The sequence below is a fragment of the Rhizobium sp. CG5 genome, assembly GCF_023701945.1.
Lineage (GTDB): Bacteria > Pseudomonadota > Alphaproteobacteria > Rhizobiales > Rhizobiaceae > Allorhizobium.
The window spans coordinates 56,101-113,771 of sequence record NZ_JABAEF010000009.1 but is presented as its reverse complement, the minus strand read 5'-3'; the positions used below and the strand labels follow the sequence as shown (position 1 = coordinate 113,771).

52 protein-coding genes and 2 pseudogenes (2 of these 54 only partly in view) are annotated in these 57,671 nt (G+C 60.5%); 26 read left to right on the top strand and 28 right to left on the bottom strand.

The features are described from left to right. A protein-coding gene (locus HGO38_RS16275) for an ABC transporter ATP-binding protein (RefSeq protein ID WP_250956950.1) crosses the window boundary here: on the top strand, window positions 1-264 show its end. 1,557 nt of this gene lie to the left of the window's left edge; the window shows 264 of its 1,821 coding nt (coding positions 1,558-1,821); its start codon lies off the left edge, out of view; the stop codon is at window positions 262-264. Between the two features lie 82 nt (window positions 265-346). On the opposite strand, the gene HGO38_RS16270 is transcribed toward HGO38_RS16275, so the two are convergent. From HGO38_RS16270 to HGO38_RS16200, 15 genes are all read right to left on the bottom strand, one after another. After that, window positions 347-1,138, bottom strand: a complete 792-nt coding sequence (locus HGO38_RS16270; protein ID WP_250956949.1) for a ParA family protein — start codon at window positions 1,136-1,138, stop codon at window positions 347-349. A gap of 153 nt (window positions 1,139-1,291) precedes the next feature. Further along, a complete protein-coding gene (locus tag HGO38_RS16265) occupies window positions 1,292-1,657 on the bottom strand; it encodes a response regulator (protein WP_250956948.1) in 366 nt (121 codons plus the stop codon). A 10-nt stretch (window positions 1,658-1,667) separates the two neighbouring features. After that, complete coding sequence (locus tag HGO38_RS16260) at window positions 1,668-1,910, bottom strand: hypothetical protein (protein ID WP_250956947.1); 243 nt, start codon at window positions 1,908-1,910, stop codon at window positions 1,668-1,670. Continuing rightward, a complete protein-coding gene (locus HGO38_RS16255; protein WP_250956946.1) occupies window positions 1,910-4,621 on the bottom strand; it encodes a chemotaxis protein CheA in 2,712 nt (903 codons plus the stop codon). The genes HGO38_RS16260 and HGO38_RS16255 overlap by 1 nt, the downstream gene beginning before the upstream one ends. Window positions 4,622-4,626: 5 nt before the next feature. Beyond that, on the bottom strand, window positions 4,627-4,998 hold the full coding sequence (locus HGO38_RS16250) for a response regulator (RefSeq protein ID WP_250956945.1): 372 nt from the start codon (window positions 4,996-4,998) through the stop codon (window positions 4,627-4,629). After that, window positions 4,995-5,843, bottom strand: coding sequence for a CheR family methyltransferase (locus tag HGO38_RS16245; RefSeq protein ID WP_250956944.1), 849 nt, complete (start codon window positions 5,841-5,843; stop codon window positions 4,995-4,997). Before HGO38_RS16245 ends, HGO38_RS16250 begins: the two co-directional genes overlap by 4 nt. After that, window positions 5,844-6,470, bottom strand: a complete 627-nt coding sequence (locus tag HGO38_RS16240) for a HEAT repeat domain-containing protein (protein ID WP_250956943.1) — start codon at window positions 6,468-6,470, stop codon at window positions 5,844-5,846. 10 nt (window positions 6,471-6,480) lie between these two features. Beyond that, window positions 6,481-7,506: a chemotaxis-specific protein-glutamate methyltransferase CheB gene (cheB, locus tag HGO38_RS16235; protein WP_250956942.1), complete on the bottom strand. Its 1,026-nt coding sequence runs from the start codon at window positions 7,504-7,506 to the stop codon at window positions 6,481-6,483. A 46-nt stretch (window positions 7,507-7,552) separates the two neighbouring features. Continuing rightward, a complete protein-coding gene (locus HGO38_RS16230; protein ID WP_250956941.1) occupies window positions 7,553-9,103 on the bottom strand; it encodes a chemotaxis protein CheW in 1,551 nt (516 codons plus the stop codon). A 14-nt stretch (window positions 9,104-9,117) separates the two neighbouring features. Beyond that, window positions 9,118-10,965: a methyl-accepting chemotaxis protein gene (locus HGO38_RS16225; RefSeq protein WP_250956940.1), complete on the bottom strand. Its 1,848-nt coding sequence runs from the start codon at window positions 10,963-10,965 to the stop codon at window positions 9,118-9,120. A gap of 741 nt (window positions 10,966-11,706) precedes the next feature. Then, complete coding sequence (locus tag HGO38_RS16220) at window positions 11,707-12,459, bottom strand: hypothetical protein (RefSeq protein ID WP_250956939.1); 753 nt, start codon at window positions 12,457-12,459, stop codon at window positions 11,707-11,709. A gap of 390 nt (window positions 12,460-12,849) precedes the next feature. Next, window positions 12,850-13,815, bottom strand: coding sequence for a helix-turn-helix domain-containing protein (locus tag HGO38_RS16215; protein WP_250956938.1), 966 nt, complete (start codon window positions 13,813-13,815; stop codon window positions 12,850-12,852). 330 nt (window positions 13,816-14,145) lie between these two features. After that, window positions 14,146-15,456 (bottom strand): methyl-accepting chemotaxis protein, encoded by a 1,311-nt coding sequence (locus HGO38_RS16210; RefSeq protein ID WP_250956937.1) that lies wholly within the window; start codon window positions 15,454-15,456, stop codon window positions 14,146-14,148. Between the two features lie 62 nt (window positions 15,457-15,518). Next, complete coding sequence (locus HGO38_RS16205) at window positions 15,519-15,869, bottom strand: response regulator (RefSeq protein WP_250957072.1); 351 nt, start codon at window positions 15,867-15,869, stop codon at window positions 15,519-15,521. A 734-nt stretch (window positions 15,870-16,603) separates the two neighbouring features. Then, window positions 16,604-17,188 (bottom strand): zinc-dependent alcohol dehydrogenase family protein, encoded by a 585-nt coding sequence (locus HGO38_RS16200; RefSeq protein WP_250956936.1) that lies wholly within the window; start codon window positions 17,186-17,188, stop codon window positions 16,604-16,606. A 49-nt stretch (window positions 17,189-17,237) separates the two neighbouring features. Here HGO38_RS16200 and HGO38_RS16195 point away from each other — a divergent pair, with 49 nt between their 5' ends. Then, on the top strand, window positions 17,238-17,450 hold the full coding sequence (locus HGO38_RS16195) for a LysR substrate-binding domain-containing protein (RefSeq protein WP_250956935.1): 213 nt from the start codon (window positions 17,238-17,240) through the stop codon (window positions 17,448-17,450). Window positions 17,451-17,664: 214 nt separating this feature from the next. Here HGO38_RS16195 and HGO38_RS16190 read toward each other — a convergent pair whose 3' ends face one another. Beyond that, a complete protein-coding gene (locus HGO38_RS16190) occupies window positions 17,665-18,027 on the bottom strand; it encodes a winged helix-turn-helix transcriptional regulator (protein ID WP_250956934.1) in 363 nt (120 codons plus the stop codon). 123 nt (window positions 18,028-18,150) lie between these two features. Between HGO38_RS16190 and HGO38_RS16185 the strand changes: the two genes are divergently transcribed. Both HGO38_RS16185 and HGO38_RS16180 read left to right on the top strand, forming a co-directional pair. After that, a complete protein-coding gene (locus tag HGO38_RS16185; RefSeq protein ID WP_250956933.1) occupies window positions 18,151-18,777 on the top strand; it encodes a nitroreductase family protein in 627 nt (208 codons plus the stop codon). Next, a complete protein-coding gene (locus tag HGO38_RS16180; RefSeq protein ID WP_250956932.1) occupies window positions 18,774-19,175 on the top strand; it encodes an ester cyclase in 402 nt (133 codons plus the stop codon). Before HGO38_RS16185 ends, HGO38_RS16180 begins: the two co-directional genes overlap by 4 nt. A 275-nt stretch (window positions 19,176-19,450) precedes the next feature. Here HGO38_RS16180 and HGO38_RS16175 read toward each other — a convergent pair whose 3' ends face one another. Both HGO38_RS16175 and HGO38_RS16170 read right to left on the bottom strand, forming a co-directional pair. Beyond that, window positions 19,451-20,773 carry an O-acetylhomoserine aminocarboxypropyltransferase/cysteine synthase family protein gene (locus HGO38_RS16175; RefSeq protein WP_250956931.1) on the bottom strand — a complete coding sequence of 441 codons (1,323 nt, stop codon included), beginning with the start codon at window positions 20,771-20,773 and terminating at the stop codon, window positions 19,451-19,453. 34 nt (window positions 20,774-20,807) lie between these two features. After that, window positions 20,808-21,515: a peroxiredoxin-like family protein gene (locus tag HGO38_RS16170; protein ID WP_250956930.1), complete on the bottom strand. Its 708-nt coding sequence runs from the start codon at window positions 21,513-21,515 to the stop codon at window positions 20,808-20,810. Window positions 21,516-21,878: 363 nt separating this feature from the next. On the opposite strand from HGO38_RS16170, the pseudogene HGO38_RS16165 reads away from it, so the two are divergent. The 4 genes and pseudogenes from HGO38_RS16165 (at window position 21,879) to HGO38_RS16150 (ending at window position 26,183) form a co-directional block, all read left to right on the top strand. After that, window positions 21,879-22,477 (top strand): annotated as a pseudogene (locus HGO38_RS16165) (carbonic anhydrase). A gap of 143 nt (window positions 22,478-22,620) precedes the next feature. Next, entirely contained in the window at window positions 22,621-23,964 is a 1,344-nt protein-coding gene (locus HGO38_RS16160) for an LLM class flavin-dependent oxidoreductase (protein WP_250956929.1), read from the top strand. Between the two features lie 344 nt (window positions 23,965-24,308). Then, entirely contained in the window at window positions 24,309-24,968 is a 660-nt protein-coding gene (locus tag HGO38_RS16155) for a peroxiredoxin (RefSeq protein WP_250956928.1), read from the top strand. A 411-nt stretch (window positions 24,969-25,379) separates the two neighbouring features. Beyond that, window positions 25,380-26,183, top strand: a complete 804-nt coding sequence (locus HGO38_RS16150) for a substrate-binding domain-containing protein (protein WP_352230492.1) — start codon at window positions 25,380-25,382, stop codon at window positions 26,181-26,183. Between the two features lie 122 nt (window positions 26,184-26,305). Here the strand turns inward: HGO38_RS16150 and HGO38_RS16145 are convergent. From HGO38_RS16145 to HGO38_RS16110, 8 genes and pseudogenes are all read right to left on the bottom strand, one after another. Continuing rightward, window positions 26,306-26,407: pseudogene (locus HGO38_RS16145) on the bottom strand (HoxN/HupN/NixA family nickel/cobalt transporter); the annotation flags it as partial. A gap of 31 nt (window positions 26,408-26,438) precedes the next feature. After that, window positions 26,439-27,728, bottom strand: coding sequence for an NtaA/DmoA family FMN-dependent monooxygenase (locus HGO38_RS16140; RefSeq protein WP_250956927.1), 1,290 nt, complete (start codon window positions 27,726-27,728; stop codon window positions 26,439-26,441). A 22-nt stretch (window positions 27,729-27,750) separates the two neighbouring features. After that, entirely contained in the window at window positions 27,751-28,674 is a 924-nt protein-coding gene (locus HGO38_RS16135) for an LLM class oxidoreductase (protein WP_250956926.1), read from the bottom strand. Between the two features lie 11 nt (window positions 28,675-28,685). Beyond that, window positions 28,686-29,936 (bottom strand): acyl-CoA dehydrogenase family protein, encoded by a 1,251-nt coding sequence (locus tag HGO38_RS16130; RefSeq protein WP_250956925.1) that lies wholly within the window; start codon window positions 29,934-29,936, stop codon window positions 28,686-28,688. An 87-nt stretch (window positions 29,937-30,023) separates the two neighbouring features. After that, window positions 30,024-31,016: an ABC transporter permease gene (locus tag HGO38_RS16125; RefSeq protein ID WP_250956924.1), complete on the bottom strand. Its 993-nt coding sequence runs from the start codon at window positions 31,014-31,016 to the stop codon at window positions 30,024-30,026. Window positions 31,017-31,020: 4 nt separating this feature from the next. Further along, entirely contained in the window at window positions 31,021-31,872 is an 852-nt protein-coding gene (locus HGO38_RS16120) for an ABC transporter permease (protein WP_250956923.1), read from the bottom strand. Window positions 31,873-31,963: 91 nt separating this feature from the next. Further along, entirely contained in the window at window positions 31,964-33,583 is a 1,620-nt protein-coding gene (locus tag HGO38_RS16115; protein ID WP_250956922.1) for a dipeptide ABC transporter ATP-binding protein, read from the bottom strand. Beyond that, window positions 33,583-35,355: an ABC transporter substrate-binding protein gene (locus HGO38_RS16110; RefSeq protein ID WP_250956921.1), complete on the bottom strand. Its 1,773-nt coding sequence runs from the start codon at window positions 35,353-35,355 to the stop codon at window positions 33,583-33,585. Before HGO38_RS16110 ends, HGO38_RS16115 begins: the two co-directional genes overlap by 1 nt. Window positions 35,356-35,699: 344 nt before the next feature. Between HGO38_RS16110 and HGO38_RS16105 the strand changes: the two genes are divergently transcribed. From HGO38_RS16105 to HGO38_RS16080, 6 genes are all read left to right on the top strand, one after another. Further along, window positions 35,700-37,295 carry an ABC transporter substrate-binding protein gene (locus tag HGO38_RS16105; protein WP_250956920.1) on the top strand — a complete coding sequence of 532 codons (1,596 nt, stop codon included), beginning with the start codon at window positions 35,700-35,702 and terminating at the stop codon, window positions 37,293-37,295. Window positions 37,296-37,300: 5 nt separating this feature from the next. Next, window positions 37,301-38,311: an ABC transporter permease gene (locus HGO38_RS16100; RefSeq protein ID WP_250956919.1), complete on the top strand. Its 1,011-nt coding sequence runs from the start codon at window positions 37,301-37,303 to the stop codon at window positions 38,309-38,311. Next, window positions 38,308-39,147: an ABC transporter permease gene (locus HGO38_RS16095; RefSeq protein WP_250956918.1), complete on the top strand. Its 840-nt coding sequence runs from the start codon at window positions 38,308-38,310 to the stop codon at window positions 39,145-39,147. Before HGO38_RS16100 ends, HGO38_RS16095 begins: the two co-directional genes overlap by 4 nt. Next, on the top strand, window positions 39,144-40,805 hold the full coding sequence (locus tag HGO38_RS16090) for a dipeptide ABC transporter ATP-binding protein (RefSeq protein WP_250956917.1): 1,662 nt from the start codon (window positions 39,144-39,146) through the stop codon (window positions 40,803-40,805). The genes HGO38_RS16095 and HGO38_RS16090 overlap by 4 nt, the downstream gene beginning before the upstream one ends. Before the next feature lie 40 nt (window positions 40,806-40,845). After that, window positions 40,846-41,991: an LLM class flavin-dependent oxidoreductase gene (locus tag HGO38_RS16085; protein ID WP_250956916.1), complete on the top strand. Its 1,146-nt coding sequence runs from the start codon at window positions 40,846-40,848 to the stop codon at window positions 41,989-41,991. A 70-nt stretch (window positions 41,992-42,061) separates the two neighbouring features. Further along, a complete protein-coding gene (locus HGO38_RS16080) occupies window positions 42,062-43,291 on the top strand; it encodes a GNAT family N-acetyltransferase (RefSeq protein WP_250956915.1) in 1,230 nt (409 codons plus the stop codon). A gap of 178 nt (window positions 43,292-43,469) precedes the next feature. Here HGO38_RS16080 and HGO38_RS16075 read toward each other — a convergent pair whose 3' ends face one another. Both HGO38_RS16075 and HGO38_RS16070 read right to left on the bottom strand, forming a co-directional pair. Then, complete coding sequence (locus HGO38_RS16075) at window positions 43,470-43,991, bottom strand: cupin domain-containing protein (RefSeq protein WP_502941580.1); 522 nt, start codon at window positions 43,989-43,991, stop codon at window positions 43,470-43,472. Window positions 43,992-44,013: 22 nt separating this feature from the next. After that, entirely contained in the window at window positions 44,014-44,691 is a 678-nt protein-coding gene (locus HGO38_RS16070; RefSeq protein ID WP_250956914.1) for a peroxiredoxin-like family protein, read from the bottom strand. A 254-nt stretch (window positions 44,692-44,945) separates the two neighbouring features. On the opposite strand from HGO38_RS16070, the gene HGO38_RS16065 reads away from it, so the two are divergent. From HGO38_RS16065 to HGO38_RS16010, 12 genes are all read left to right on the top strand, one after another. After that, a complete protein-coding gene (locus HGO38_RS16065; RefSeq protein WP_502941579.1) occupies window positions 44,946-46,115 on the top strand; it encodes an acyl-CoA dehydrogenase family protein in 1,170 nt (389 codons plus the stop codon). 22 nt (window positions 46,116-46,137) lie between these two features. Then, window positions 46,138-47,262, top strand: coding sequence for an LLM class flavin-dependent oxidoreductase (locus HGO38_RS16060; RefSeq protein ID WP_250956912.1), 1,125 nt, complete (start codon window positions 46,138-46,140; stop codon window positions 47,260-47,262). 45 nt (window positions 47,263-47,307) lie between these two features. Further along, window positions 47,308-48,357 (top strand): ABC transporter substrate-binding protein, encoded by a 1,050-nt coding sequence (locus tag HGO38_RS16055; RefSeq protein WP_250956911.1) that lies wholly within the window; start codon window positions 47,308-47,310, stop codon window positions 48,355-48,357. Window positions 48,358-48,371: 14 nt separating this feature from the next. After that, window positions 48,372-49,382, top strand: a complete 1,011-nt coding sequence (locus HGO38_RS16050; RefSeq protein WP_250956910.1) for an ABC transporter permease — start codon at window positions 48,372-48,374, stop codon at window positions 49,380-49,382. Continuing rightward, window positions 49,376-50,170: an ABC transporter ATP-binding protein gene (locus HGO38_RS16045; protein ID WP_250956909.1), complete on the top strand. Its 795-nt coding sequence runs from the start codon at window positions 49,376-49,378 to the stop codon at window positions 50,168-50,170. Before HGO38_RS16050 ends, HGO38_RS16045 begins: the two co-directional genes overlap by 7 nt. A 13-nt stretch (window positions 50,171-50,183) precedes the next feature. Continuing rightward, window positions 50,184-50,702, top strand: coding sequence for a YcnI family copper-binding membrane protein (locus tag HGO38_RS16040; protein WP_250956908.1), 519 nt, complete (start codon window positions 50,184-50,186; stop codon window positions 50,700-50,702). 29 nt (window positions 50,703-50,731) lie between these two features. Next, the gene (locus tag HGO38_RS16035; RefSeq protein WP_250956907.1) at window positions 50,732-52,318 is read left to right on the top strand and encodes a copper resistance CopC/CopD family protein; all 1,587 of its coding nucleotides are present in this window, start codon (window positions 50,732-50,734) and stop codon (window positions 52,316-52,318) included. Between the two features lie 134 nt (window positions 52,319-52,452). Next, entirely contained in the window at window positions 52,453-53,790 is a 1,338-nt protein-coding gene (locus HGO38_RS16030; protein ID WP_250956906.1) for an LLM class flavin-dependent oxidoreductase, read from the top strand. Between the two features lie 46 nt (window positions 53,791-53,836). Next, on the top strand, window positions 53,837-54,814 hold the full coding sequence (locus HGO38_RS16025) for an ABC transporter substrate-binding protein (RefSeq protein WP_250956905.1): 978 nt from the start codon (window positions 53,837-53,839) through the stop codon (window positions 54,812-54,814). Window positions 54,815-54,835: 21 nt separating this feature from the next. Beyond that, complete coding sequence (locus HGO38_RS16020) at window positions 54,836-55,723, top strand: ABC transporter permease subunit (protein ID WP_250956904.1); 888 nt, start codon at window positions 54,836-54,838, stop codon at window positions 55,721-55,723. After that, window positions 55,696-56,463, top strand: a complete 768-nt coding sequence (locus HGO38_RS16015) for an ABC transporter ATP-binding protein (protein ID WP_250956903.1) — start codon at window positions 55,696-55,698, stop codon at window positions 56,461-56,463. The genes HGO38_RS16020 and HGO38_RS16015 overlap by 28 nt, the downstream gene beginning before the upstream one ends. Before the next feature lies 1 nt (window position 56,464). Next, a protein-coding gene (locus tag HGO38_RS16010) for an FAD-binding protein (protein WP_250956902.1) crosses the window boundary here: on the top strand, window positions 56,465-57,671 show its 5' portion. It continues 383 nt past the right edge of the window; only the first 1,207 of its 1,590 coding nucleotides appear in the window; its start codon is at window positions 56,465-56,467; its stop codon lies off the right edge, out of view.

Below are 57,671 nucleotides of genomic sequence, written 5' to 3'. Positions count from 1 at the left end.
TCAAGTCTCGATTCGGAATCGGAGATGCTCATCCAGCAGGCAATGGAGAGGCTGATGGAGGGACGCACGACGCTCGTCGTCGCGCACAGACTGTCGACGGTGCGCGCGCTCGATCGGCTGCTGGTCTTTGAACACGGACAGATCGCCGAGGAAGGCACCCATGCCAGCCTTATCCGGCGCAAAAGCGGGATCTACCGCGGACTGTTCGAGCGCCAAGCGCTGGAACTGACGAAGGGCATCACGAGCGAGGGGCTGATCGGCTGACACGAATCGACCGGCAGCCCCCTCCCGCAGCATCGGCTCGCCACGACCGGCGAGCCGATCATGTAGGGGCAATATCCGAGCTTCATTCCAGCGGGGGTGTATTGGCCTCCAGAATGCTCCAGCTTCTGCCGATTTCCTCTGTCAGCAAATCATAGTCACGCGCGCCGCGACTGGTTGGGGCATAATCCAGTACAGATTGCTGAAACGCAAAGGCTTCAGCAACCTTGATATCGGTTCGAATCGGAACAGTCAGACGGCCGGCACCGTATTGATTGCGCAACTGCTCGATGATGTTCTTGTGGATCAGTACATTGAGATTGGCCTGCACGGGCGTCAGGGCAAAAAACTTAAGCGCCGGATTGTTGGAAAGGCGAACACTGAAAAAAACCTTGGCAAACTGCTGCACACCTTCGGCCGACAGCGGATGGGGCAGGAACGGGATAATCACGCCATGCGCTGCAGCCAGGGCCGTGACCATCAAGGCATCGAGCGATGGCGGGGTATCAACAATGACAAGCTGATAGTCTCGCTTTTCGCCGCTCAGGGCAATCGCTTCTGCCAGAAGGCCAGGTGGAACCCCCTGCCCTGGATGAAGCATTTGCATGTGTGCGGGCGCAATATCGAGATACGGATTATGCGTGGGGCGAATTGCACGGCTCAGTGCTTCAGGACCAATCGTATAAATGTCATGGGCTGTTGGCTGATCTCTGGCTGCGACCACCCCCAACCCGATCCCCGCATGGCCCTGCGTATCCAGATCCACCAGGAGCGTTCTCACACCACGTCTTGCAAAGCCGACAGCCAGATTGACAGCCGTCGTCGTCTTGCCGGTTCCGCCTTTCCTGTTTGCAACGGCCATCACAAATGGGGTCATCGGGCGCCAGCCTGTCGGATGACTGGATCTGGCGAGCAACCTGAAATGGGAAAATTTCTGACAGAACGGCAGTCGGACAACTGATACGTCCCGAAGGTCATGACCTGATGCAGGTCGAAAGTGAAGATACAGGTCATTGCGAAACTCATGGCCTTAGCTTCCTGGCAGGATCCGTCGGACAACTTTAAGAAGATCCTCGGGGTTGACCGGTTTTGTCAGCCAACCGGTTGCGCCCAGCTTTTTGGCCTCGTCGCGTTTGCTTGCCTGGCTTTCGGTTGAAACAACCAGTATCGGTGTGAAGCGGAGCAACGGCCGCAGGTTGGCAATGAGCCCCAGTCCATCCATGTTCGGCATATTGACGTCGGTGATGATCAGATCAGGCTTCAAGCCTTTCGTCACCATGTCCACGGCCTTGGCACCGTCCTCCGCCAACTCCACCTTGAAGCCTTCGCCCTCCAGAGCAGTCTTCAATACCCAGCGGACCAGCTCGGAATCATCGACAACCAATATCGTTTTCATGCGTATGTTCCTAAATCTGAGACAGTTTGGCTTGGCGTATGCACTCGGCAACAAAATGGTCGGCCGGCAACCCGCCAACGGTGTTTCCTGTGGCCATGATCGTCTGCAGCACGGCGGTGTGGAGATGCGTAACATGGGCAACATCAAGCACGCCGGCTGCCGTCTTGCGCAGCCAATCAAAAATGGGTTCAGCGTCCTCCACGGTGCAATTCTCGTATAGTTCGGCCTTCGTCGTGTCGAATTTGGCTGGCATCAGATCAGGTCCTTAAGATTGAGAACCAAGAGAACTCCACCGTTTCCCAGAAGCGCACTTCCGGCAAAGCCTGGAAGCGCCGCGAGCGGTCCTTCGAGCGGTTTCAAGATGACATCGATCGTCTGAGCGAAACCATCGACAAGGATGCCGACTGTTTCACCGTGAACGCGCGCCACCAATACGGCATATTCTCCATCGGCGTTGGGCCGAGGCGGATTCCGGCACGACAACAATTCGTCAGTGCTATAGAGCGGCACGATACGTCCGCGCAGCACGGCGGTGCGCCTCTGTTTGAATGCATGGATATCGCGTTCATTGATTCTGACGGTTTCAACGACCACGTCCATCGGCACACCGAAATTCTGCCCGTCGACCTCAACCATCATGACGTTGGAAACGCTCATCGACAAAGGCAGGGATAGGACAATTTTCGTTCCCTTTCCCTTTTCACTGGTCAACCAGACCTGGCCGCCGACCTTTTCGAGGCTGCTCCTCACAACATCCATTCCAACGCCGCGACCCGACAGACTGGAGACTGTTTCGGCGGTCGAAAATCCCGCGGCGAAAACCAGTTGCACGGCATCGACATCGGAAATCGTATCCAGACGCTGTTCGTCGATGAGACCTTTTTCAAAGGCTTTACGCTTGACCACATCAGGGTCAATGCCTTTGCCGTCATCCTCGATCTCGATCACAACGCGATCGCCTTCCTGGCTGGCGCGCACGGTCAGCCGGCCTTCTTCCGCCTTCCCGTGATCCAGGCGAACGTCGGGCATTTCTATGCCGTGGTCCAGGCTGTTGCGAAGAATGTGAATCATCGGGTCACCGAGGGACTCGATGATATTCTTGTCGGCTTCGGTGTCTTCCCCTTCGACGACCAGGCGCACCTTCTTGCCCAGTTGTTTTGCCACATCGCGCACCAGGCGCGGAAATCGCTGGAATATGGCATCGACCGGCAGCATGCGCACCTGCATGATGCCGTCCTGCATCTCCTCCGCGATACGGTTGATGATGGCATATTGAGACTTGATCTCGCGGCCGAGCTCCCGTGAGCCGAACAGATCCTCGGCGCGCGTCGCGAGATAAGGCAGCGCATTTTTTGCCACGACCATTTCACCGATCAGATCCATCAGCCGGTCAACCTTTTGCTGAGGCACCTTGAGGATCCGTACGCCCTTGTCAGTCGACCCGTCGGCGACGCGGCGAACACTCTCCATCCCGACTTCGCCGACACGACGATCCTGCTGCAGGACCTGACGCTGCGCGGAAAGCTCCACAACCATCGGCGCAATAGCATCTTCGACCACGGCGTCGGGGATTTCGACGTGCTGAGCCACGTTCTGCACGACAATCGGCGTGCGGGCATCAAGAAATTCCAGCAACGGATCGACGCTCTGCTCCCTGGTTGCAGCAGCAGCAGCAATCTCAAGTGCTTCGCAGGCAGCGATGTCGCCCTTCACGGTCAGGAGACTGCTCAGCGTATTATAGACCGATGCCAGACGGCCGGCGCGATGGGACGACGTGGAAGGTATGGCCAGCACCATGCGCTGTGTCTCGAAAATTCTGTCCCAAAGACCAAGTTCCTCGCCCGTCAGGTTCCAGGCCGGTACTGTCGCCGCGGCGGCGGCTTCCGGAAGGACTGGCTGAACCGGGGAATGGGCCGAAGCCCCCTGCAACATGTGAAACTGATACCAATCCGGCACCGTTCGCCGGGCTGTGGCCTCAAGATGGAACCGCAAGACTGCGGCGTCAAAGCCAAGCTCCTGAAGGCGCAAACTCCACCGCAGCGCAGACGAAATCCATAGCGAAGGGTTGAGCATGTCCAGCATCGCATCGATGGAGGCCCGCAAGCCGACCAGATCGTTGTGCGCCAGGCAGTCGGTGGCCTTTTCGAGGAAATCGCCGTAGACGCCGGGCACATCGCTCGCCTCTCCCTCGGCAATGGCCAAGGCGAAAAGGGGAAGCTCATACACCACAACCTGCTCGGGCACGTAGCGAAGATGCTCGTCCAGTTCTCCGCGGCTTGCCGTGCTCAGCGCATCGATCTCGATATTGGCTGCATAGATATCCAGTTCATCCAGCGCAGCCCAGGGCTGTGCCGCACGAATGGAAAAACCGGCCAGGCCCGGAAGATGCTTGAGCAGCAGAAGGGGATCTTCGCCCTTGAAGAAGCATTGCTGCTCGGGCAGGTAATACACGGCCCAGATGGCGCGTCCAGCGGTGGCTTGGGCAATCGTATTGAGGCGCTGCTCTTCGGCCACGCGCGCCAGCCAGAGCCAGTTGCCGGGCGCCGGCATGGCGGCTGGAACGCTGACCTCGTCGTCGAAATCCTCACGTTCGGGCAGAAGGCTGCGCAGGCGTTCGATCAGGTCCGTGGCCTCAGGCAGATAAGTGTCCGGAATGCTGGCGCTGTCCTCGATCTCATCCAGCAATTGCCCCACGAAATCGGTCGCGGAAAGTAGATCATCCGTCAGTTCGGGCGTGACGGTCAGTTCGTGGTCACGCACGCGGTCGAGCAGGTCCTCCGCTGCGTGCACGACGCGCGTCAGGATCGGCAGATCGAACAGCCCGGAATTGCCCTTGAGCGTATGCACGAAACGGAACAACTCACCGACGGCCGCCTCATCCCCGGGAGACTCTTCCAGAACCAATAGCTTCTGGCCGATCTGCTCGAGGAAGTCCCGGCCTTCCGTCAGAAACTGCTGCAGCAAAGGGTTCATATCGCACCTCCCGTCAACAGTCTGGCCGAATCCAGGAGTTCACCTGGTTTGGTCGGCTTGACCAAATAGAAATTTGCACCGGCCAGAAAAGCAGCCTGACGATCCTTCTCCTCGGCCTCCGTCGAGACCATGATGGCGGGAGCCTGATAAAGGTCAGCTTTCGACCTGATCTCACGCAGGAATGCGTATCCATTCATCTTCGGCATGTTGACGTCCACGACGAGCAAATCATACTGTTTTGACAGGGCTTTCTCGATCGCCTCTATGCCGTTGATGGCTTCGTCGACGCCATATCCTGCCTCCTGGAGCAATTTCCGGTGATACATGCGAACGGTGGCAGCATCATCGACGATGAGGACCTGTTTCATGCCTGACCTCTCAAGGGCTTTTGGTAAACGATGGCATCTTTGAACTTGCGCACAGCAAACAGGCTCGACATCCGGCTCATGGATTCGGAATGCCCAAGGCAGATGAAGGCCCCCGGGCTCATCGTGTCATAAAAGATCTTGGCTGCGGCACGGCGCGAGACGTCGTCGAAATAGATGAGGAGATTGCGACAGAAGATGACGTCGATCCTGCTGAAGCGCCGCGTATCGGCCGATTCCACGAGATTGACCCGCGAAAAATCGACGGAATCGCGCAAATCCTGGGAGATCTGCCAATTGCCGTCTGCCGTTTTCTTGAAATATTTCTTGAGCAGTTCGCGACTGACGTTCTGGACCGAACGCGGAGCAAAGATGCCGCGCTGCGCCGTTTCCAAAATGGTCGTGTCGATGTCCGAGGCCATGATCTCGACATCGAATTGATTGATCTTGGCCCAGTGCTCCAGAAGATAAATGACGATGGAATAAGGCTCTTCGCCAGACGAAGAGGGGATCGACCAGATACGGATGGTATCGCCCGGAACTTTATACTGAACGACTTCCTCCAGCATAGAATTGACCAGGCAGTCAAACTGATAGGCCTCACGAAAAAAATAGGTTTCGTTGACCGTCATAAGATTGGTCAAAATCTGGGTTTCGGCACCGGATGCCTGAAATCGAAGCATGCTGAAATAGGAATTGAAATTCTGGCTGCTCGTCGCTTCCATCCTGTCGATCAGGCGTTTATCGACAAAATAGCGCTTTGATTCGTCGAACAGAATTCCGGTTTTCCGATAGAAAAACTCGCTGAATTTGGTAAAGTCAGCCTCGCTTATCGCTGGTTGCGCCATCTAATCTGCACTCTGTATTTGCTTCAGAGCATTGGTCACCGCAAATGCAATAAAGGGTTCATCGGGAAATCTTCTGTTGACGCTGGCCAATGCCGATATGGCGGCAACGGTGCCAACCTCGCCCAAAAGGTCGAGGGCAGTGGCAACGACGTTCACATGGCCATCGACGCTGATGACAGCAATGAGCCAATCCTCAACTTTGGGGTGACGCAACGCCTCAAGCACATTGATGACGAGGATACGAACGTCCGGATCAGGGTCGTCGAGGAGAGCCTCCATATGCGGGGCAACTTCCGTCGGCAGTTCTTTGAGGATATCGATAGCTGTATTGCGCAACGTTGCATTGTCGGATCGCAACATCGGCAGCAGGCCGTCAACGACCATGGATCCCCCCATTCTGGTCAATGAGAGTGCGATCATTTCGCTGATGGCTTCGTCCGTCTCCACCTCCAGCTGTTGGCACAGGGCGAGGGCAGCCTCGGGGTGACGGGAAAGGGCGCCAATCGCGGATCGTCGTATATCGCGCTCGTCACTCTCCAGCATGAGCATGAGGTCGCCCACGCTATGGGTGTCGCTCGCCGGAGTTTCCGGCGGTTGGCGTCTTCGGGCAGGCTTGATCAGCGGCATTTCGATTTCCCTATCTCAGCCAGCGGTCGATATGGCTTGCTATCTTGCCTGAAGGAAGAACAGTCGTGGCACCGCCACGGCTGATCAGTTCTTTGGGCATGCCGAACACCACGGCCGTCTCTTCGCTTTCCGCGATAGTCCGCCCCCCGCGCCGTTTCAGCTCCGCCATCGTCTCGGCACCGTCATAACCCATGCCGGTGAGTTGGACGCCGATCAGGCGGTCTGGGGGCACGCAGGTAAGCGCCGATGCCACAAGCACATCGACAGACGGATGCCACAGAAATTTCGACGATTCCGGCTTGGTGATGATGATAAGCCGGCCGGCCCTCTCCCCCACCGCCATGTCGGATCCGCCGCGGGCGATGTAGACTGTGCCTGGTTGGATGTCCTCGATGGCGGCCGCCTCTTTCACATGAAGCTGGCAAAGCGTGTTCAGCCGTGTCGCGAACGGCGCTGTGAACGATGCCGGCATGTGCTGCACAACCAGGACGGGCCAGGGAAGGCTTGCCGGCAGCAGCGGCAATATTTCCTCAAGCGTTCTTGGGCCGCCTGTCGACACCCCGATCAGCACCAGTCCGAAGGCGGTGGAGGTCAGTTTCCTTGGCCCCGGAGCCCGCAGAGCGACAGGTTTGGGCTGCATCTGCGCAACCGTGACCTGTGCGCGCGTGCGCAAACTCTTGACCTGCGCCGTGGCTGCCGCCTGGACCTTGGCAACCAGGCTGTCAGCGATGGAATCGATCGACAGGGATATGGTGCCACTTGGTTTGGCGACATAATCCACAGCGCCCATGGCCATGGCTTCCAAGGTCGCCAGGGCGCCCTTGTTCGTCAGCGACGAGACCATGATGGTGGGGGTCGGGCGCGCCGTCATGATTTGTGACAGCGCGGTCAGTCCATCCATCTCCGGCATGTTGATGTCAAGCGTCACGACGTCCGGTCTCACTTCGATGACCATCTCGACTGCTTCCTTGCCGTTGCGGGCAAGGAAGGTTTCGAAGCCGGCATCCTTGAGAAGGCCGCCAATGTGTTTGCGCATCAAAGCGGAATCGTCGACGACAAGGACTTTTTTCCCCATAGAGCCGTCACCCTATCGCCGAGATATTGGCCACTTCGGTATCGGACAGCAGTGCCGCTGGGTCGAGAAGCATGATCATGCGCTTCTGTCTTTCCAGATTGGCGATCCGGCCGAGAATGCGCTGTTGTTCGCCCGACAAACTGGGCGTTTCCTCGATGGCATTCTTCGGAATCTTCAGGACTTCGGTCACGGCATCGACGATGAAGCCGGTGCGTGTGTTATTGAACGCATAGACCATGATGCGTTGACGATCGTTGCGTTCCAAATCGGCCAAGCCAAGGCGACGGCGCTGATCGATGACTGGAAGTACAGCACCGCGCAGATTGATCACGCCCTCGACGAAATGCGGAGCCTTGGGGACATGGGTCAATTTTTCCGGTACCCGAACGATTTCGTGAACCGCGGCGATCGGCACACCAAACTCTTCATCGCCCAAGAGAAAAACCACCACTTGTTCATCGTCTTCGACGCTGTCGAGGTCTTCGCTGTCCTGTCCTTCAAAACCGTCCACTTTTTTCTCCAGCTCGGCTGCCTGAGCAAGCACCGATTTCATTGCGGAACTGTCGAACATGCGCGTCGTGTCGAGCACGGATACCAGGCGCTTGCCGCCATCGAGCCGGCAGACCGAGGAAACCTCCTCAAGTCCGCCGCTCTTTGACAGCAGTGATGGCATCAGTTCGACCTGATCGCGAGGGATGCGAAGAACCTCGTCGACCGAATCCGCGACCACACCGACGGACTGGCCGCCTGCAAGGCCCAGAACCACGATACGCTGGGTTTCATCGACAGCGACCCGTGGCAGACCCAGCATGACGCGCAATGATACCAGGGGCAGCAACCGCTCGCGCAGGGTCATCAGGCCCAGCACATGACCGGGCGTATTTGGCACCAGGACCGTACGGGGCGGAACTTGTACGATCTCCTGAACGGAGGCAATTTCCGCCGCATATTCCTGACCATCGACAGTGAAGGAAACGAGTTGCAGTTCGTCGCTCGCCTGTAGCTCATCGTCGTCGCCGCGATGCATCGTGTCTTCGGAACCGCCGCTTACGATGGCTTTCGCGCCCAGCGCCACCGAGGAAAACTCGTTTGCAATCAGGCGACCGAAATCGAGTATCATCGTCATCTCGCCGGTGGAGTTCTTGACGACGCCCGTCAGAAGATCCGTATCGATCGACGATGAGATGCCCGATACGGATTCAATGTTGCCCTCATCGACCGCAATGACGCTTGCAACCCGATCGACCACAAAGCCGATCGGAGTCCCCAAATTGATGACCAGGGCACGCGTCGCGTCGGTACTGGCAACCTCCGACAAGCCGAATACATGGCGCAGGTTGACGATAGGAAGAACGCGACCGCGCAAGTTCGCGAGACCGAGCAGGCTTGCGGGAGCTAGAGGAACTCGTGACAGTTCCGGCACGCGAATGATCTCCTGGACCGGAGCCATGGGCGCAGCGAACATTTCGCCCTCGACCGAAAACGTCACAAATTGATTGTCATTTTTATCCGTCGATCCAGCGTCGTCGCTGTCGAAGGCCGCGTCTTCATAGGACATTGCTCGTTCTCCGATCAGGCTGCGGTTTGCAGTTCGTCGGCAAGGGATGCAATTTCCTCGACCGCGGTAGCAAGTTCTTCGGCGCTCTGGGTCTGCTGGCGGGCCGCCGTGGCGGCTTCGCTTGCAGCTTTTTCGGCCTCTTCGGAAGCGGCCGCGATCTGCTCGACGCCCTTCTTGGCCTGACTGATGGCGACGGCGATTTCGTTTGCGCTCGTCAGGATTTCCTCGGAGCCGCGCTCGACATCGGTGATATCGTTTTCGATCACCACCAGGCTCTCTGCTGTCACCTTCGCTTTTTCGACTTCGCTCACGGCGGATTCGACAATCTCGTCAAGGTCGCGGCTGACCGCCTGGATCTGATCCTGAACGGCTTTGACAAGATCTTTGATGCGGTCGGCATTTTCCGCCGAGTCACGCGCCAGGTTGCGGATATCCGTGGCGACGACCGCAAAGCCCTTGCCGAACTCGCCGGCCCGTGCCGCTTCGATCGAGCCGTTCACGGCCAGCATGTTGGTCTGGATCGAAACATTGGAAATCGCTTCCACAATCTTGTCGATCCGACGCGAGACGACCTCGAGTTCCTTGACCTGCTTGATGCTGGCGCGGGTCCTGTCGGCTGACAAGAAGATGCCGTTGATCATTCCGTCGACGGCGGTCTTGTTGAGGCCGAGCAGACCCTTGATGGACACGAGCTTTTCCAGACCGTTGGTGGCGCGCGTCTGGGCAATTTCAAGGCCCCGTTCGATCTGGCCCATGGCTGCTGCGGATTCCGCCGTGGCGGCAGCGGCAGTCTGCGATCCCCTGCGGATCTCTTCGAGAGCCGTCATGATCTGGCTGCTGGACTGGTTGATTTCCTGAATGGCCGAGGAAAGCTCTTCGGCCGCGGACGCCACCTCTTCGGCGCTCTTGGTGATGTCGGTGGAGTTCTTCAGGTCCTCGGTCAATTCCGTCAGCGCCTGTGCCGTCTGTTCGCATTGGGACAGCGCGGTGGCCTGCTCTTCGACCGTCTTTGCCGATTCTTCCGCAGCCGCCGATTGCTCTTGTGCCGCCGCTGCAATGTCTTCGGAGCCCTTGAGGGCCTGCACGGCCGCTGCGTTGGACTGAATCGCGCCGGTTGCGATCTCGCTGACGCCTGCCACGATTTCGACGGCGTCAACCCGGATCTGCTCCAACTGCTGCGTGATCTGCTTGCCGCGCTCGACTTCGCCTTCGACGGCCTTTGCCGATGAATTGATGCCCTCGGTAATGGTCGTCACGTCGACCTGGATCTGTCCGACGAGGTCGGCAATCTGCTTGGCGCTTTTTTCCGATGTCTCGGCCAGTGTCCGAACTTCATCGGCGACGACGGCGAAACCCTTGCCATGCTTGCCGGCGCGCGCAGCTTCGATGGCTGCATTCAGGGCCAGGAGATTGGTCTGATCGGCAATTCGCCCGACGGCCTTGACAATGTCGCCAATATTGGCGGCCTGTTTCTCGAGTTCCGAGATGAGCTGCACCGAGCCCGCCTGGCGCTGCGCCGCAATGCTGACTTTCGAAATCAGGCTGCCGATATCGCCAGATGTGCGCTGGACCAGAGTCTGCGTCGCCTCCATTTTCGCCTGGCTGAGTTCCGAAGCCCGGACCTGCCGCGTCAGCGAATCCATCACCTGGCGGCAGGCGACAAGCGATTCCTGGGCCGCGCCGGCCGACTCCTCGGCGCCCGCGGCAATTTGATCGGCGGCGCGCTTCAGCTCTTCCGAGGCCGAAGCAGATTCGTTGATTCCTGATGAGATTTCGGCGGTTGCCGCTGCGATCCGCTCGGCGGCCTGCTGTTGCTTGGCAAGGGTCCTCGCACGTTTGCGCTGCACTTCGGCGTCACGCACGGCGCCACCGCTCAGGCGAGAACCTGGCGTGATGGACCTGCCTGTCTCATCAGAATTCGTCCTGAATTTCTTTAAAATTGCCATAAAATAAGTCTCCGATTAAGCCCACGGTTCCACTATCTTTCCGGTTTATTTTTAGAAATTTGCGCTTGCCCGAAACTTACTAGAATAGAAAATTTCACAAATGCCTATATTTTCTTAACAATTATCAATTTATTTGCATTATTATTAATTTACTAATATTAAAAGTAGGATTTTTCTGCATAGAATTTATATCTTAAATCAAACAATATTCCATCTTAGAATTATATTCTAAACTTATTCAGATCTATATTTTATACTGAATATTGATTTAGCTGTCGATAATGCAAATTTTTGGCTGAGCTCGGAAACGGGAAGACGTCAGGCGGCGCCAAACGTTTTGAACGTCGATCACCCCGAAAGCGGGTCTCATTATTTCACAAGGTGACGCGGTTGCTGTCGTGGCTACTGGAATGCAATTGCGCATTTCGACAGAGAAGGCCGCCTGTCAGGCAAGGAAAACAAATGAAGCCGGATGCCGAACCAGGTTGATCGCAAAGGAAGGTTGCCAAGGTCCATACTCCTGGCGCGAATGAGGTTCGTCGTGATCTCGAAAATCAAATGCGATCGATGGTCACGAAGTATAGATCGCTTTTCGATCGAGCGATTGGTGCCCAGTGCGGCACGACGAGGCCGGCCAGCAGGTCTGACTGCAGTCCCCTACTGGAAGGCGTCCCGAAGGCTGGCCTGCAATGCGAAAACTTCATTCTTGTTGCCACCGGCGGCAGAACTGAAATTTGCGGTGTTGGCACTCACTAGCATATGCCCTAAGGGATCGTTTAGCGGAGACGCCAGTTCGGCCTTAAGGCTGTTGAAACTGGAAATGTGGTAGGTGTCGTTAAGGTCAAACCAGCTGCAATCCAGCTGGGTTTCGTTGAAATCAAATCCGACCCAATCATTTGGCGCACGCGACGACACGTCCAAAAAGGCATTGGGGTTCGGCTGAAACTGAAACAGACACTCTTTTCCATCGGAACCCACGACAAAGTCCCTGACGAGAGATTGGGACAGCAGGGAGCGGATGGTTGCAGCGGTTATCGTCAGTGTCTCTGAGGACGGGGATGGCGGGGATGGCGAGCATGGCGCTCTGGGCAGGCCCTCGTGATCGCGTTTTGACAATTGCCAAAGCAGCGCGGCAGGGTCGTTGAGGACGGCTTCGATCTGATCGGCGATATGGCGTCGGTTTCCGGCCTCGGGAAGGCGACACAACAGCACCGTATCATCATCTGCGCTGAACAGCGCCTCCAGTCGCAGTGGGGAAAAATCGATGGTGATCCAGCCGTTGCCGCGATCGGTCGAGACGGCCAGGCGCAGACGGCCACAGCTTCTGCGGGCACTGAACTCGAAATCTGTTACCCGGGGATTGTCGGCCAAATCAGAAAACGTTTTGCGTGTTATATAAACAGACTGCATTGTGCCTCCGATCGCGTGTGGCCAATTGAATTAATCGGGGCGGGAGACCAAATCCATCGGTTTTCGTTAAACTGGTTAAGACGCCTGGATGCCTGGCCTGCCGCCTCTTTCATGCATTTGGAGTCCCTCCCAACAGCTGGGGCCATGCCGCTCAGACCTAACCGTGACAAGATGACAGAGTGAGCGCGGCGACCATCAAGCTGAGACGCAGCGTCAATCGGGATGAGACTTTACGATGGGGCATAACGAAGAAAGGCGTGGCCTGCAGTCTGCCGCTCTCGTTCCGATCAGCCGGCCACTCCGGGCGAACGCGGCACGCCGGCCATTGCGGCCGCTAAGGCCGAGAGCCATCAGATCTGTCGAAAGCATAAGCCGCCCCCTCCAACCTGCTCACTTGCTTTGCGACTTTATATTGAGGCCGTCCCTGTTGCGTCTAGCCTGCGAGGGGGACATGCCAAAAGCCTTCTTGAAGCTCTGCCCGAAGGCCGCTTGCGAGCCGAAGCCCCACATGCCGGCTATGACTTTGAGCGGAACACTGGGACTGCCGACCACCATGTCATAAGCGCGGCGCAGCCTGAGAACCCTCTGGTAGTCGCTGATCGTCAATCCCGTTACGGCAACAAACGAATACTGCAAAGTCCGCTTGCTTACCGAACTCAGGTCGGCAAGCGTTTGCGGCTCTATCTGGCGATGAGGATTGCTGTGAATGTAGTCGAGCGCACGTCTGACATGTCGAGGCGCGATGCTTGGCGGTGCGTCCAGCAATATGCCGGAGTAGTTGTTGGGATACAGCATCAGGATGCAGTCGACCAGCAAGTTGATAACGCTTTGGTGGCGCGCTCCCATGAGCGTCGTCACCGCCACGAGACCGGAAGAAGGCAGTTGGAAGATTTGGTCCCGCAGCACCTGCACGCTATCTCTGCTGGGATCCGGAAAATGGACGAAGTCCAGCCGTTTTTCCACAGGCGCTCCCAGCAGGCTGGATAACCTGTTGGTGAACAAGGCATTTGGTATGGTCACCAGGCCGTAGCTGCTGCCGCCCTTCACGATGATTTTTTCCATGCGCTGAGCCGGGAAAACGGCCACGGCAATAGACTGGCCGTCGGGTTCCCCCTGATCAATATGGGCGCAACCTTTGCCCACAAACAGAAAGGTCTTGCTCTCGTTTTGGAGCTCAAAGACAAGGCTGCTGTCATTTGTCAGGATCGACCATTCAAAAGCGATGTCGCCGATCCGCAACCGCCATTTAGGCGCCTCAGGCGAGCCGCTGAAATCCAGGACAGGATCGGCATTTGGGCCGAAAATGTAAGGCCTGGGTCGGTCTAAAAACAGAGGAATATCATCTATCCTCCCCATGCTCGGCCCCAAATCTAGATTAAAAATAATATCGAGACGGATACATACTACGGCACCACCAATAAATTTGCCGACTTATACATTTTACATTTATTTATTATGCTCCGATGGCCGTTCGACTTATCAAGTAATTCACTTAATTTCTCTATGATGCCGTATTTTACACTTTACCTTCTCGTTCGGACGTCTAGTTAAAGCTAACTGATGTAGATTCCAGATATTTTCCGCGAGGACCTTAACCGCGAGACTCTCTCTTCGAACGGGGACACAGCGTCTACGCGATCACGCTCGTCACTGGTAGGGGGGTATAAGAACGAGCCTTCGAACAGGTCAGAAGAGTTCGATACTGGCCACGGGCTCTTCTGACGCAGAGACGTGGCCGAGCAATGTGCCATGTATCTGCCGTTGCTCCCGCATGACATAGGTGGAAAAGAGCCTTCCCAGCACTTCGCCGATCAGTTCGACGCCTTCGTAGCCAGCGGGGTTCTGCAAAGCAGCCCTTACTGAATCGAGATGCGTCTTCACCTTCTCCGCCATGTCTATGACCTGTTCGATCTGCTGGCGGACGATATCCTGAAACTGGATGCTACCCATCATCGATGTGATCGGCTGCGCAATGTTCTCGTTGGTGACCGTCGCTTCGCAAGTGATGCGTCCCAGAACTTCGCGCTGATGCTCGAGAAGCAGAGTAAGATTCGCCTTCAAGATGCCGAGCCCTTCGGACACATTGCCCATCGCAGCCGCTTCGTTGTGCTGCCGGCGCCTCGCCTGCTCCTTAAGGTCCATATGCACCGAAGACATCAGGCCGGAGACGCGCTCGTGAACATCGTCTGCCATAAGGCGCACTTCTCCCGCGAGCGACCGGATCTCCTGCGCGATCACGGCAAAGCCCTTTCCTACCTCGCCGACACGGCCTGCCTCGATCGAGACATTGAGCGACAACATCGTGGTCTGTCGCGCGATTCGCTGAACGCCGTTCAGAACCGCCAGAACGCTCTGCGTCTCGTCCGACAATTTGTCTTGGAAAGCGATGGCCTCGGATGCTTCCCTCTCCTGTTGGTCACTGAGGTGGCTCAGATGCTGCCGACAGGCTGAAAGCTGATGCTCGATACGCCCCAGAATCTGCTCGGAACTGTCGTCGGAGCCGGCCTTCTGTAGAAAAGCCGTAAGCACCGTGACGCGCTGGTCCACGTCGAGAAGACTTGTCATCAACTTTTCAGCCGCCTGCTGGCTGACTTGGGACACTGACTGGAGTTGCAGCGTCAGCAACTCGACATAGGTCGGATATTCGCCAAGCTGTGACACGACGAAATCATGAGGCAATGTTGCCGGTTGCTGAGCCTGTATTCGAAGCTGCCGCTCATCGTCAAGGCTGACAATATTGTCATTCGCTGGCGCCTCGTCAGATGGCAGCTCAACGGACTCGATCGCGATTTCGCAACCGGGATCTTGCGGGCTACGGCCCGTAAGCGGTCCCGTTCCGCGGGATCCGGTCTTCAGCGCATTGCCTGCGCCCGCAAGATGCGCTGCGGCCGAGACGGCCAAAACCATGCCGGCGAACACGAGCATAAGAGTGGAATCTGCGGTGAACGAAAAGCTGACAAGCACAACGAGTGCCATGCCGCATAAAAACGCAAACATGAATTGGAATCGCGGGGTCGATAAGACGCGCATGGCCGCTCACTTCACTACATTGGACGGAGTTAGGCGGCCGTAACTTGGCGGACCACCTGGAGAAGGGCCGCCGGATCGACCGGCTTCACCAGCCAGCCTGTCGCCCCGGCCGCTTTCGCCGCGGCGCGTTTGTCCTGCTGAGAGTCGGTGGTCAGCACCAGCATTGGCGTGAAGCGCGTTTGCGGAAGTCGCCGCAGCCGAGAAATCAGTTCGACACCGTGTATTCCCGGCATATGATAGTCCGTGATGATCAGCGAAGGCGACAGGCCACGATTGACAATATCGATAGCGTCGAGACCGTTTGCTGCCGTTGAAAAAGCAAGGCCGGCCTTTGCCAGGATGCTCGACAGGCTGGATAACATCGTCGTGGAATCATCCACCAGCAATATAGGCTTCATTTCTTTCTCCTAAAATAATCTTTGGGCTCCATGCCCGAAATTTAACAGCATGACCGGCGCGGATTGAACCTCCGGCTGGCCCTGCGGCCCGAAGCGAGGGTGTCTCGACCGGCCTTGATGGTCCGAGCCTCGGACGGAAAAATTGAGAAAGGCTTATACTCAAACGTCGAGCGATCTTTTGTTGCACCGCATCTATAAAGTTGCGCGCAGACTAGAGCGAACAGGCAGGGAAGCGTATCGGCGTGTAGATATTGGTCTCGAATAAAGTCTTTTCGGGTGAAGATTTGCCAGCAGTGTCAGTCACGCAGTCGAGGTCCAAAGTTCTCCATAGGGCGGCATGAAATGCCTCAGATCGTGCTCTGTGTTCTGATCCCCAGAAATTGGAGGGAAATTGGGTCTCAGATCACAACGCGCGTGAACAATTGGGAGAATGCTACGCACAAACCGGCCCCTCAAACGCAAAAACCGCCCCCATCAGATGGGAGCGGATATTGAGTTATGTTTGAACTGGTTGCGGGGACTCACAACCAACGATTCCTGCAATTGGTGGAAAACCCTCTGCCGAGGTTAGCCGCTTAGACTCTCGACGTATGCCCAGTTTGGAATCCCTGCCGGCCCGCCAGCCCCGCCGATTATGCGCTGTGGCGCGATGTTCTACGCCATAGCTGCGCAAACGCCGCCGATCACCGCACGGCACGGCAAGGCGGAATTGAGGATCAGTTTCCAACTTCATTCGCCAACCGAACCACAACCTTGCCGAACGGTCCGCGTTCCAGATGATCGAACGCCGCACGCACGTCCTCAAACCCGTAGACCCTGTCGATCACCGGCTTGATGCCGTGTTCGTCGATGGCGCGGTTCATGTCCTCGAAGGATCGTCTGTGGCCGACCGAGATGCCTTGGATGATGGCCCTCTTCAGCATCATGGGAACCGCCGACAGCACGATCTCCGATCCCTTCATGAAGCCGATCTGGGCAATACGCCCGCCGCTCGTCAGTGCGGCTGCCGACTGGCTGATATTGTCGCCGCCGATCAGTTCGAGCACATGATCGACGCCGCGCCCGTCGGTCAGGTCCAGCGCTGCAGCGGTCCAGTCCGGGTTCGTACGCGTGTCGATCACGCCGAAGGCGCCGAGCGCCTTCGTGCGCTCAAGCTTCTCCGCGCTCCGCGAGGTGACGATCACGCGGGCTCCGAAAGCCTGGGCGATTTGAAGCCCGAACAGGGCGACCTTCGCCAAAGATGGCCGCCCGCTGCCATGGGCGGTTCGCGGCCCGGACGGACTGGTCAGGTCGTTCGTCATCCAACCGCGCCATACGATCAGCCATGGCGAGGCCTTGCGAGATGCAACCGTGAACGGGCTTGGCGTCACCTATCTCTCGACCTGGCTGGCGGGGGACGCCCTCCGCAGCGGGCGCCTTGAAGTGGTGCCGATTGCCACCCCCGCGGAGGATGCTCCGATAACCGCGCTCTGGCCGCGCTCGCGGGACCTGGCTCCCAAGGTGCGGGTCGTGGTGGATGCGCTCGTCGAGGCGTTCATGCCTATCCACCTGATCGACTCGTGAGAAAGGGCGGCATTCGAGGGCTATAGCGTAGACGTAGTGCTCATCCTGATGGGGCATGGCCCGCGGTTTCTACGCAAGGGCGCGATATTCCGCGCGATGGCTACTCATTCACCGCCGATTGCGGCACGGTTCTGGCGATCTGCCCAAGACACATTGCGCCGACGCTGACGCCGGCGCAGTCGAATCCCCTAACCAACGCTCGGCAACGTCGACTTTATTTTGCGCTGGGACGCCCCGCAGACCGCGATTGCCGTATGGCCTCGTGATTGGATTCGGCCCACGCCTTCATCAGGTTGACCGGCCCGAGCAACGAGACGCCGAGCGGTGTGAGTTCGTATTCCACGCGCTGCGGAACGACAGGATAGACCGTTCGCTTCACCAGTCCGTCCAGTTCCAGCCGCCTGACCGTCTGCGAAAGCATCCGTTGCGAGATATCCGGAATGCTCCTGCGAAGCTCGGAAAACCGCAGGGTTCCCTGTTCGAGATACAGCAGCACCAGCATGCTCCAGCGGTCCGACACACGATGCAGCACGTCGCGGATCGGGCAGTCTTCGAGATTGTTTTCCAGTGTTTCCATGGTCTTGTGGATCAACCCGGTTACGGCGTGGTGACCAGGTAATATCTCGCTCCCTTTCTTGCGTGGTTTGCTTCCGCCAAATAGTTTGAACCAGATGGTAACAAAAAGGAAGCAGGTTTGCCAATGAATGCACGGACAGTCTCTCGATCCGCCGATCATCCGATCGAGGATTTTTTCACCGCCCGCTGGTCGCCACGGGCCTTCACGGCAGAGACGGTATCGGAACCGGAATTGCTCGGCCTGCTGGAAGCGGCGCGCTGGGCACCGTCAGGCCTCAATGCCCAACCGTGGCGTTTCGTGTACAGCTTCCGCGGCGAGGTCGAGTTTGATGCGATCCTGGCGTCGCTCTGGACAGGGAATCAAGTCTGGGCGAAGAACGCCGCGGCCCTGATCGCCGTAGCCGCCAAGACCACGCTGATCCCGCCGGGAGCCGACAAGGAAATCGTCAACCCGTCCTATGGCTTCGACGCGGGCGCCGCCTGGGGCTATTTCGCGATCCAGGCTCACCTGAACGGCTGGTCTTCCCATGCCATGGGCGGGTTCGACGCCGAACGCGCCGCCGAGGCTATCGCAATGCCGGACGGATATGCCATGCAGGTCGTCATTGCCGTCGGCAAGAGGGCAAGCGCCGAGACTCTTCCGGAGGTTTTGCGCAACCGCGAGACGCCGAGCCCCCGCCGTCCGATCACCGAATCTGCCTTTCGCGGCAAGTTCGCCTTTTTGGCCGACACGGATGGGTACCAACCATGAGCGACCATAACAAGAGGATCGTCCGCAGGCTGGTCGAGGAGGTTCAGGTCGGTGGCGACTTCGAAGCCTTCGACGCCCTGATGCACCCGGATTTCGTGGATCACACGCCCTCGCCCGGTTTCGCACCCACCAGGGACGGCGCGAGAGACCTGTACCATGTCTTCCGAGCGGCCTTTCCCGATATGACCGCGACCATTGAGTTCCAGCTCAACGACGGCGATCTCGTCACCACACGCAAGATCTATGTCGCCACCCACAAGGGAGCATTCCTTGGCGTCGCGCCGACCGAGCGCTCTGTGACGTTCGACGTGATCGACGTGTTGAGGGTCAAGGGAGACGTCATCACCGACCACTGGGGCGTGATGAACATCATGAAGCTGATGGCGCAGATCAGTTGAAGGCACGACGTCACCATGCCGGAGGTGGCGTCACAAATGTCGCCATCTCCGGCCTGCTCGAAGCAATCCTGGATAAGCGAGTAAGCTCATCACACAGCAAAGGTCGGTTCCGTCAGTTTGATTTCGACGGACAGAATGACGGTCGGCCATTCCAGTCTTCTCGTCTCGACATGGAACCGGACGCTCCGGCTAGGCTCGACCGACATCGCAAGCTCCGTAAATGGAGAGAGCCAGCCGCCGCATCCCTCGCACGGCGGTCCGGCGAAGGTCTGAAATCAGGCAACCTGACGGTCGCTGCCGACCCCGGAGGCTGCATCGAGACCGCGCTCGATGTCCTCAAGAATATCATCGATATGCTCGATGCCGACCGACAGGCGCACATAGCCTTGTGACACGCCACTGGCCAGTTGCTCCTCGCCCGAAAGCTGGGAATGTGTGGTCGTGGCCGGGTGGATTGCCAGGCTGCGTGCGTCGCCGATATTGGCGACGTGATAGAGCAGTTCCAGGCTGTCGATGAAACGCCGGCCCGCCTCCAGGCCACCTTTGAGCTCAAAGCCGACCAGCCCTCCATAGCCGCCCTTCAGATACTTGTCGGCACGTTCTCGCCAGAGGCCGGTCTGCTTGGACGGATGGATCACTTTCGCCACTTCCGGCCGCGTCGAGAGATAATCCGCCACCGCATCGGCATTCTTCACGTGGCGCTCGATCCGGAGCGGCAGCGTCTCGATGCCCTGGATGATCTGAAAGGCATTGAACGGCGAAAGCGGCGCACCAAGATCGCGCAACAGCGTCACACGCGCCTTGATGATATAGGCGATCGGTCCCAGCGGCTTGACTGCTTCCGTCCAGATCGCGCCATGATAGCTCTTGTCCGGTGTGTTAAGCGCCGGCTGGCGTTCGGGATGGGCTGCCCAATCGAAATTACCCCCATCGACGATCAAGCCGCCGATAGAGGTACCATGACCGCCGAGATACTTGGTCGTCGAATAGACGACGACTGCAGCACCGTGATCGAGCGGCCGGGCAAGCAGAGGCGCCGCCGTATTGTCGACGATCAGCGGAATGCCGACCTCGCGGCCGATGGCGGCGACCTCGGCGATAGGAAACACGGTCAGCTTCGGATTGGGAAGCGTCTCGGCATAATAGGCCCTCGTCCGTTCATCGGTTGCCTTGCGGAAATTCTCCGGGTCGGTCGGATCGACGAAGCGGACTTCGATCCCCTGATCCTTGAGAGTGTTTGCAAACAGGTTCCAAGTCCCGCCATAGAGATCGGTCGAGCTCACAATGTTGTCGCCGGCTTTGGCAAGGTTCTGGATCGCAAAAGCTGACGCCGCCTGCCCCGAGGCAAGCGCCAGGGCTGCCACACCTCCCTCGATCGCAGCAACGCGCTGTTCCAGCACATCAACCGTTGGATTGCCGATGCGGCTATAGATGTTACCCAGTTCCTTCAGCGCAAAGAGATTGGCTGCGTGTTCGGTATCGCGGAACTGGAACGACGTCGTCTGGTAGATCGGAACCGCAACGGCGCCGGTGGCCGGATCGGCGCGCCAGCCGGCGTGAAGAGCGAGCGTTTCCGGGCGCGTGGTTTTCAATGTCATGATATCTCCCTTTCAGAAATGGATTTGAATGTGATCAGGCCAGGACACGGCGCAGGGCAGCCGCGATGTTGGCAGGCTCTGTACGCAGAGTGAAATCGGCATCGACGAAGGCCCAGACGACGGTGCCGTTTGAATCAACGATGTAGGTCGCCGCGAGCGGCAGCTCATAGCTTTCGTCACCATTCCAATCCACAAGATCGATTCCGATCTCGCGATAGAGCGGCCGCAGTTTTTCCGGCAACGAGAAGACAATCCCGAGTTCGCGGGCATAGCGGTTGCCCTCATCGATCAGAACCGGAAAGCCGAGTGTATTCTTACCGGCCGTCTCGCGCGCATTGCCGGAGCTTTCGGGCGTGATCGCAACAACAGTTGCCCCCGCAGCCTCAATGTCTCCGAGCGCGTGGGACAGAGCACGCAGCTCGACATTGCAGTAAGGGCACCAACCGCCGCGATAAAAGCTGATCACAAGCGGACCATCGGCAGCAAGCGTACCGAGATCAACTTCGTTCCCATCGAAATCCTTGATAACCGGCAACGGAATGATCGACCCGACCGACGCAGCTCTCTTGGTGATTCCGGTCGCCTTCAGATCCGCAATGGACTGCCCGATTGCGGCAAAGATATCCGCCGGCAATGCGGCCTTTAAAGAGTCTGCGGTTTTCTTCAACTCAACGGCAAGTGACATGGATGCCTCCTCCTTCGGGACACAGGCGCAGGACGGCGGCTGCATCGGAGTCAGCATCGATTATCTAGCATTTTTGTAGAGTAATGAATTTCTAATTTTTCGGAGTTCATTGAAAATTGCGTTCAGCGCTCCTCGTTGCACGGCAACCAGACCCGACTCCGCCAGTAGGGTAAAAATGTTTCCGGAATGAACCATCTATGAAATGAATTTACTCTACAAATACCATAGACAATAGCACATTAGGGGCGCCCAAAAAACGCGACGACAATTTTCTATCGCGGTCCTCCTAAGCAGCGCGACGGGACATTGCCCCGGCGGTTCTTGGCTGGCCCGAGCGGGGCAACGCAATGGTCTGAAAGCGATCTCTGCGGAATGATAGGGTTTACAGACGTCGAACGAACCCCTCAGTTTGGAGGATACATGTCCGAGCATTCACTGACACAGGTCCACAGGGAAGTCCTGAGCGCTAACGAAGACTACTTGCATCGTTTGGCGACAAAGGCGATCTGGCCCTGCCACCTGCACGCGGATTTGCCATCCTGACCTGTATGGATGCACGTCTCGATCCTGCCAAATATGCCGGCCTTTCAGAAGGCGATGCCCATGTGATCCGAAACGCGGGCGGGCGGGCCAGCGATGATGCCATCCGCTCGCTGGTGATTTCCCACAAGCTGCTCGGCACGAAGGAGTGGTTCGTCATCCACCACACCAATTGCGGGATGGAACTCTTCTCCGACGAGATCATTGGCGATCTTCTGGAGGACAATCTTGAGACAGCGGCCTTCGACGGCGCGACCTGGAGTAACCCGAAACATGGAAATGGCTGTGCCCACGGCCAGTTCATCAAGTGGCATACGATTTCGGACAATGAACGCAGCGTTGTGCAGGATGTTCGACGCATCCGTGAACACCCGCTCGTTGCCGGGCATATTCCTATTTACGGCTATATCTATGACGTCAAGACGGGACGGATCAACGAGGTCGAGACCGCGACAGAGGCCGGCCGGGCAATAGTCTGACGCTCGGCTAAAATCGTCGTGCCAAGTTCCGGATGATCCAGGCCACCGCGGCCTGGATATGCGGAAGGGGCCGTTGACGCATTCTCAACTTACCAGCGTCGTCACTTCTGCAAGTGCACACGTCCATTCGAAAGACAAAGTCCATGACAGCCCGCCAGCTTCATCTCGGTGCCTTCATGCGCCCGGTCAGCCTTCACACGGCGGCCTGGCGCTATCCCGGCTCCTATCCGGATGCCAACTTCAATTTCCGCCATCTCACGGGCTTCGCGCAAACGCTGGAGCGGGCGAAATTCGACGCGTTCTTCATGGCCGATCACCTGGCGGTCCTCAACATGCCGATCGAGGCGCTACGGCGTAGCCATACGGTGACATCCTTCGAGCCGTTCACGCTGCTGTCGGCCTTGGCGACGACGACCAGCCGGATCGGCCTTGTGGCAACAGCTTCCACCACCTTCGACGAACCCTACCACATTGCCCGGCGCTTCGCGTCGCTCGACCACATCAGTGAGGGGCGCGCAGGCTGGAACATTGTCACGACATCAAATCCCGATGCGGCGTTGAACTTCGGCCTTGAGGATCATATCGAGCATGCCGAACGCTACCGTCGCGCCCACGAATTCTACGACGTCGTCACCGGACTGTGGGACAGCTTTGCCGATGATGCCTTCATTCGTGACACAGCGTCCGGCTTCTATTTCGACCCGGAAAAACTACATGTGCTGAACCATAAGGGCGCGCATCTGTCGGTGCGTGGTCCGCTCAACATCGCGCGTCCGCCGCAGGGTTGGCCGGTTATCGTTCAAGCCGGAGCATCCGAACCGGGGCGCCAGCTTGCGGCCGAAACGGCGGAGGTGATCTTCGCATCCTCACCGGACCTGGAGGCAGGCAAAAATTTCTATGCCGATGTCAAAGGCCGCATGGAAAAGATCGGTCGCGACCGCGACCATCTGAAAGTGTTGCCGGGCGCCTTTGTGGTCGTTGGCGATACCGTCGAGGAAGCGAAGGCCAAACGCGCTTATCTTGACAGCCTGGTGCATTACGAGAGCGCCATCGCCTCGCTGTCCATCGCGTTGGGCCACGACGCCTCCGGGTTCGATCCCGACGCGCCCTTGCCGCGCGACATACCTGATACAAATGCCAGCAAGACGGGACGTGCGCATGTTCTGCGGCTGGCGGAGCGGGAGGGCCCGACCGTGCGGCAGCTTGCGCAGCGATATGGCGGATATTCGGGGCTCGCCTTCGTCGGCACGCCGGCCACGATCGCCGATCAAATGGAGACATGGCTTTTCGAGAACGGCAGCGACGGCTTCAACATCGTATTCCCCTATCTTCCGCAGGGATTGATCGATGTGGCCGAGAAACTGGTGCCGGAGCTGCAAAGGCGGGGGCTGTTCAGGCGCGACTACGAGGGCACGACCCTGCGCGAACATCTCGGACTACCCCGGCCCGGCAATCGTTTCTTCAGAAACGATGCAGCCGATCATTGAAAGGCGATATTTCGGCAGGATTCACTTATGCACCGACGACCGGCCGGCGCCGAAGCTCGCCAGCCACGACATCGACCGGTAGGAACACGTTTGCCTGACTGGCCGCAAGACGTCCCTCAAAAGGGATCGCGGACGAGCGTGATGCATCGGTTCCTTTCCCGTGTCGAACCATGCGGAGTAGCATCAGACGAACGGATGGGGACAGCCATGACGAGCTAATTCTCTACTAAAATAATAGAAATTGACATCCCGAAAGCAAGGGCTATTTTTTGGCCGGATTTCACGATGAGCCTAGGGAGTAGCATCTCGCAGGTAGCATCGCCAACAGAGAGGTGGATGAGACAATGAGCCTGCGTATCAACGACATTGCCCCGGACTTCACGGCAGACACCACGATCGGGCCGATCAGCTTTCATGAATGGATCGGCGACGGTTGGGCCGTCCTGTTTTCACATCCGAAAAACTTCACCCCGGTCTGCACGACAGAATTGGGCGCCATGGCAGGACTGGAGAAGGAATTCCTGAAGCGGGGCGCAAAGATTATCGGAATTTCCGTCGATCCAGTGGAAAGCCATGGCAAATGGAAGCAGGATATCAAGGTTGCAACCGGCTTTGATGTCGAATATCCGCTGATCGGCGATAAGGAACTGAAGGTCGCCAAACTGTATGACATGCTGCCTGCCAGCGCCGGCGAAAGTTCTGAGGGCCGCACGCCTGCCGACAATGCGACCGTCCGTTCCGTCTTCATCATCGGACCCGACAAGAAGATCAAGCTGATCCTCACCTATCCGATGACGACCGGCCGAAATTTCCATGAAATCCTGCGGGCCATCGATTCCATTCAACTGACCAGCAAGCACCAGGTCGCGACGCCTGCCAACTGGCAGCAGGGCGACGATGTCATCATCACCGCCGCGGTGTCAAACGAGGATGCAATCACTCGTTTTGGAAGCTATGAGACGGTGCTTCCCTACCTCCGCAAGACCAAGCAACCATCTGCCTGAAGTATCGGACGACACGGCGGCTCCGCTGCGGAGCCGCCGGACAGATCGGCTGTTCGACCGCAACAGGCTTCCTCAGCCAGCCATTTTTCCAGAAAATAGGCCATCTGCAAGCGCCACCACTGCCAGTCGTGATTCACATCCCCGCCCCAGTAATCGACCCACGCAGGAATCGCCTTGTCGACAAGCACGGTTTCCAAAGCTCTGAAGGTTCGCCAACCGCTGGCGCCGAGCGATGTCGCCGCTTCTTCAAGGTCGCGCCCTTGCGCAAGGGTCAGCGATGCCCTGCGCAAGCGTGTTCTCGCATCGGTCAGGGAGCTTGACTACCAACCGCACGGACGGGCGCAACCGGGGTCGTCGGAGGCGACGCGCCTGATCGGCTTTTTTGTCGGCGATTTCGTCAATCTTCTCTACGTGCATGTTGTCGCCGCAGCGGAGGCAAGGCTCGCGCAGTTGGGCTATACGCTGCTGATGGCCAGCACGCGGGAGGATGCACGCCGGGAGCAGGAACTTCTCACGCTCCTGCGTGAACGGCGGGTCGACGGAGCCATCCTCTGTTTCGGCGAAGAGACGCATCCCGACCTCGCCCAGTCACTGGAGCGTCTCGACACGCCGGTGGTGGTGCTCGATCGGCAAGCGCCAGCCGGCACGGACAGCGTCATGGTCGATCATCGGGCGGGGACGCATGCGGCTGCCCGCTATCTCATCGGTCTCGGCCACCGGCGCATTGGTCTGCTGACCGCCGCAGGCCATCTGCGCCCCGGCCTTGAACGTGTTGCGGGAATGCAGAAGGCCTATGAGGAATCTGGCCTCGATTTCGCACACTGCTCCATTCGTCCGGAATGCCGGACCAGCAATGAGGCCTATGCCGCAACGCTTGCCATGTTGGACAGCCCGGAGCCGCCGACAGCCATCCTGGCGCCCGGGAGCCAGGCGCTGTCCGGAACGCTCAGAGCAATCCGCGATCGCGGCCTGAACATCCCCAGGGACATTTCGCTGATCAGTTTTGGAGACACCGAGATTGCACAGTCGAACGAGCCACCGATCACAACAATTCGCTGGGATCTGACCGCCCTGGGACAGCAGGCCGTCGACCTGCTCCTGCATCGGATCGACGGCAGGATCGGTAGCGACGTCCGTTCCATCCATATTCCAACGGAGATCATTCTGCGCCAGTCCTGCGCTGCGCCGTTACTGGCCGCTAAGGACACTCTCTAATCCACCGGTGCGGCGAGCAACTGAGGTGCTGAGATAATTTTTCCAGAAACTCCGTCGAGAGATGACGATTGGTCACCGCTCCATGCCCTTCACCCGGGCCGGCCAGCCTCTGCCGATCCCCAGCTTGAATGGCCGAGCGAAAACAAAAGGCCCGCAGAAAAAGAGGCCTTACACTCCCGCATCAGCTTGCGAACCACGTTGTCGGTCGCTGCAATATGATCAGCAAGGCGGACGCACGCCCAAGCATGTAGAACACTAGAAGGCAAGCGTCGGAGAAGCTGCCTTGAAGTGTTCACGCAGCGTCTGGGTCTCGTATTCGTGGCGGTAAAGGCCGCGCTTGCGCAGGATCGGCACGAGTTCATCGACGATCACGTCGAGCCCGTCGATCAAGCGATCCGGCTGTAGATTGAACCCGTCGACGGCGCCCGCGTGAAACCAATCCTCGATGTGATCAGCGAGCTTCTCAGGCGTGCCGACGAATCCCGCATGGCCCGATCCGGTATATCGCGTCTGCTTGAGGTATTCGCGCACCGTCGGATTGGTTTTGCGGATCTGCGTTATGATCGATTCGCGAAAGCCAATGCTGCCCAGGAATGTCTGACTGTCCTTGATGGGGCCAAGGACTTCCTCGGGAAACGGCTCATCGAGTTCGAGTTTAGACGCATCGTAGCCGATCGCCTGCGATAGCCATCCGATGGAATATGACGCAGGGCCTGCGTCATGGATCTCATCGCTGCGGCGGCGCGCCTCTTCCTCGGTGCTGCCCAGGCTCAGCAACAGGCCCGGCAGGATCTTGATATCGTCGGGCGAGCGGCCATTGTCCCGTGCGAACCCCTTGACCAGGCGGTAGTGTTCGATCGCCTGATCCTTGGTCAGTTCGGCGGCGAAGACGCCTTCCGCTGCGCGGCCGGCCAGCGCCCGACCCTGCGGCGAACCGCCTGCCTGAAAGATGACCGGGCGGCCCTGTCTGGACGGCGGCACCCGCAGACGACCGTCGATATCGAAGAACTCGCCGTGGTGATGCACATTCCTGCCCGTGGCCGCCGAGGCCCACAATGCCTGCACGACATCGACGAACTCGCTCGCACGCTCGTAGCGGTCTTCGCGGAAGGGAATGTCTGGCATGCCGAAATTGCGCGCCGCAGGTACGCCACGCGTCGTGACAACATTCCATGCGGCGCGGCCACCTGTCTGGTGATCGAAGGAAAGGAAGCGTTCAGCGAGTTCGAAGGGATCATTGAAGGTTGAGGACGCCGTGGCGACCAGACCGACATGCGAGGTTGCCGCAGCGACCTGACCCCAGTTCACGGTCGGCTCCAGGCGGATCGGATTGGCGTCGTAGGCGGGATCGCCCAGCAGCGGACCATCCGCCAGGAAGAGGGCATCAAGCGTGCCGCGCTCCGCGGTCTTGCCGAGGTTCGCCCAATAACCGGGGTCGATGAAAGAATCCTTCTTCAATAGCGGCGTCTTCCAGGCTGCCGGCAGATAGCCAAGCACCAACACATTGATCCCGAGGAGGACGTGACCAGACCTTTTGTTTGTCATGAGTAATGTTCTCCGTGGCTCTCTACAGGGCGACGTGCGGTCGCGGAACAGGAAAGGCGGCGCGTGCCGTGGTCGGCAGCGGCCCTGGTGCTGGCAGGTTCAGGGCGGCACGTAGCGGCGTTCCGAGCGCCACCGGAGCGAAACCGTCGGCAAGCCATCGCTCGGCGACGTCGAGCAGATCACTCACCGACTGTTCGAAATCGGCGCGCAACACGACGCCCGGGAACGCGCCCGCGGGTGGCTCATCGCCAAGCGCCACCACCGGGACGGTGCCCGCGCGACCCAGGACAAGGTCGATCGGGTCGTCGGCACTCACTGGGGGAAGATCGGCGGCCGTCGCCGCGTGCCACGCGATGACCGACGCTCCCGTTGCCGGCTCGGGTGCATTGAGCGGCCCCGCGATCGAGAAGCTGTTGTTGATATCAACATGCACGATGCGGTTTGACTCCACCAGAATGCCGGTCTCGCGGTTGCCGATGATCGAGTCGTGCGGCCAGCTTTGCTCGAGCGCCCGCACCGCGCGGGCTGCGTCGAAGGCCGTCTGGGCGCTGAGCGGCGCACCACCGCCAAGCCCCGCACCGCCCCAGGCCGGGGCATCCTTCGGGCCCTCGGGTGCATAGGTATCGCGCACTCCGATCAACAGGCCACTGCGGCCACCTGACAGGTGGGCCAGCGAGGCGACACGACGTGCGATGTTGTAGGGGTGATCCCGCTGCGGCGCCGCGGTGATGAAGAAGCGGCCGTATTTCGTGGCGCTCGACAAGGTCGCACCGACCGCACTGCTCGCGAGCGTGACCGGCGCCGGCGCGCTGCCGTCGATCCGATCGATCCCCAACACGGTGAAGGCAAGCGGCAATGCGTCCCACCGCGACAGCAGCGTCTGGCTTGCTGTGAGTTCCACGAGATGCGGTCCGGCAAGGCCCAGCGCAAGGTATGGCTTGGTCATGGTTGCTCTCCTCAGTTGCCTTGGCCGCCGCGGCCGAGCCGGGCGATGCTCGACACGGGCGAGGTATCGTTGACCAGGTAGTCACCGAGGATGCGTGCCTTGTAGGCGACCGGATTGTGCGACGCGAGCGTGCGCGCATTGCGCCAATGGCGATCGAGCGCGGTTTCCTCCGAAGTCGCGGAGGCGCCAAGGGCGTTGAAGACATGCGTGGCCGAAAAGAGAGCACCGTCGACGATCGCGAGCTGGGCCTGCGCCACGGCTACCTCGCCATCGACCGAACGCTTGTCGCGCAATGGGACGTCGCCGGCAGCATGGGCGGCGGCGATGAGATCGAGCGAGCTTGCGGCAAGGCGCAGCGCGGCCTCGGTCGAGAAGACCCGCACCGATACCTCGCCAATCACCTGCAGCAGTTGCGGATCGAGTGCCGGCACGGGGTTGAGACCCTGCGGATAGTTGCGCCCGCGCGATTTGAGCGCCGCGATGCCGTCGCGCAGGATAGCGCGCGTGATGCCAGTGAGCACGGCAAGGATCGCCGTTTGGTAGAAATGCCCCTGGTAGACCACACGCTCGCTCGCCCGGAAGACATCGCCTTCATGCGCGATGGCGTCCTGATAGGTGGCGCTGCCGCTCGCCGTGGTGCGCTGGCCAAACCCCGGCCAATCGTCCTTCAGCACGACGCCCGGCTGGTGCCGGTTCACCAGCGTTGTAATGAGCGAGCCGTCCTCACCCTTGCCGATCACGTCGAGCCAATCGGCAAAGAGGCTGCCGGTGGCATAGAATTTCGCACCGGTGACTGTGTAGTGGTCGTCCACGCGAGTCACCGTGGTTTTTATGTTCGCGTAGGTGCCATTGTTGGCCTCCGTCCAACCCCCACCCACAAATTCGCGGTCGCGGAAGCGCTGGAACCAGCGATCGTTGGTCGGCGATGGCCGCGCGTTGAGGCGGTCTTCGACGAAGGCCAGGTGATTGCGCCAGACGTGGGCGACGTTCGCATCGGCCTCGGCCAGCAGGGCGAGGAGATAGTAGGTTTGTTCCAGCGAGGCGCCCCACCCGCCGAACTCTTCGGGCACGCGCACCAGCGCGAAATCGGCTTCCTTGAGCCACTGCACCTGTTCGTGCGGGAAGCTGCGATTGCGCTCGCGCTCGACATTGCCCTCGGCGATACGATCAAAGATCGGCTGGAAACGCGCCACGAGTCCTTTTTCCCTCGCCGTTGCGGGGCGCAGGTAGGTTAAAGTAGTCCGGGCATCCACTGCGTTCATCCTTGTTATCTCCTCGTTCGTGGTGCTGCTTCAAAATTGGGATTATGTGACTCCCGGCTTTTCGACCGCGGCCACGTGTGGTGATGTTCAGGTTCGATTTGCCGGATCACGCCACCGCGCGATGAGATCGACCGCAAGCGTGGTGAGAATGAAAGCGGCGGCCGCGAAGATCGTCGTGCCTATGACGAGGGGGAAATCGCCATCGAGTGCCGCGGCAATCGCCATGCGGCCAATGCCATCCAGACCGAAGATCGTTTCCGTCACGATGGCGCCGCCCATGATGGCAGCAAGTTCCAGCCCGCCGATCGTCAGTATCGGGTTGAGGGCCGATTTCAGGGCGTGGGAGAAATAGATCCGGCGTTCGGAAACGCCCTTGGCCCGTGCCGTTCGGATGTAATCATGACCGAGCACGTCGAGCATGCTCGCCCGGACCATACGCTGAAAGATCCCGATTTCCGCGATCGCCAGCGTTGCCCAAGGCAGCGCCAGATGCCGTGCCCATTGCAGCGGATCATCGCTCAAGGGGACGTAGCCGCTGCTGGGGAACCAGGAAATGCCGTAGTTCGAGAGCTGGAAGAAGAAGAAATAGGAGATCAGAATGCCGCTGAGGAAAGTCGGAACCGACAGGCCGACATAGGCGAAGAAGGCGAGCGCATGATCGATGAGCCGGCCCTGCCAGCGCGCTGCGACGACGCCGGAAATGATGGCGATCGACATCCAGATCACGACAGCGCCGAGCGCCAGCGACAAGGTCACAGGTGCTTTGGCCAGAATGAGATCGGTAACGGGCGCCTGCTTGCGAAAGGAAAAGCCGAGAGCCGGCGGCCAATGCATCAGCCCCATCGGCGCGCCCTGTATGTCGGGGCCACGGGACAGATAGTACCAGAGCTGCAGATACCAAGGTTCATCGAGGCGGAGCGCGCGTGCGACAGCGTCGATCGACTCCTGTGTCGCGTTGCGGGGAGCGAGCATGGCGGCCGGATTGCGGTAGGCGATCCGGGTGATGAAGAACGACAGGATGAGAACGATCAACAGCGTTGAAAAAGAACGCAAGACAACGGTGGAAAACTGCTTCGTCATGATCTCAGATTCCCCTGCGATGAGGGTCGAGTACATTCCGCAGGCCGGCGCTCAACGTATTGAAGCCCACAACCGTGAGGAACAGGGCGAGGCCAGGGCCGGCCAGGAACCAGGGCTGATCCTGATAGAGCGAAGACCTCTGCGCTTCCGCGATCATGTTGCCCCAGCTCGGCATCGGCGCCTGGATGCCGACGCCGAGGAACGAAAGGGTCGCCTCCGCGATGATGTTGGCGGGCAATTGAACGGCCCAATAGACGAAGACCGTTGGAAGGATGTTCGGCAGAATGTCGAACCAGATGATCCGGGCCCGTGACGCACCCATGGTGCGGGAGGCTTCCACCATCGGACTGGTGCGCAGTTCCAGCACGAGCCCACGTGTGAGCCGCGCAAAATATGCCCATGAGAACAGGGAAATGACGACAATCACCACGACGAGGGGCGGAATGATCGGCTGGCCCGTCCCTCCGCGATTGAGCGACAGGAGACTGAGCGCCGTCACCACAAAGGGAAAGGAAAGAGCGACGTCGATGCCCTGCGAGATGACGCGATCGGTGCTGCCTGCGAAAAAGCCGCTGGCAAGGCCGATGGCCGTGCCGATGATCATCGCGATCGTCGTCGCCGGTATGCCGACGATGAGCGAAACCTGCGCGCCGTAGAGGGTTCTCACCAGAACATCGCGCCCGTTTCCATCTGCGCCGAGCGGAAACTCCAGCCTTGGGCCGATGGGCAGACCCATTTCATCGAGCGCCTTATCTTGGAACTGCTCCGTGGGACCATGTCCCAGCAAGTTGGCGACCGCCGGCGCCAGCAGCGCCGCCAGTATCACGAAGCCGACAATGATGGCGCCGGCGCGCACCGTTCGCTCACGCCACAGGATTTTCAACAACGGGAAGGTTGGTGACGGCGATCGGCCGGATAGAGGCAAGCCGACAGGGGCCTGAATGGGATCAGCCATAGCTCACGCTCGCAGCCTCGAGCTTGGCATCAGCAGGCAGACGGCTTCGTCCCGGAATGGATGCGAGCAGCCGGCAGGTGTAATCATGGGTGGGGCTCTCGAAGACCTGTCGTGTCCGTCCATTCTCGACGATCTGCCCCTTTTCCAGGACGATCACCCGGTCGCAGAGTTCGCCGACGACGCCAAGATCATGCGAAATGAACAGGAAGGAGACACCGAGCTTGTCGCGAAGGCGGGCAAGCAACCGAATGACCTTCGCCTGTGTGGTGATGTCGAGGGCGGACACTGGTTCGTCCGCGACGATCAGGGAGGGCCGGAGTGCGATCGCCCGCGCAATGGCGACACGCTGCCGTTGGCCCCCAGACAATTGTGACGGCAGCCGGTCCAGAATCTCCTGGGGCAGTTCGACGTCAGCCACCAGCTCTTTCACTTTCTCGCGCAATTCCGCCCCGTCGATTGCACCGTGAATAACGAAAGGATCGGACAGAATGGCCTCGATCCGCCGTCTCGGGTTAAGGCTGGCATAGGGGTCCTGAAAGATGACCTGGATAGACTTGCGCAGATCGCCTTGCAGCACCGCTCCAACGGAGCCGGGACGCGAATATTCCCTTCCGTCCAAGCTGATATGGCCCGCGTCCGGTCGGTCCAGACCGGCAACCAGCCGTCCGATCGTTGTCTTGCCGGAGCCGGATTCTCCCACGAGGCCAAGGATCTCTCCTTGCCCGATCGTGAAGGAGACGCCATCGAGGACCGGACGCGAAGATCCGAATGAACGGGAGACGGCATTCACCGCAAGCAGCGGGCGGGACGCCTTTGGCCCCTCGCCCGCTGCATAGACTTTCGGGCCACCGAGGCGCGCCGCACCCAGCAGTTCGCGGGTGTAAGGTTGGCGCGGACGGAGATAAATCTCCGCCGCCGGCGCCTTCTCGACGACGAGGCCGTCACGCATGACGACCACGTCGTTGGCGATGTCGGATACGACCGCAAGATCATGGCTGACGAAGACCAGCGCGGTGCCGTGTTCCTCCTGCAGCCGCTTAAGAAGATCGAGGATGGCCGCCTGAACCGTGACATCGAGTGCCGTCGTCGGTTCGTCGGCAATGATCAGGCCGGGATCGAGCGCGATGGCGATGGCGATCATCACCCGCTGGCGCATTCCACCGGAGAGATGGCGCGGGTAATCCGCGAGCCGAGCCTCGGGATCGGCAATGCCGACCTCGTCGAGAAGCGCCAGGACACGCTCGCGCAATTGCCTGCGCCCCACAGGCTTATGGACGGCAATCGCCTCGCCGATCTGTTCGCCGATTGTCTTCAGCGGATGCAGGTTGCTGAGTGGATCCTGGAAGACGAACCCGATCTCGGCGCCACGAATTCTGCGCAATGCCTTGTTGGGCAAGCCCAGGATCTCCTGGCCGCGATGCAGCACACTGCCCTCGACCGTCGCGGAAGCTGGCAGGAGCCCGGTCGCGCCGAGCAGGCAGGCGCTCTTGCCTGATCCGGACTCGCCGACAATGGCCAGCGTCTTTCCTGCTTCGACGGCGAAGGATACCCCCTTCGCCGCCTGGATGCCGCCGAAGCGGACGCGCAGATCGTGTATGGAGAAGACGGACATCAGTCAGTCGCCGTGGTCTTCACCGCAATGTTGGTGATGTCGGCCTGTACCGCCAGCGAAGACCATGACCAATGGGTGATACGGTCCGAGGTAAGTGCGATCTTGCGCTTCTCGAACAGGGGGATCCACGGCAGGTCTGTCGAGACCAGCTTGTCAGCCTTGGTCCAGATCGGGCCTGGGTTATCCGAAGGGAAGGCTTCGGCGGCGAGCTTGTTCAGTTCCGGATTGCTGTAGCAGATGGCATGGACATTGCCCGTGCCGCAGGGCGATGCGTCCGAATTCAGCCAGCCGCCCAGCAGCATGCGGGTGCTCGGCCCCTGCCAGTCGGGCGCGAACTGAGCGCCGAGGGATATATCCCAGCGGCTCTTAGGGTCCTGGATGTAGGCACTCCACTGCGCCGGCGGGATGGCGATCAGATTGAGCTCAATGCCTGCGGCGGCGACATCCTCCTTGACGGTGACGGCGATCGCTTCGAACTGCGCCGTCGTGCGATAGACCGCATCGAGCCTCAGTCCGTTCGGAAAGCCAGCCTTTGCAAGAAGCGCCTTGGCCTTTTCAGGATCACCCTTGTTTCCTTCGGTCGGATAGGGATCGAACGGTTCGTAGCCAAGAATTGTCGAGGTGATGATCTGCGACAACGGGACGGCCGCGACCGAGCCGCCCTGGATCTGCACCAGATGGGCACGGTTGATGGCATAGGTCAGAGCCTGGCGCACTTCCGCTTTGCGCAGTGCGTTATTGCCTTCGCCTTGTGCCTCAGGTCGGGCATTGAACGTGATGAAGTTCGCGGCGCCGCTGTTGGAAGCATACAATTGCCCCGGCTTCTCTTTCTGGAACCGACGGATCGCCGTCCGCGGCGGCACTTCCAGATAGAGCGAAAGGTCGGCCTCTCCAGCCTCGATCTTCTGGACAATAGCATCCTCGCTATTGGCAGTGAAATCGACCTCGATTTCGTCGACATAGGCCTTGCGCGCCTGATCCGTTTCCGGCTTGAAGTTCTTCGCCTTCTTCAGAACGAGCTTCTGGCCGTCCTGGTAGGACTCGACGTAATAGGGGCCGCTGGAGGGGAAGTTCTTGCGGAATTCCAGCGAGTCCGGGAAATATTTGGACGCAACCTCCGGCGGCAGCGGAGAGACGAAGTTCATCGAGAGGATGTTGAGGAAGTCGTAGTTCTTGGTGTCCGACTTGATGACCAGCGTCTGGTCGTCCGGTGCCGAAACCCCGGAAATCGCATGGCTATCGATGAAGGCCTTGGTTGCCGCGAGATCGCCGGTCGGCACCTTGGCGAACTCCTTGCAGTAATCCGCGAAGCCCGAGATCGCCAGGTTGAAGTAGTTGATCGCTGCGACCTGCTTGTTCGGATCACAGAAGCGCTTGATGTCATAGACAAAATCGCTTGCCACGATCTTGCGCTCCGTCGGGCCGGAGTAGAATACGTCGTCCTTCAGGTGGAAGGTATAGGTCTTGCCGTCGGGGCTGATGTCCCAGGATTTGGCAAGGTCGGGCACAAGCTGCGTGTCGTCCTTGATGTCGGTGGGAGAGCCTGGATAGGTCACGAGCTGGCGCGTTACCGCGCGCAGGATCTCCCAGGAATCAACGCTGTAGCCTGTGAGCGGGTCGAAGGCGTCGAGATCGGCCTGCAGGGAGGCGATCCGCAAGGTGCCGCCGAATTTCGGCTCGTCGGCCATGGTCGGAGCGCACAGTGCTGTGTAGGCCGCGAGAAGCGGAATGGCGAGCCGCTTGGCGGATCGGTAAAGGACGGTGACATACATGCGGTTTGCCTCAGCTCGATGGTTGATATGATTATTTCTATAGCTTTTATAGATTATTGAAACGGCATGGTGTTCCAGCCCCAGGGCCGGTCATAAAATAAACCGTCTAATAAATGGGCAATCGCGAAAAACAATACCACCTGAGCCGTCTGCAATGGGGCGGCGAGACATTGTCCCAGACACGCAAGTTGCGTTGAGGGGAACCGTTGGAAACCAGTCACAACGTGAAAACTGAGAACGATTTTTCTCCGCGAACGGACTTTTTAGAACAGATCGACCGCGCCAAGCGTCATCTTCCGTAGCATAAATACATAAATTCTATAGAGAATAATTGGAAACCCATCATGGTTATAAATGGACATTGGAAAAATAGAGTTTCACGCCTTCTGGGCGCCCTCCTGGGGCTGACGCTCATCTCCGGCATAGCCGTGGCCCAGGAGAGGGGCGGCACGCTCAACCTGATCGTCCAGCCGGAACCGATATCGCTGAACCCCGGCATCAACCGTCTCGGCCCGGCAACTTTCGTGGGCGACAAGATCTACGACTCGCTTCTTAGCTACTCCGCAAACGACATCAAACCCGTGCCGCGGCTTGCGGAAAGCTGGACGGTGTCCGAGGACGGCAAGATCTACACCTTCAAGCTCCGCGACGGCGTGACATGGCATGATGGTGAGCGCTTCACCTCAAAGGACGTTGCTTTCAGCATCGGCGAATTTCTTCCCGTCCAGCACGCCCGCTCGAAGGACCTGCGCGGCGAAATCGACCGGATCGAAACGCCCGACGATCTGACAGTCGTCTTCATCCTGAAGGCACCCTATCCGGGCTTCATCCGGTCGTTGAACGTCGCGATCGTTCCAGCGCACAAATATGTCGGCGTCACCGATTTCCGCAAGGCGCCGGCCAATTCCGAATTCATCGGCACGGGCCCGTTCAAGTTCGCCGAATGGAAGAAGGGCAGCAGCATCCGCCTGGTGCGCAACGACAAATACTGGGACACGGGCAAGCCCTATCTCGACGGCATCAACTTCCAGATCGTTCCGGACGCCAATTCCCGTGCCATTGCCTTCGAGACCGGACAGGTCGATGTGCTGCGCTCCGGCGACGTCGAAAACTTCGACATTCCAAGACTGGCAGCGCTTGAGGGCGTGAAGACCAGCGAGGCCGGCTGGGAATTCCTGCAGCCGATCGGCTATGTCCATCTCAACAACCGCAACAAGATTCTTGCCGATCAGAAGGTCCGGCAGGCAATCGTCCAGGCGATTGATCGCGATTTCATCATCAACACGATTTTCGCCGGCTACGGCAAGCCGATCAGCGGTCCCTTCTCGCGCTATTCCGCCTACAAGGACACCAGCGTCGAGACGGTCTATCCCTATGACCCGGCGAAGGCCGCAACCCTGCTCGACGAGGCCGGCTACAAGGTTGGCGCTGATGGTACACGGTTCACGGTGACCTTGGTTCCCCTGCCCTATGGCGAACTCTGGTCGCGACAGGCGGAGTACCTGCGCGAGGCGCTCGGCGCCGTCGGTATCAAGGTCGAGATCGCCTCGGTCGACGTCGCCGGCTGGTTCAAGCGGCTGACCACATTCGACTACGACATCGCGCAGAACTTCGTCTACACGACTGCCGATCCCGGCATCGGCATCTCCTACGGCTACAGGACCGTGAAGGGCGACAATGCCGGCAGCACCGGCGGCAACATCAACGGCTATTCCAATCCGGAAATCGATGCGCTTCTCGACAAGGGCGCCCATGAGCCAGACGACGCCAAGCGCAAGCTGATCTACTCAAAGGTCCAGCAAATCCTCTCGCGTGATGTACCGATGGTCTGGACCCACGACATCGTCTTCCCGACGCTCTACCGCGACAAGGTCCAGGACCTGATCACGACAGCGCTCGGCACCGATGACAACTTCGCCCCGGTCTGGCTGAAGAAATGAGCCGGATGCCCCAGCAGCAGAGCCACGCGACGGCCTTTATCGGGGCCGTCGCGCTGAAGATCGTCAAAGCGGTGCTGACCTTGCTGGCGACGGTGATCCTGAGCTTCGTGCTGCTGCGGCTCGCACCGGGCGACCCGGCTCTGATCCTGGCCGGCGACCAGGGCGGAAGCGATCCGGCATTCGTCGAGGAACTGCGGCGCCATCTCGGCCTTGACGGTCCCGTCTATCTCCAGCTCTGGCATTATCTGCGGAGCGTCGCGACCTTTGACTTCGGCATTTCCTACCGCGACCAGCGGCCGGTTCTCGATATCGTGCTGGAAAAGGTGCCTGCCACACTTCTCCTGACGATCTCGGCCTTCCTGTTCTCCGTCATCCTCGGCGTGATGCTGGGGGCTCTTTCGGCGCGCCGTCCCGGATCGCTGGTCGATAGCGCGATCACCATGCTCTCCGTCGCCTTCTTTGCCATGCCGATGTTCTGGGTCGGGCTGATGTTCATCATCATCTTCTCGGTCAAGCTCGGCTGGCTGCCGTCCTATGGCATGGAAACCGCGGCCGCGGCCGCCGAAGGCGGCTGGAAGGCTTTGGGTGATAGGCTTGCCCATATGGTGCTGCCTGTCCTGACGCTCGGACTCTTCTACATGTCGATCCACGCGCGGGTCAGCCGCACGGCATTTCTGCAGATTTCCGCCATGGACTTCATCCGCACCGCCCGCGCCAAGGGCCTGTCGCCATGGCGGATCTGGCGCGACCATCTGCTGCGCAACGCGTTGCTGCCGACCATCACCGTCGCCGCCCTGCAGGCCGGTCATCTGATCGGCGGGTCGATCCTGGTGGAAACGGTATTTGCCTGGCCGGGCATCGGTCGTCTCGCCTTCAACGCGCTGGCCAGCCGCGACTATAATGTACTGCTCGCCGTCTTCATCCTCTCGTCCCTCGGCGTCATCATCACCAACCTGGTCGCCGAGGCGGCCTACCGGTTGATAGACCCGCGCCTCGAACGGGAGGGGGCAGCATGAGGTCCCGTTCGCGCCATCCGCTGCTGACACCACCCGCCCTGTTCGGCTTCGCCGTACTGGCGGCTCTGCTTGGCTGCGTCACCTTCGCCGACCTGCTCTATCCCGGCAATCCTTGGCGGATGGTGGCGCGCCCCAATCTGCCGCCGCTCTCGCCCGGCTTTCCGGCAGGAACGGACATGCTCGGCCGCGATCTGGCCGCGGGCCTCGTTCACGGCAGCCGGGCAACACTTGCCGTGGCCTTCAGCGTCGTCGCGTTCGCGGTGAGTTTCGGAACCGCCATGGGGCTGGCCGCCGGTTATCTCGGCGAAACCGTCGATGAAATCATCGTGCGCATCACCGAATTCTTCCAGACGATTCCCGGTTTCCTGCTGACGATCATGATCGTCGCCATTCTGTCGCCGACGCGCTGGACGATCATTCTTGCGATCACGCTGATTTCGTGGCCGCCGATTGTCCGTGTCGTTCGCGCCGAGGTCCTGTCGCTTCGCCGGAGGGACTGGGTGCGCGCGGCACGGGTGAGCGGGCTTTCCCATGCCCGCATCGCAATCCTGCATGTGCTGCCGAATGTCTTTCCGCACATCGTGGTGCAAGCCTCACTGCTTCTGGCGGGTGCCATCATGATCGAATCCGGAATCAGTTTCCTCGGCCTCGGCAATCGAGACGCGGTGTCGTGGGGCTTCCTGCTGGGATCGGGACGCACTGCGTTCAACGTCAACTGGTGGCTCTCGACGCTTCCTGGCCTCGCCATCTTCCTCACGGTGCTTGCCTTCAACCTCGTCGGCGACGGGGTGGAACGTTGGCTCGATCCGAAACGGGGCGGGAGGGCAGGATCATGACGCAGCCGGCACACAAGTCCACCCCGCTCGTATCGATCGAAGACCTCGACATCACCCTGCCTAAGGGCAGCGACCGGGCGCTTGCTGTCTCCAGCGCAACGGTCTCGATCGAGCGTGGCGAAGTGCTCTGCATCGTCGGTGAAAGCGGCTCGGGCAAATCCGTGCTCGCATCCGCCATCGCCGGACTTTTGCCGGGTGACGCGCTGCGGGTCACCAAGGGCCGGCTGTCTTTTGCCGGGCAAGACGTGCTGTCTCTGAACGAAGCCCAGCTTCGAAAGCTGCGCGGCGCCAAGATCGGTTACATTTTTCAGGAGCCGATGACGGCACTAAACCCGCTTCTGACAGTGGGCCGCCAGATCGCCGAAGCGCTCGAGGCACATGGCCACGCCGCGTCGCCGGGAAAAGTGTCCGAATTGCTATCAGCCATGCAACTGCCCGAGCCGGACACGATCGGCCGGCGCTATCCGCACGAACTGTCCGGCGGACAGCGGCAGCGCGTTGCCATCGCCATAGCCATCGCCTGCGGTCCGGAGTTGCTGATCGCCGACGAACCGACCACGGCCCTCGATGTGACGACCCAGGCGGAAATCCTGAAGCTGATCCTCGATCTGCGCATCAGTCGCGGGCTGACAGTGTTGTTCATCACCCACGATTTCGGCGTCGTCCGGGAGATCGCCGACCGGGTCGTCGTGATGCAGAATGGCGAGATCGTGGAAGCCGGGGATGCGGGCACCTTGCTTGACGCCCCGCAGCATCCCTATACGCGGCGGCTCCTGGCCGCGGTCCCGCGTCTCGATTCGACCAGGCGGCCGCCAGACGGCACCCGTCCAGTTCTTCTCGAGCTCGAAGGCATCCGCAAGACCCACGCCGCCCGCCGCAGGCTTTTCGGAGCAGCCGGCCGATCGGTAGCCGCTCTTGATGGTGTTGACCTCGTTCTTCGCGAAGGCGAGACGCTTGCACTGGTCGGAGAAAGCGGTTCTGGAAAATCGACGCTTGGACAGGTGATTGCCGGCTTGCTCGAGCGGGACGATGGGCGCTTTCAGCTGCTGGGCGACAAGATCCAGCGGGCAGGCGACCTTTTTGCACCTGCGCGGCGACCTGCGGTACAGATGGTTTTCCAGGATCCGCAATCCTCTCTCAACCCGAGACACAGCATTCGCCGCATCCTCACCGAGCCTGTGCTTCAGTCAGGCCTCGGCAAGACAGAGGCGGAAGCGCGGATGATGAGGCTTCTTGCCCGCGTCGGTCTCGACGCTTCGGCAGCGGATCGAAAGCCGCACGCATTCTCGGGAGGCCAGCGCCAGCGCATTGGCCTTGCCCGCGCGCTGATGCTGCAGCCGAAACTGCTGATCGCCGACGAGCCGGTTTCAGCCCTCGACGTATCGGTTCAGGCGCAGGTGCTGGATCTCCTCGCCGAACTCCAGCGCGATCTCGGGCTCGCCATGCTGTTCATCACCCATGATCTGCGGGTTGCAGCAAACGTCGCGGACAGAATTGCGGTCATGCAGCACGGCAGGATCGTCGAGGAAGGCGCAGCGGCCGACATTCTACACCAGCCGCAATCTGCCTACGCTCGGGCCCTGCTCGCCGCCATACCGGGGCGGGTTCATGAGGTTGGCGTCACACATCCAAAATCTCTTCAGCGAGGAATAGCATGATCTCTGTCCCCCCAGCCGTCACCGATGGAAAAGATCCGGCATGAGCGGCAATATCCATCTTCACTGGTATCTGCCCACCAATGGCGACAGCCGGGGACTGACCGGCTCGGGAAACGATAGCCATCTCGTGGAATTTTCCGGTGGCTTCCGCGCCCCGACGCTCGCTTATCTCAGCGAAGTGGCCCGTGCCGCCGAGGCACAAAAGTTTCATGCCGTTCTGACGCCAACCGGCACCTGGTGCGAAGATGCCTGGATTGCCACCGCCGCACTTTCCCGCGAAACGGAGCGACTGAAGTTCCTGGTCGCCTTCAGGCCCGGACTCATTTCGCCAACGCTCGTCGCCCACCAGGCGGCAACCTTCCAGCGCATGACCGGGGGACGGCTGCTCCTCAATGTCGTCACGGGGGGTGATCGCTTCGAGCAGGCGCGCTTCGGCGACCATTTGGATCATGACGCCCGCTATGAAAGAACGGGAGAATTCCTCGCCGTGGTGCGTGGGGTCACGTCCGCATCTGCGGATCAGCCTTTCTCGTTCAAGGGCAAGCATTACGACATCCGCGAAGCCAGCATCGGTGCCAGTCCGTATGGCCTGCCGCAGATCTTCTTTGGCGGCGCGAGCCCCGCGGCCCAGGAGGTGGCGGCCGCGCAGGCGGACGTCTACCTCGTCTGGGGGCGCCCGCCCGCCATCGAGGCCGAAAACATAGCCGCTCTGAAAGCGCGGGCAGCTGCCCGAGGTCGCTCGTTGCGCTTCGGCGTCCGCCTGCATGTCATTTCCCGCGACACGGAGGACGAAGCCTGGGCCACGGCCGACAAGCTTCTGTCCTGGCTTTCGCCGGAGCATGTTCGCAAGGCCCAGGAACTCCTCGCAAAATCCGAATCGATAGCCCAGAGCCAAATGTCCTCACTCCATCGGGGTCGCGAAGGCGTGCCCGCTTCGGCCCGCGAACTGGAAATCCATCCTGGCCTGTGGGCCGGTTATGGCTTGGTGCGCGGGGGAGCGGGTACGGCGCTTGTCGGAAGCCACAAACAGGTCGCCGACCTCATCGAGGCCTATCATCGCGTCGGTTTCGATCACTTCATTCTCTCCGGCCAGCCCCATGTCGAGGAGGCCTGGCATTTCGGCGAGGGCGCCGCCGCGCTGCTTAGGACGCGGGGCCTTCTCGCTCCGGTCTCACCGCAGTTCTGAGGAGCGGCCTATGCCGTCGCATCCCGGAATTTTCCTTGGCGCTGAACATTGATCCACCGAAAGCCGCAACATGACATTAGACAACGCTCGCATTGACATCCGCACGCTGAAGGGTGACGGCGATCGCCGGAAGGCCTTTGCGCTGTTTCGCCAGGCTCTGCTGGGAATAGGTGATTTGGGTCGTAGCAGCCCTGAAACCGAAGCCCGCTATCTGGCAGGGGGCAAGCCGTTGGGTGGCTTCGAGGGCGATGATCTGCGAGGGGTGGTCAACGGCTACGATTCGTCGATCGTCCTGCCCGGTGGCGGACGCGTCAAACACCTTTCCGTTACCCATGTCGGCGTCGCTCCGGACGCGACACGCCGCGGGATCGCGCGACAGCTCCTGACAGAGCAGCTTCGTCGCGCCCGTGCGGACGGCTATGTAGTCGCAGGTTTAAGGGCATCGGATGCCCGCATCTATGGCCGCCACGGCTATGGCGTTGCCTCCTGGTCGGTCCAGCACGAACTCGATCTGAGCCGCGCCGCACTTGCAGTCTCCCCGCCACGCGAAGGCCTCCGCATCGTCGATGTTCGCGACAGCTTCCCCCTGTTCAGGCAAATCGCTGAAGCCGACCCGGCGCCACGACCCGCAACACTGTCGCGCTGGGACAGCTGGCGGGCCATCCAGGAGTACCGTACCATCCATGGCCCAACGCCCCATCACGCCGTCGTCGTCGGACCCGAAGGCAATGAGCGCGGCTTCTTGCGGTTCCATGTCGAAAGTGCGGACAACTGGTTCACGTCGCCGCGTCGCAGTGTCGTCATCGACGACCTTGTCGCCCACGACAACGAAGCCTGGCAATGCCTCATTGGCTATCTCTTCAGGCAGGACATTCTGCACCGGGCCGTCTTTCCGTCCCGGCCCGTGGATGATCCGTTGCCGCTCCTCCTGCACAATCCGCGGACCCTGGAAATATCCGGCCAGCGCGACGAAAGCTGGGTACGGCCCCTCAACCTTGAAGCCCTACTTGTCGCCCGCTCCTATGGCGGCTCGCGCCAGATCGCGATTGCGGTCGAGGATGAGGTATTCCCTGACAATCGCGGCGTCTGGTCCCTCGGACCACAGGGTGCGGAACGCAGCAACAGCAAGCCGGAGGCTCACGTCGCGATCGCAGAGCTGACCACACTGATCTTTGGCGCACAATCGGCAGCAAATCTTCATGCGGCAGGGCGCATCAAGACAGCCTCCGCGGACGTGACGGAGCAACTTGACCGCCTTTTTGCCACCAGTTGCCGGCCGCATTCAGGCATATCGTTCTAACAACCATGCACATCACTGTTCGCGAGCCGTTTAATTTTGCGGCGGATGTATTGTGCGACCTCGCGACAAGGCGCTCAATCGAAAATTGCAGCGCAATGGCGGCCGAACTGAACGGATTTCTACGGCACTACCGGGGTAACCGTGAGATCGACACCTTTTTCCTCTCGTGAGATTCGCCTCAACCCGGATGGCGGTGGATTGGGTCCACCCAGTAGACCTGCTCGGGGTTCTCCACCGGATCAATATCCGTGATGTTGACGACGACCGCCTCGTTGTCGGAGCGGACCAGGACGCATTCCAGCACATTGTCGGGATCGGCGTTGATTTCCTGATGCGGCACATACGGCGGCACGAAGATGAAATCTCCAGGACCTGCCTCGGCGACGAATTCCAGGCGATCGCCCCAGCGCATGCGCGCCTTGCCGCGGATGACGAAGATTACGCTTTCAAGTTCGCCGTGATGATGAACGCCGGTCTTGGCATTGGGCTCGATCGCCACCGTGCCGGCCCAGATCTTCTGGGCCCCGACACGAGCATGGTTGATGGCCGCCTGGCGCAGCATGCCGGGCGTCTGGGCCGTGTTGGGATCGAGTTGGTCGCCTTTGATCACACGAATACCGTCGTGCTTCCAGCGTGGTTCATTGGAATGCTCATGGCTATGATCATGATCATGGTCATGGGGATGATGGTGGTCGGTCACGATAGTCTCCACTTCTGCAGGCTCAGGCGGCCGCGCGCGATTCAAGATCGCGAACCGCGGCCACGACATCCGTCGGCTCCGTCCGCACCAGCCAATCCGGGCTGACATCGGCAAATCGGACCACGGCGCTCTGGTCGATGACGACGACCGCCGGCATGGGCAGTTCCCAGGTTCCGGTGCCCGTGACCTCGCCGATGGAACTGCCGCTTTGCAGCGACTGCCGGCGCGACGGCTCATCGAAAGCGTAGACGATACCGAAGCGATGGGCGAGCACATTGTCGGCGTCCGTAGCGATCTTGAAGGACAGCGTGTGGCGATCCTTGATGTCCCGAAGTTTCTCCGGCACCTGCGGGCTGACGCCGACCAGCGTCGCGCCAAGCCTTGCGAGTTCAGGCGCCAAAGACTGGTTGTAATAAGGCAGCGCGATATTGCAGGCAGGGCAGCCGGCAAAGCGGAAGAAAACGAGCACCAGCGGTCCGCGCTGCAGCAGATCATCCAGGGTCTGCGGGCCCTCGTCCACCTCGGTCAAGGTGAAGGGCTCCAAGCTGTCTCCTGCCTTGACGAAGCGCGTGCGATCGGCGGTCTCGACCAGCAGGCGACGCTGATCGACATTCACCTTCAGCTTTTCGGCCGGCATGCTGGCCGCGCGTTTCTCCTGAAAGTCAGAAAGCGCCTGATTGAGGGACGGTTCCGAGGCCATGATCTGTTTCCTTTAGGGGCGTTTCGTAGCGGCGCTCTGATCATATGTTGCCGAGCTCGGCGCAAACGAGGGATGTTTTTTGATAATTCGCAAGAGAAGGGGCAGGATTTTCTAAATTGCTACCCAAGATCACAAGTTCGATCTCTTTTATATATATTGTCCATAGATATTATCAATTAAAGAGATGTCGAGGCTGCGGGCATAATTGCCGCTCAATCGATATCGGCGACGTCGATCTCTGGAGATCCCAGCCTATGACCGTGACACCGCTCCGTACCTTGGCGGAAAGACCGTTGAGCCGAACGCTGGACGTCGCTCGTGATCTGTCTCTGGCCTTCGCCGGAACTGCCGGACAATACGACGAGAGTGCGACATTTCCGCATGAAAACTTAAGGCTGGTGCACGTTGCGGGCCTTTCGGCACTTACGGCTCCATCGGAGCTTGGCGGACATGGCGCGAGCCTTGGCGACACCGCGGAGGTCATTCGCCTCATCGCGAGGGGCGAACCCTCCACTGCCTTGATCCTCATCATGCAGTACATCAATCTTGCCACCCTTCCCGCAAGCCGCTGGCCCGCCCATCTCGTTCGCCAAGTCATCGCCGACGCGGTTGAGAAGGGTGCGCTGATCAACGCGCTGCGTGTCGAGCCCGAACTCGGAACGCCGATACGCGGCGGTCTGCCGGCGACGACCGCCCGGCGCGTGGACGGTGGCTGGTCGATCAGCGGCCGCAAGATCTATTCGACCGGCGTCGAGGGTCTGACCTGGGCTATCGTCTGGGCCCGGACCGACGAGGAAAACGTGCGGCTCGGCGGTTTTCTGGTTCCCGTCAATTCGCCAGGCTTTCGCATCGAGAAAACCTGGAACCCGCTGGGCATGCGTGCCACGGGCAGCCACGACGTGGTTTTGCAAGAGGTCTTCGTCCCAACCGATCACGCCGTCGATATCCGGCCGCCATCCGAATGGGACGCAAGGGGCGAAGGCCAGGCGGCATGGTTTGGCATGCTACCCGGTGCGCTCTACACCGGCGTTGCGGAAGCCGCGCGCGACTGGCTGGTCGGCTTCTTGCAGAACAGAGTGCCAAGCAATCTTGGCCAGCCCCTGTCCACGGTACCGCGCATCCAGCAGGCCGTTGGCGAAATCGAGGAACTGCTGGCGGTCAACCGGCGCCTGATCGCTTCGGCGGCGCGCGATATCGACGAGGGCCGCGGCGTGAGCCAATCGGAATCCGGCTTGATCAAGGTCGTCACCACGGAAAATGCCATTCTCGCTGTCGAGAAGGCCCTGAAGCTGACGGGCAATCACGGCATTTCCCGCAACAACCCGCTCGAGCGCCATCATCGCGACGTGCTGTGCGGCCGCATTCACAGTCCCCAGGAAGACACCGTTCGAACAGGGGCAGGCAGACTTGCCCTCGGGCTCTAGCCCTCTGATCAGGAGAGAGACAATGCCAGTCGAAATCATCGGATATATCGGCAATCACAACGCTTCCGAGACGATACCGGCCGCAAGCCCGGTCATCAATGCGGAGCATATCGCGGCGGCGGCGGCGATCCATGAAAACGGCGGTTTCGACCGCGTGCTTTTCGCGTTCCATTCCACGTCGCCGGAAAGCATCCTCATTGCCCAGCACGTGGCGGCGCGTACCCGCAAGCTGAAGCTGATGATTGCGCACCGACCCGGTTTCACGGCGCCGACACTGGCGGCACGGCAACTCGCCACGCTCGATCATCTCAGCAACGGCCGGGTATCCGTGCATATCATCACCGGCGGTGACGACCGGGAACTGGCCCAGGACGGGGATCACCTGACCAAGGACGAGCGCTACGCCCGCACCAGCGAGTATCTCGACATCGTTCGCCAGGAATGGACCAGTGAGAAGCCGTTCGACTATGATGGCACCTATTACCATGTGAACGGCGGTTTCTCCAATGTGAAGCCGCTCAATTCCGAGGGGATCCCGATCTATTTCGGCGGGTCTTCCGAGGCCGCACTGACGATTGCCGGGAAGCATGCCGATATCTACGCGCTCTGGGGAGAGACCCATGCGCAGGTGGCGGAAACCATCCACCGCGTACGCCAAGCGGCAGCGCCCTATGGCCGCTCCCCGCGCTTCAGCCTGTCGCTGCGGCCGATCCTTGCCGAAACCGAGGAGGAGGCCTGGGCCAAGGCTGCCCGACTTCTCGAAAGGGCGAAAACCCTGCGCGCAACGGCGTCGGGCGAACGGCTGATCAACATCCATGCGAAAGCCGGCGATCACCAGCCGCCGAACGAAGGCTCGCGCCGGCTGCTGGCCGCTGCGGCTCAAGGCGCACGGCTCGACAAGCGGCTGTGGACCGAGATGGCGGCGCTGACCGGGGCAAGCGGCAATTCCACCTCGCTGGTGGGCACGCCGGACCAGGTGGCCGAGGCACTGCTGGACTATTACGACCTTGGCATCACCACCTTCCTTATCCGCGGCTTCGATCCGCTGGAGGATGCCTTCCAGTACGGGCGTGATCTGATCCCGCGTCTGAGGGCTCTAGTGGCAGCCCGCGATGCCGGCACCATCGGCGTGCAGGCAGCAGAATAACTTTTCGTCTTTTCTCAAACGCCGCGATGGCAGGAGGCTTCCGACATGAGCAGCCAAGTTAACAGCCTGATTTCCCGCAATAGCTTCGATCGCCGTTCGTTTCTGAGAACCGCCGGCGCGCTGGGCATCGCCGCGCCGCTGGGGGCATTTTCCGCCGGCAGCCTTCTGGCGCAGACGGCCGCGCCCGTCGGCGAGCTGAAGAAGATCAAGTTCGCCACCAATGCTTCGGCCATCTGCCTGGCCCCCGTTTTCGTCGCGCAGGACCACGGCATCTTCAGGAAATACGGCCTGGACGTCGAACTCGTCAATTTCGGTGCGTCGACCGAAGCGCTGCTGGAAGCCATCGCGACGGGCAAGGCCGATGGCGGCGTGGGCATGGCGCTGCGCTGGCTGAAAGCGTTGGAACAGGGTTTTGACGTCAAGATTACCGCCGGTACCCACGGCGGATGCTCGCGCCTAGTTGCATTGAAGGAGACCGGCATCACGACGCTATCGCAGCTCAAGGGCAAGACCATCGGGATCTCCGACCTCGCCAGCCCCGGCAAGAACTTCTTCTCGATCCTCCTGCACAAGGAAGGCCTGGATCCGGTCGCTGACGTCGAATGGCGCCAGTATCCCGGCGAATTGCTGCAGCTGGCTGCCGACAAGGGTGAAGTCCATGCCATCGCCGATGGCGATCCCAAGGCCTATTTCTGGCTGCAGGACCCCAAATATATCCAGATCGCTTCCAATCTCGACCACGGTTTCGAAAACCGCGTCTGCTGCATCGTCGGCCTGCGCGGCAGCCTGATCCGCGACGACCAGCCAACGGCCGCCGCCTTGACCCGCGCCCTGCTGGAGGCCCAGGACTGGACCGTGGCCAAGCCGGAAGACGCCGCCAGGGCCTTCCTTCCGAACGCACCGAAGGACAAATCGATCGAAGATCTGGTCGGTGTTCTGCTGGCACAGACGCATAACCACAATCCCACAGGCGCCGACCTGCGCCAGGAAATCGCGCTCTATGCCCAGGAGCTGCGCGACGTGCAGGTGTTCAAGAACTCGACGGATCCGACCCAGTTTGCCGATCGGGTCTATGCCGACGTGCTCTCGGCCTGACGGGAGGCACGACCATGGCCTCCGTTGACCCGACCCTCTCCGACGGCGCGCTTGGCGAAAGCGCGTCCGTTCGCCCGGCAGCCTCATTGTGGTGGACCGGCCTTGCGGCCGGCCTCGCCTGGGTTGCCACCGCAGCGCTCATCGAGCTGTGGCCGGAGATCATTCCACAACCCTATGGCCGGGAGCTGGCCGTGGGTGCGCTGGTGATCGCCCTGCTTCTGTTCGTCGTCGCCGCAACGGGCCGATTGGGTGGCAAGTTCTCCTTGGTCGTCCGCTATTATGGGCCATGGTTCCTGGCCGCGGCCGCAATCGTCGCAGGCTGGGAAATCGTCACCGCCAAGACGGGCCTGCTGCCCGTGCCGTTCTTCTCCTCGCCGCAGAGCATTCTCGAAGTCTTCTTCGACGATTGGAGCCGGCTCGGCACCAGCGTGTTCTATTCCGTCCTGCTGCTGGCCAAGGGCTATTTCTTCGGCGCGCTCGCAGGCTTCCTGACCGGCGTGACCATCGGCTGGTCGCGTGCGGCCAGCTACTGGGTGCATCCGGTGCTGCGGCTGATCGGGCCACTGCCGGCCACGGCCTGGCTGCCGCTCGCCTTCTTCATCTTTCCGACCAGCGGTTCGGCCAGCGTCTTCCTGATCGCGCTGGCCACGGCCTTCCCGGTGATCATTCTCACCTGGTCGGGCATCGCCAGCGTCAATCGCGACTATTACGACATTGCCCGTACGCTCGGTGCCAAGCCGCTGTTCCTGATCTTCAAGGTTGCGATCCCCGCCGCACTTCCCCATGTCTTCGTCGGACTTTTCATGGGCCTCGGCACCTCGTTTGCCGTTCTGGTTGTGGCCGAGATGCTGGGCGTCAAGGCGGGCCTCGGCTGGTACCTGCAATGGGCTCAGGGCTGGGCGGCTTACGCCAATATGTATGCGGCGCTGCTGGTCATGGCGCTGATGTGCTCGACGTTGATCACCATCCTCTTCCGCGTCCGCGATTGGTCGCTGTCCTGGCAGAAAGGCCTTGTCCGATGGTAGCTCTCGAAACTGTGGCGGCGGATCTTGCCCCCGCCGGCCAGCAGATCGACATCCGCGGCGTCTCGCATCGGTTCGAACTGGAAGGCGCACCGCTGCCGGTGCTGGACGATGTGAACTTCTCGGTCGAGCCAGGATCCTTCGTGGCTCTGCTTGGACCGTCCGGATGCGGGAAATCGACACTACTCCGGCTTCTGGCCGGGCTGGACCATCCGACAAAGGGCACGCTCAGCGTCGATGGGACCGAGATCGGCGAGCCCGATCCCTCCCGCATCCTGGTATTCCAGGATCCGACGCTGTTTCCATGGCGCACCGTCTGGAACAATGTGGCGCTGGGACTGGAGGCGCAGGGCGTGCTGAAGCGGTCGCGCCAGCGCGTCGACAACGCCATCGAGCTGGTGGGACTGCAGGGCTTCGACAAGGCCTATCCGCACCAACTGTCCGGCGGCATGTCGCAGCGTGTCGCTCTGGCCCGCGCGCTGGTCAACGAGCCGCGCCTGCTGCTGCTGGACGAACCGCTGGGCAAGCTCGACTCCCTGACCCGCCTGACGATGCAGACCGAACTCGTCAGCCTCTGGCAGCGGGCCGGACTGACGGCAATCCTCGTCACCCACGATGTCGAGGAGGCGCTGTTCCTGTCGCAGCGCGTTCTCATCTTCGGGCCGCGCCCGGCGCGCATCGTTGCCGATATCAAGGTCGATCTTCCCTATCCCCGTCACCGTGGCGATCCGCGGCTGGCCGAACTGAGGCGCGAAGCCCTCGGCCACCTCGGTCTGGCCTCAACCTGGTAAGAAAGTTGCAGACATGAAAGCCTTCAAGAGTTCAACATTCATCGCTGTCGCAATCATGGCCGTTGCAAGCGCGGCACAGGCCCATGTGACGCTGGAAAACAAGGATGTGGCGCCGGGCGCCACGGTGAAATTCGTGCTGCGGCTGCCCCATGGCTGCTCCGGCTCGGCAACAACTGGCCTGCGCATCGCCATTCCCGAGCAACTGACATCGGTCAAGCCGCAGCCAAAGCCGGGCTGGAACCTTTCCATCGCCACGGACGAGCTGCACAAGGCTTCCGCCGAGACGGCCCACGCCCATGGCGGCGCAGCACAGGTCAAGGAAGTGTCCTGGACCGGCGGCAAGCTGGAGGACGCCTATTACGACGAGTTCGTATTCCGGGCGACGGTGAGCAAGACGGCCACGGACCGCATCTTCGTTCCGATCGTGCAGGAATGCGAAAGCGGCACCGATCGCTGGATCGAGATACCGGCTGCCGGCGCCTCTTCCGACGATCTCAAGTACCCGGCTCCGTCCGTCCGCGTTCAACCCTGACCGTGGCACGCCCGGCCAGATGGGCCGCAATGGCGCTTGTTGCCGCGCTGCTGTCTCTGGCATGTGTCGGCGCGGCGTTTGCCCATGCGAGTTTGATTGCCTCCGAGCCGAGCGACGGGGCAGTCGAGGACATGCCTCCCAGGGCGGTGACGTTGCACTTCTCGGAGCCCGTCCGGCCGTTGGTCGCCAGGCTTACCCGTCCGGCGGGACGCACCGATCTCCTCAGGGATATCGGCGAGAAGGGCAACGCCATCCTGTTGACCCTCCCCGCCGATCTGGAGCAGGGAACATACATCCTGTCCTGGAGGGTGGCGTCGTCCGATGGTCACCCGATCGGTGGCGGCCTGGTTTTCTCCGTGGGAGCACCAAGCGCCGTCGCACCCGTCACCGTCCAACAGGCCGATATCGTCGTCAGATCGGGGCTTTGGGCTTCGCGCTTGATATTTCTGCTGTCTCTGGTGCTTGGCGTCGGCGGTACCGTGTTTACCATCCTGCTTGGGCGTGGAACCAGATTGATCGATGATCGCGTGACCATCACGCTGACGATTGCCGGCCTGCTGGCGACACCTATCCTGATCGGCTTCCAGGGTTTGGATGTGCTGGGCGAGCCGGTCTTTGCCTTGCTCCAGGCCACGACCTGGAGCGCGGGACTGTTTGCCACCAGCTTTGGCCATGCTGCCCTGCTCGGCGCGACGGCCGTAATTCTCGCCTATGCCGCCCGGTCGATACAGGGCGGGAGGACGGCCAAGGTGCTGGCCTCTGTCGCCCTGCTGGTCGTCGGGGTGGCGGCCGCCAGCGCGGGCCACGCCGCGACCGCATCGCCCGTGACGCTCACCAAGCCGGCGCTCTTCCTGCATGTGGTCACCGCCACGCTGTGGATCGGGGCGCTGATCCCGTTGGGCCGGCTTCTTCTGCGGGGAGGCAATGATGCCGACTTTGCCCTGAAGCGGTTTTCGACCGGCATTCCGGCCGTCATCGGAATACTGGTGCTGTCCGGTATCGTGCTGGCCGTGGTACAATTGCAAAGCTTCGCGGCGCTGTGGACAACCGCCTATGGCCTGGTCCTGGTGGCCAAGCTTGTCCTTGTTGCCGGCCTGCTGGCGCTTGGGGCGTTCAACCGTTTCTGGCTGACCGGGCCGGTCCTTGCAGGAAGCGCTTCCGCCGCGCGGCACCTGAGACGCAGCATTGTCGTGGAGGTCGTTCTCGGCTGTCTTGTCCTCGGGGTGCTAGGTCTCTGGCGTTTTACGCCACCGCCCCGCTCCCTTGCCGCAGCGACTGCCCAGTCGCAGGAGATCAGGTCCACCAAGGATGGTCTGACAGCCATCCTGACGCTGACCCCTGCCGTTCCAGGTCCTGCCGTGGTGGAGATCCGCGATCTCCAGCTGGACGGCAAGCCGGTCGATCCCCTCTCGGTCGAAATCGAACTCGGCAAACCTTCCTATGGCATCGGCCCGTTCACCCAGCCGGCCCGCAGGATCGACGATCAGCGGTTTCGCGCCGAAGGATTCGTGCTTCCGCTGGATGGTTTCTGGGTGGTGCGAGCAACCGTTCTGGTGACCGAATTCCGATCGATCACGCTGACCGATATTTTCGACGTGACGCCACGGGTCCGCTAGGCGGTGCCTGCGGAGACGTTGAAACCGGAATTCCATTCTCCTCAAACTTGATAAATTGCAATATAATGTCTATTACATAGATTTTATATACAATAAGCTTTTCTCATGTTGGTCTGGCAACACGGGAGAGCGGTATGTCGGCAAAACGTCAATTGAAGCTGGGGTTCATGCTGCATGGTGTCGGTATGGGATGGGGCGATTGGCGCCATCCCGACGCCGATCCGACAGCGAGCACAAACTTCGCCTATTACAAGAAGCAGGCGCAGCTGGCAGAAGCCGCCAAGTTCGACTTCCTGTTTGTTGCCGACAGCGTCTTCATCACCGCGAAGTCCAGTCCGCACTATCTCAACCGTTTCGAGCCGCTGACCATTCTCTCGGCGCTTGCCGGCGCTACATCGCATATAGGCCTCGTCGCAACGCTCACCACCAGCTACACCGAACCTTTCAACGTCGCTCGCCAGTTTGCCTCGCTCGACCACATCAGCGGCGGCCGCGCCGGCTGGAACGTGGTGACCTCCTGGCTTGAAGGCAGCGCCGAAAACTACAGCAAGTCGAAGCATCTGGCCCATGACACGCGCTATCGCCAGGCCGCAGAATATCTGGATGTCGTGCAGGGTCTCTGGGACTCATGGGAAGACGACGCCCTGGTGCATGACAAGCAGAGCGGCGTATTTTTCGATCCCGCCAAGCTGCACACGCTGAACCACAAGGGCGAGTTCTTCCAGGTCAAGGGACCGTTGAACATCGCCCGTTCGCGCCAGGGCCAGCCGGTGATTTTCCAGGCCGGCGCTTCCGAAGACGGCAAGAACTTCGCTGCCCGTCGTTCCGATGCGATCTTCGTGCATCACGAGAATATCGAGGAAGGCAAGACCTACTACAACGACATCAAGACCCGCGCGGCGGCCTCCGGCAGGGATCCGGACCATCTGTTCATCCTGCCGGGTGTCCGCCCCGTGATCGGCTCCACCGAGGAGGAGGTTGAGCGCAAGTATCAGGAATTCGCCGGTCTCACCTCCATTGAGAACGCCCTGTCGATGCTCGGCCGGCCGTTCAACGACTATGACTTTCTGCAGCACGATCTCGATGCGCCATTCCCCGACGTGGCGGCACAGGGCGCCAACAGCAACCAGAGCACGTCGGGCAAAATCATCGCCGCCGCCCTCGCCGAGAACCTGACGCTTCGCCAGACGGCGTTGCGCTTTGCCACGCCGCGCACGGATTTCGTCGGCACGCCCGAGCAAGTTGCCGACGCCTTTCAGCGTTGGCTTGAAGAGCGGGGTTCGGACGGCTTCGTCGTCAATGTCTCCTTGCCGAAGGAGCTTGAGGTGTTTGTCGAGACCGTCGTGCCAATCCTGCAGAAACGCGGTGTGTACCGGACGGAATACGAGGGCGAGACCTTCCGCGAAAACCTCGGCATTCCCGCACCCGCCAATCGCCACGCCCGCCAACCCGTCGCCGACGCGGCGGAATGACGCCTCCCATCGCCATCTGATCCCGAACTCCTTGAAAGCTGCAACCATGACAAACATCTCCAGACGCCTGTTCAACACCGCACTTGGTGGTCTCGTCACCGCCTTTTCGTTCGGTGCATTTTTCCCGGTCTATGCCGCCGAAGACCTTAGCAAAGTCACGCTGCGTGTCGGCGACCAGACAGGCGCAACGCGCGCCAAGCTGGAGGCTGCCGGCCTGCTGAAGGACGTGCCATACCAGATCGAATGGTCGGTCTTTCCGGCGGCCGTCAACCTCCACGAAGCATTGAAGGCCGATGCGGTCGATATCGGCCAAGCGGCCGACTCGCCGACCGTCAGCGCCATTGCCGGCGGCTCCAAGATCAAGGTCGTCGCCAATTTCTCCAATGGCGGTCTGGGTAGCAGCATCCTCGTGCCGGCCGACAGCCCCATCAAGACGCTGGCCGACCTCAAGGGCAAGACCATCTCTCCGACCACCCGCGGCAGCGTCGCCCACTATCTGACGATCGGCGCCCTGAAACAGGCAGGATTGAAGGCTGAAGATGTCAAGCTGGCCTTCCTCACGCCTGCCGATGCGAGCGCCGCCTTCCAGGCCGGCAGCATCGATGCATGGGGCACCTGGGGTGTCTACAAGGCCCGCACGATCGGCACGCTGAAGGCAAACGTCCTGCTGGACGGCAAGGGTATCAGCACCGGCAATTACGTGCTGAGCGCGACCGAGACTGCGCTGGCCAATCCCGGCAAGGTCGCAGCCATCGCCGATTTCTCCTCGCGCCTTGAAAAGGGCTACGACTGGTCGCTCAACAACAAGGACGCCTATGTCGAGTTCTATGCAGGCTTTGCCAAGCAGGACAAGGCGACGATCGAGAAGATCTACCCCGACGAGGCTGCCTACAAACGCCAGCCCATCGATGATGCTTTTGTCGCCTCCCTTCAGAACGTGTTCGAGACCTGGAAGGAAGCCGGCGTGCTGACGGGACAGGCCAATCTGGCCGACCACGTCTATCGCGGCATTCCGACCAACTAAGCAAAACGCGAGGGATAATCCATGGCTTTTGCGACGATAGGTCTACCCCTCATCGAGGATGCCGCGCAGCGTCAGGAGCCTGAAGCGGCACACAGCCCAGAAGGTCTTTCCCTGCAGAAGATCGAACCGGTGTCGGAGGCAAGGCGAGGATTGCCCCGCTGGCTGCGCCGCACATCGGGACCGGTCGCTCTCGTGGCGCTGTGGCATGTGCTATCGGTAACGGGCGTGCTGCCGGGAGAGGTGCTGGCCGGACCCTCAACGGTCCTGTCCAGCGCGGCCAAGCTGATCGAGACCGGAGAACTGCCGCAGGCCATGGGCGTGTCGCTTGGTCGCGCCTTGACGGGGCTGGCGATCGGCGGCTCGATCGGCGTCACGCTGGCCGTGCTGTCGGGCCTGTTCAGGCTGGGTGAGGATCTTATCGATGCGACCATGCAGATGCTGCGCACCGTGCCCAATGTTGCGCTCATCCCGCTGCTGATCATCTGGTTCGGAATTGGCGAAGCCCCGAAGATCGCGCTGATCGCGCTGGGAACGGCCTTTCCCCTCTATCTGAACGTCTATGCCGGCATCCGCAATGTCGACCAGTCGCTGATCGAGGTCGGCAGGACGCTTGGATTGTCGCGGGCGCGGATGATCTTCAACGTGGTGTTGCCCGGCGCCCTGCCGAGCGCGCTGGTCGGGCTGCGCTATTCGCTCGGTATCGCCTGGCTGGCACTGGTCTTTGGCGAACAGATCAATGCCACCGCCGGCATCGGCTATCTCATGGCCAATGCCCGCGAGTTCTTCCAGACCGATGTCATCGTCGTCTGTCTCGTGGTCTACGCTCTGCTTGGTCTGGCCGTCGACTTCATCGTCCGTACTCTTGAAAAGGTGTTTCTGTCATGGCGACCGGCCTTCAACGGAACGTGAGCAGCCCGCATCCTATCCCACCGGTGGCACTTCCGAGCGCCGTCAAGGTGCGGGGCCTGACGCGCCGGTTCGGCCCGCGGGAGGTGTTGCAGGATCTCGACCTCGACATTGCGCCCGGCGAATTCGTGGCGCTTCTGGGGGCGAGCGGCTGCGGAAAGAGCACGCTTCTGCGCATTCTTGCCGATCTCGACCGCGAATTCGTCGGCGATGTCGAGGTGCCGCGCCGCCGCGCGGTTGCCTTTCAGGCGCCGAGGCTGCTGCCGTGGAAGACTGTGTGGCGCAATGTCGTGCTGGGGCTTCCCGGCGGCGACCGCAAGCAGGCCCTTGCCGCGCTGGACGAAGTCGGGATTGGCCATCGGGCCGAGCAATGGCCCAAGGTTCTGTCCGGCGGCGAGGCCCAGCGCGCATCGCTAGCCCGTGCGCTGGTGCGCCAGCCAGACCTTCTGCTGCTGGACGAACCCTTTGCCGCGCTCGATGCCCTGACGCGGATCAAGGCGCAGGAACTGGTCGGCGAACTCTGGCAAAGGCATGGCTGCGCCATCCTGTTGGTCACCCATGATGTCGAGGAGGCGGTGCTGCTCTCCGACCGCGTGCTGGTGATGAAGGATGGCGTCATCGCCCATGAAGAGAGGATCGACCTGCCGCGGCCGCGCGACGTGGCCGATCCGGTGGTTGCCGCCACGCGTGGCCGCCTGCTGGATTGGCTGGGCGTACGGCACGGCACGCACGGGAATTCCTGACATGAGCATCGCTCATAGCGACCACACGATCCATCTCGGTGCGGATGTGCTGATCATCGGTGGCGGCCTTGCCGGCTGTTGGGCGGCCGCTGCCGCGCGTCGCGCCGGTGCCACCGTCATCCTTGCCGACAAGGGATATTGCGGCACGAGCGGCGTCACGGCCACTGCCGGCCCCGGCCATTGGTGGATATCGCCCGACCCGCCGGAACTGCGCGAAAACGCCATCCGAAACAGGCAGAAGACCGGCTTCGGCATCAACGAGCCGCAATGGATGGCGCGTGTCCTGGAAAAAACCTGGGAAAGCCTGCCGACGCTCCAGGGATTCTATGATTTCTCCAAGGACAATACCGGCGCCACGCGCTACCGCGAATTGCGCGGCCCGGAATATATGCGCGCCCTTCGCAAGATCGTCGACAGTCTCGGTGTCACCGTGCTCGATCACTGTCCCGCGCTGGAACTGCTGCAGCGCGCCGATGGCTCGATCAGCGGAGCACGGGGCATTCGCCGGCAGAAGGGCGGGGAATGGCAGGTCAATGCCGGCGCCGTGGTGCTGGCAACGGGCGGAACCTCGTTCCTGTCCCACCTCCTGGGATCGCACACCAATACCGGCGACGGCTATCTCATGGCGGCCGAGGCGGGCGCCGAGCTTTCCGGTATGGAGTTCACCAATTATTATACGGTGGCACTGGCCGGCACGAACATGACCCGGTCGATGTCCTATGCCTTCGCAACCTACTATGACGAAGACGGTGCGGTCATTCCGCTGCCGCCGGGGCCCGACATGACCCGGCCGCTGGCCCAGGCGATGCTGCGCGGCAAGGTTTTCTGCGATCTCAGCCGCACACCGCAGGATATAAGGGAGCAGGTGCCGACCATCTCGCCCAATTTCATGCTTCCCTTCCGCCGGCGGGGCATCAACCCCTATGCCGACAAGTTCGAGGTCACGATGCATGGCGAGGGCACAGTCCGCGGGATCGGGGGATTGCGCGTCGTCTCCGAGGATTGCAGCACCTCCGTCCCGGGGCTCTATGCGGCGGGGGACGCCGCGACCCGCGAACTGGTGGCGGGCGCGATCTCGGGCGGCGGCAATGTCAACTCGGCCTGGGCCGTGTCTTCCGGGCAGTGGGCCGGGGAAGGCGCCACCCGGTTTGCCGCACGCCAGAAGGGCCGCGATGCGGGCCGTGCCATCGGGCAGGCGGGGCTACGGC

Excerpts from the sequence above, each read along its gene's own strand:
- HGO38_RS16270 (WP_250956949.1), bottom strand. The coding sequence starts at position 1,138 with ATGACCCCATTTGTGATGGCCGTTGCAAACAGGAAAGGCGGAACCGGC.
- HGO38_RS16265 (WP_250956948.1), bottom strand. The coding sequence starts at position 1,657 with ATGAAAACGATATTGGTTGTCGATGATTCCGAGCTGGTCCGCTGGGTA.
- HGO38_RS16260 (WP_250956947.1), bottom strand. The coding sequence starts at position 1,910 with ATGCCAGCCAAATTCGACACGACGAAGGCCGAACTATACGAGAATTGC.
- HGO38_RS16250 (WP_250956945.1), bottom strand. The coding sequence starts at position 4,998 with ATGAAACAGGTCCTCATCGTCGATGATGCTGCCACCGTTCGCATGTAT.
- HGO38_RS16245 (WP_250956944.1), bottom strand. The coding sequence starts at position 5,843 with ATGGCGCAACCAGCGATAAGCGAGGCTGACTTTACCAAATTCAGCGAG.
- HGO38_RS16240 (WP_250956943.1), bottom strand. The coding sequence starts at position 6,470 with ATGCCGCTGATCAAGCCTGCCCGAAGACGCCAACCGCCGGAAACTCCG.
- cheB (WP_250956942.1), bottom strand. The coding sequence starts at position 7,506 with ATGCGCAAACACATTGGCGGCCTTCTCAAGGATGCCGGCTTCGAAACC.
- HGO38_RS16230 (WP_250956941.1), bottom strand. The coding sequence starts at position 9,103 with ATGTCCTATGAAGACGCGGCCTTCGACAGCGACGACGCTGGATCGACG.
- HGO38_RS16220 (WP_250956939.1), bottom strand. The coding sequence starts at position 12,459 with ATGCAGTCTGTTTATATAACACGCAAAACGTTTTCTGATTTGGCCGAC.
- HGO38_RS16215 (WP_250956938.1), bottom strand. The coding sequence starts at position 13,815 with ATGGGGAGGATAGATGATATTCCTCTGTTTTTAGACCGACCCAGGCCT.
- HGO38_RS16210 (WP_250956937.1), bottom strand. The coding sequence starts at position 15,456 with ATGTTTGCGTTTTTATGCGGCATGGCACTCGTTGTGCTTGTCAGCTTT.
- HGO38_RS16200 (WP_250956936.1), bottom strand. The coding sequence starts at position 17,188 with ATGACGAACGACCTGACCAGTCCGTCCGGGCCGCGAACCGCCCATGGC.
- HGO38_RS16190 (WP_250956934.1), bottom strand. The coding sequence starts at position 18,027 with ATGGAAACACTGGAAAACAATCTCGAAGACTGCCCGATCCGCGACGTG.
- HGO38_RS16185 (WP_250956933.1), top strand. The coding sequence starts at position 18,151 with ATGAATGCACGGACAGTCTCTCGATCCGCCGATCATCCGATCGAGGAT.
- HGO38_RS16180 (WP_250956932.1), top strand. The coding sequence starts at position 18,774 with ATGAGCGACCATAACAAGAGGATCGTCCGCAGGCTGGTCGAGGAGGTT.
- HGO38_RS16175 (WP_250956931.1), bottom strand. The coding sequence starts at position 20,773 with ATGACATTGAAAACCACGCGCCCGGAAACGCTCGCTCTTCACGCCGGC.
- HGO38_RS16170 (WP_250956930.1), bottom strand. The coding sequence starts at position 21,515 with ATGCTGACTCCGATGCAGCCGCCGTCCTGCGCCTGTGTCCCGAAGGAG.
- HGO38_RS16160 (WP_250956929.1), top strand. The coding sequence starts at position 22,621 with ATGACAGCCCGCCAGCTTCATCTCGGTGCCTTCATGCGCCCGGTCAGC.
- HGO38_RS16155 (WP_250956928.1), top strand. The coding sequence starts at position 24,309 with ATGAGCCTGCGTATCAACGACATTGCCCCGGACTTCACGGCAGACACC.
- HGO38_RS16140 (WP_250956927.1), bottom strand. The coding sequence starts at position 27,728 with ATGACAAACAAAAGGTCTGGTCACGTCCTCCTCGGGATCAATGTGTTG.
- HGO38_RS16135 (WP_250956926.1), bottom strand. The coding sequence starts at position 28,674 with ATGACCAAGCCATACCTTGCGCTGGGCCTTGCCGGACCGCATCTCGTG.
- HGO38_RS16130 (WP_250956925.1), bottom strand. The coding sequence starts at position 29,936 with ATGAACGCAGTGGATGCCCGGACTACTTTAACCTACCTGCGCCCCGCA.
- HGO38_RS16125 (WP_250956924.1), bottom strand. The coding sequence starts at position 31,016 with ATGACGAAGCAGTTTTCCACCGTTGTCTTGCGTTCTTTTTCAACGCTG.
- HGO38_RS16115 (WP_250956922.1), bottom strand. The coding sequence starts at position 33,583 with ATGTCCGTCTTCTCCATACACGATCTGCGCGTCCGCTTCGGCGGCATC.
- HGO38_RS16110 (WP_250956921.1), bottom strand. The coding sequence starts at position 35,355 with ATGTATGTCACCGTCCTTTACCGATCCGCCAAGCGGCTCGCCATTCCG.
- HGO38_RS16105 (WP_250956920.1), top strand. The coding sequence starts at position 35,700 with ATGGTTATAAATGGACATTGGAAAAATAGAGTTTCACGCCTTCTGGGC.
- HGO38_RS16100 (WP_250956919.1), top strand. The coding sequence starts at position 37,301 with ATGCCCCAGCAGCAGAGCCACGCGACGGCCTTTATCGGGGCCGTCGCG.
- HGO38_RS16095 (WP_250956918.1), top strand. The coding sequence starts at position 38,308 with ATGAGGTCCCGTTCGCGCCATCCGCTGCTGACACCACCCGCCCTGTTC.
- HGO38_RS16090 (WP_250956917.1), top strand. The coding sequence starts at position 39,144 with ATGACGCAGCCGGCACACAAGTCCACCCCGCTCGTATCGATCGAAGAC.
- HGO38_RS16085 (WP_250956916.1), top strand. The coding sequence starts at position 40,846 with ATGAGCGGCAATATCCATCTTCACTGGTATCTGCCCACCAATGGCGAC.
- HGO38_RS16080 (WP_250956915.1), top strand. The coding sequence starts at position 42,062 with ATGACATTAGACAACGCTCGCATTGACATCCGCACGCTGAAGGGTGAC.
- HGO38_RS16070 (WP_250956914.1), bottom strand. The coding sequence starts at position 44,691 with ATGGCCTCGGAACCGTCCCTCAATCAGGCGCTTTCTGACTTTCAGGAG.
- HGO38_RS16065 (WP_502941579.1), top strand. The coding sequence starts at position 44,946 with ATGACCGTGACACCGCTCCGTACCTTGGCGGAAAGACCGTTGAGCCGA.
- HGO38_RS16060 (WP_250956912.1), top strand. The coding sequence starts at position 46,138 with ATGCCAGTCGAAATCATCGGATATATCGGCAATCACAACGCTTCCGAG.
- HGO38_RS16055 (WP_250956911.1), top strand. The coding sequence starts at position 47,308 with ATGAGCAGCCAAGTTAACAGCCTGATTTCCCGCAATAGCTTCGATCGC.
- HGO38_RS16050 (WP_250956910.1), top strand. The coding sequence starts at position 48,372 with ATGGCCTCCGTTGACCCGACCCTCTCCGACGGCGCGCTTGGCGAAAGC.
- HGO38_RS16045 (WP_250956909.1), top strand. The coding sequence starts at position 49,376 with ATGGTAGCTCTCGAAACTGTGGCGGCGGATCTTGCCCCCGCCGGCCAG.
- HGO38_RS16040 (WP_250956908.1), top strand. The coding sequence starts at position 50,184 with ATGAAAGCCTTCAAGAGTTCAACATTCATCGCTGTCGCAATCATGGCC.
- HGO38_RS16035 (WP_250956907.1), top strand. The coding sequence starts at position 50,732 with ATGGCGCTTGTTGCCGCGCTGCTGTCTCTGGCATGTGTCGGCGCGGCG.
- HGO38_RS16030 (WP_250956906.1), top strand. The coding sequence starts at position 52,453 with ATGTCGGCAAAACGTCAATTGAAGCTGGGGTTCATGCTGCATGGTGTC.
- HGO38_RS16025 (WP_250956905.1), top strand. The coding sequence starts at position 53,837 with ATGACAAACATCTCCAGACGCCTGTTCAACACCGCACTTGGTGGTCTC.
- HGO38_RS16020 (WP_250956904.1), top strand. The coding sequence starts at position 54,836 with ATGGCTTTTGCGACGATAGGTCTACCCCTCATCGAGGATGCCGCGCAG.
- HGO38_RS16015 (WP_250956903.1), top strand. The coding sequence starts at position 55,696 with ATGGCGACCGGCCTTCAACGGAACGTGAGCAGCCCGCATCCTATCCCA.